This is a genomic window from Pseudomonas sp. 2995-3 (genome assembly GCF_002742565.1).
GTDB lineage: Bacteria > Pseudomonadota > Gammaproteobacteria > Pseudomonadales > Pseudomonadaceae > Aquipseudomonas > Aquipseudomonas edaphica.
In genome coordinates this window covers 1-57,671 of the sequence record NZ_LJSB01000230.1, presented here as the reverse complement: position 1 = coordinate 57,671, position 57,671 = coordinate 1, and the positions used below count along the sequence as shown (strand labels likewise).

Sequence of the window (57,671 nt, the reverse complement as noted above, 5' to 3'; positions counted from 1 at the left end):
CCAGACGCGAACCCTGGTTGATGGCGCGCTTGGCATCCAGTTCGGCCGCCACATCGGCGCCGCCGATCAGGTGCACATTCTGGCCGGCCGCGACCAGCCCATCCTGCAGTTCGCGCAGTGGGTCTTGCCCGGCGCAGATGACGATATTGTCCACCGCCAGTACCTGCGGCTCGCCCTCGGCGCCGATGCGGATATGCAGGCCATCGTCATCAATCTTCAGGTACTCAACGCTGTTGAGCATCTGCACCTGCTTGTTCTTCAAGCCTGTGCGATGGATCCAGCCGGTGGTTTTGCCCAGGCCGTCGCCGACCTTGGAGGTCTTGCGTTGCAGCAGGAACACTTCACGTGCCGGTGCGTGGGGTTGCGGCTTGATGCCGGCCACACCGCCACGGGCTTGCAGTTGGGTGTCGATGCCCCACTCTTTCCAGAACGCCTCGCGGTCCAGGCTGGTGGACACGCCCTCGTGCACGAGGAACTCGCAGACGTCGAAGCCGATGCCGCCGGCGCCGATCACCGCCACGCGCTTGCCCACCGGCTTGCGCTCCAGAATCACATCCAGGTAGCTCAGCACCTTGGCGTTGTCGACGCCCGGAATCGCCGGCGTGCGCGGCGCAATGCCGGTGGCCAGGATGATCTCGTCGTAATCGCCCGCCGCCAGTTGCGCCACATCCACGCGGGTGTTGAGGCACAGCTCGACGTGGGTGGTCTGCAATTTGCGCTTGAAGTAGCGCAGGGTTTCGAAGAACTCTTCTTTGCCCGGCACGCGCTTGGCGATATTGAACTGGCCGCCGATCTCGCTGGCCGAATCGAACAGGGTCACCTGGTGGCCGCGCTCAGCCGCCACGGTGGCCGCCGCCAGCCCCGCAGGCCCGGCACCGACCACCGCAATTTTCTTGATCTGCTTGACCGGCAGGTAGTTCAGCTCGGTCTCGTAGCAGGCACGCGGGTTGACCAGGCAGGTGGTCAGCTTGCCGCCAAAGGTGTGATCCAGGCAGGCCTGGTTGCAGCCGATGCAGGTGTTGATTTCATCCGCGCGGCCGGCAGCGGCCTTGTTGACGAACTCCGGGTCGGCCAGGAACGGGCGCGCCATCGAGACCATGTCCGCATCGCCTTCAGCCAGAATCTGCTCGGCTATTTCCGGGGTGTTGATGCGGTTGGTGGTGATCAACGGAATCTGCACCGCGCCACGCAGCTTGGCGGTGACCTTGCTGAACGCACCACGCGGCACCTTGGTGGCGATGGTGGGGATACGCGCTTCGTGCCAGCCGATACCGGTGTTGATAATGCTCGCACCGGCGCCTTCGATGGCCTTGGCCAGTTGCACGATCTCTTCCCAGGTGCTGCCGCCTTCCACCAGGTCGAGCATCGACAGGCGGAAGATAATGATGAAGTTCGGACCTACTGCTTCGCGTACCCGGCGCACGATGTCCACGGCCAGGCGCATGCGGTTTTCGTAGCTGCCACCCCAACGGTCGGTGCGATGGTTGGTGTGGGCGGCGAGGAACTGGTTAATGAAGTAGCCTTCGGACCCCATGATTTCCACGCCGTCGTACTCGGCCACCTGGGCCAGCAGCGAGCAGGTGACGAAATCCTGGATCTGCTTCTCGATGCCCTCCTCGTCCAGCTCCTTGGGCTTGAACGGGTTGATCGGCGCCTGGATCGCGCTCGGCGCCACCTGCTTGGGGCTGTAGGCATAACGACCGGCGTGGAGGATCTGCATGCAGATCTTGCCGCCCGCTGCGTGCACGGCCTGGGTCACAATCTTGTGCTTTTGCGCTTCTTCGTCGGTGGTCAGTTTGGCGGCACCGGCATATACGCCGCCTTCATCGTTCGGGCCGATGCCGCCGGTGACCATCAGGCCAACGCCGCCACGGGCGCGCTCGGCAAAATAGGCGGCCATACGTTCGAAGCCGCCGGGCTTTTCTTCCAGGCCGGTGTGCATCGAGCCCATCAGGGTGCGGTTGCGCAAGGTGGTAAAACCCAGGTCCAACGGGGCCAGCAGGTGCGGGTAGGCAGCAGCGGTCATGGTACAGCTCCACAACGGATCATCACGGGACGTGGCAGGCTCGAACGGCTTGCCATCGGTTTATGTCCCACAGACTAAGAGGCGATGGACGACCGCTCAATGACCGTAACTGACAAGTTATTGATCCAAATGCACAGTGCCCCTTGGCAAGCCGGTGCATCAGCCCTACCCTAGTCGGCGAACCCTGCACACGGTCTGTTGTCTGTTGCCCCATGCGTAAACTTCTAGCGTTAACCGTCTCCATGGCCCTGGTTGCCGCCATCGCCGCGTATCTGGTCTGGACCCAGGAGCGCCCCGTGGCGCATTACCTGTCGGACCTGCGTATCACCCTGGCCGTCAATGAAGGCGAGCCCGCCGACCGTGGCAACCTGCTGGGCATCCAACCCGAGCTGTTCCCTGCTGATTACCAGAGCCTGGAACGCTTGCACCTGAAACTCTCGGCCTACCTGCAAAAGGCCCGCGACCAAGGTTTGATCAACGCCAAGACCGTCGTCGTGCTGCCGGAACATATCGGCACCTGGCTGATGCTCAGCGGCGAAAAGAATGAGCTGTACCAGGCCACTCACCTCAAGGACGCCATGAATTGGCTGTCCGCCAGCAACCCGTTGCAGTTTGCCCGCGCCTGGATCAGCGCCAAAGGCGATAACCGCATGGACGACGCCTACCTGCGTATGAAGGCACCGGCCATGGCACGCGACTATCAAGTGCTGTTCGGCGGCCTGGCCAAAGAATTCGGCGTGACCCTGGTGGCCGGCTCCATCGCGCTGCCCAACCCCAGTGTCAGCCAGGGCCAACTGCACATTGGCCATGGCGCGCTGTACAACGCCAGCGTGGTGTTTGCGGCCGATGGCCTGCCCATCGGCGAGCCACAGCGCCAGCTTTACCCGATTTACGATGAGCGCGGGTTTATCGCCCCGGGTGACGAAAATATCGTCAGCGTGGTCGACACCCCGGCCGGGCGCCTGGGCATCCTGATCGGCAGCGACAGCTGGTACCCGGACAATTACCGCAAGCTCAACGAGCAAGGTGCGCAACTGGTGGCCGTGCCGGCCTTCGTCACCGGCCGCGACACCTGGGACCGCCCATGGCGCGGCTTTAAAAGCGTGTCCACGCCGCCGGAAATCAGCCTCAAGCCCGAAGAACTCAGCGAAGGCGAAGCCTGGCGCCGCCTCACCCTGATCAGCCAGCAGCCCATCAGCCAGGCCAGCGCCGGCATGAGTGTGTTCCTGCGTGGGCAGTTCTGGGACTTGGGCACCGCCGGGCACAGCTTCCTCAGCAACGACGGGCACGTCACGGCGGGCAACGACGCCCGTGGCGCGCGCCTGCTGAATATCTGGCTGTAACGCCGTGAAGCCGGTGCGCCTTGGGGACTTGTCGGTGGGCTTTGTTCAGTCCTTGGCCGACGCCGTCCACAGCCACGGCCTGGACCCTCAGCCGCTGCTGCTGCAATACGGCCTGGACCCGGCGCGCCTTGCCGAAGCCGGGGCGCGCCTGTCGATCCCGCGCTATATGCGCCTGGGCCACGCCGCCATCCAACTGACCGGCGACCCCGGCCTGGGCTTGCGCATGGGTCAATTGAGCCGTCTGAGCCAGGCGGGATTGGCCGGCGTCACCGCCGCACAGGCGCCGAACGTACGCGAAGCGGCGCGCGCACTGACGCGGTTTGAAGCGCTGTACGGCTCCAACTATCGTGGCCAGTCGAGCTTTCATGAGGACGCCGAAGGCGCTTGGCTGCGCTTCTATTCCATCAGCCCATACAACGCCTACAACCGCTTTGTGGTGGACTCGATCATCGCCGGCTGGCTGCAGCAATTGTCGAGCCTGGCCCAACAACCGGTGCAGGCCCAGCGCATCGACATCGAGTTTGAAGCCCCTGAGTACAGCGACCAGTACCGCGTGCTGGGTGACAGCCCCGTGCATTTCGGTGCCGAGGCCAACCAACTGCGCCTCAACCAGCCAACCCTGAGTCTGCGTAACCCGCAGCATTGCCCCAGCACCTGGCAGCTGTTGTTGAAGTTATGTGAACAGGAGTTGGAGCAACTCACCCGCACCCGCAGCCTGCGCGAGCGCATTACAAGGTTGCTCGGGCCGATGCTCAATGGCGGCCGGGAACCCGACCTGGAAGAAGTGGCGGCACGCCTGAAGCTGCCAACCTGGACACTGCGGCGCAAACTGGCCGACGAAGGCACGCAGTTTCGCGCAATTCTCAACGATACCCGCCGCGATCTGGCCATGACCTACATTCGCGACACGGAACTGGCGTTCGGCGAGATCGCCTACTTGCTCGGTTTTGCCTCAGCCCAAGCCTTTCAGCGGGCCTTCAGGCGGTGGAACAACCAGACCCCAGGGGAATTTCGCCGCAGTCAGCGGCATTCCGCCTGAAGTCGGTGTTACAGCTCGGTGGCGTCATCGGCCGGATCCAGCGGATCCAGTTCAAACGCGTGGTACTCCAGCAGTTCTTCCTGGTATTCGTCCATGGCGGACTCCTTCTTGGTTAAAAGCGCTTGCAGATAAATGACCTGCAAGCCCAGCCTAAAGTGCCGTGATGACGAAAAAATGTCGGCGCCATGACGTTCCTGCACTTCAAGATAAAACGTAGCAGGGTTGGATCGATTTAGCGTCGGAATCTTGAGGTGCTATTGCAATCATTGCATTTGCAATCAATAACAGATTTCCATTAGGGTACGAGACTTCGTAGCAAGGAGCCTCGACCATGCCTGTCTCTACCGCCCAAGCCGCGCAGCGCTGTATCGATGCGCTGAGCAGTGCCGCCCCGCCGCCCGGCTCGCCGCTGTACACGGTCATGAACATGGCCAATACCCTGGAATTCAGCCGACAGGCCTGGGTGATTCGTGGCCAGTCACGCAGCCGCCGTGTGGGCAACTGGCCCAGTTGGTTTGCGCGCAATACCGGCGGAAAACCCATGCTGTACCTGCACCGTGCAGCATCGTCGGCGCAGTTATGTGGGCTGTCGCAGGCCGCCACGCAGCGCGGCATCCTCTGCAACGACGTCGAGAACCAGCCCTCTGCCTGGCCCAGGGGCGCGCAACCGTCGCTGCCGTTGTGGCTGGCGACCAACCCGCACTGCACGCCGTATGACCCGGCGTCCGGCGAAGAAGCCCGGGCGATTGTGCTGGCCGGGATTCGCGCGCTGTATGTCGACGGCAAGCCGGGGTTTTATTACCTCGCGCTGCATGATCAACAGCGCACAGCGAGGCTGGATAAGCAGGATCGTGAAAACGCGCTCAAGGGCATGTACCCGCTCCAGCGTACTCACACTGGGGAGGTGCGCTTGCTGGGTGCGGGCCGAGCGCTCGAGGACGTGACCCACGCGGCGCAATTGCTTGAACAGGATTGGGGCGTGACGGCGCAGGTATGGAGCTGCCCAAGCTACACGCGGCTGGCCCGTGAGGCAGCGGCGGCCGAGCGCTGGAATCGCCTGCACCCGATGGCTGCCCGGCAAAGCTGCCATCTGCATGAGTGCCTGGCCGGGAGCAGCGCGCCGGTGATTGCCGTGACCGGCTATCCGCAGGTGATTGTCGATCAGTTGGCGGCGTATGTGCAGGCGCGGTTTGTCGGGTTGGGTGCGGGGTCGGTGCAGGTTTCTGCGCCCAGTCGGTATTGGATTGTGGTGTGTGCGCTGCGGGCGTTGGCCGATGAAGGCCGTATTGGTGTCGAGCAGGTCGAAACGGCGATGCGTCGGTATCCACTGTGATGCATGGGCACGCGGTCAAACATGTGGGAGCTGGCTTGCCTGCGATGCAGTCACCTCAAGGTGTCAGGTACACCGCGGTGAGGCTATCGCAGCGGTGCGACGATTCGACAAGCCAGCTCCCACACAAGCTCGCATTGCACCTCAGGCCTTGCGTCGACTGCGGGTTTGCACGCCCGCCTCCACCGCCAACCCCGCAGTGCGCTCCAAGGTATCGGCAAACAGCTGGCGCTGCTCAGGCTCGATTTGCGACAGGAACAGCTCATCCACCGTGCTTTCGTAGATTTTCCACATCTTTTTACGCAACACCCAGCCGGCCTCGGTGATCGAGGCAAACGCTGCGCGGCCATCGCCGTCGGAGCGTGAACGCACTACCAGGCCGTCCTTTTCCAGGCGGTCTACCAGGCGTGTGAGGTTGTAGCGCTCAATCGCCAGCACATCGGCCAATTCGTGCATGCGCCGTGTGCCGTCGGGGCCGCTTTCCAGGCCCCATAACGCGTCATACCAGGCATAGGGCGGCAGGTCTGCTGCAGCCAGGCGGCGTTCGATTTCTCGGATGACCGTCCTGTGGGCCCTGACAAAACGGAACCATACATCTGGCTCTTTCGACGACATGCAACACCATCCGGGGAATTTCAAGAAGGTTGCAATAGTAGCTCATCCCGCGCTAGATTCAGTCATGTAGTTGCAATTGCAATTACATTTTCGCAACTCCCACAAGGAGCCCGCTGCTTGAAATCCGCCTACCCTGGAGCCTCACATGACCCCCAATAACGCAGTAAGACTGGACGACGATCCACAGGAAACCCGCGAGTGGCTGGAGTCCATCGAATCGGTGCTGTCCACCGAAGGCCGCCCGCGTGCCCACTACCTGATTGATCAGTTGCTGGATTTCGACGTTGCACGCCATGGTGACTTCTACGGGCGGGTGACCACGCCTTACGTCAACACCATCGCGGTTGACCGCCAATTGCCCTACCCCGGCAACCTGGCCATCGAGCGGCGCACCAATGCGTTTATTCGCTGGAATGCCATGGCGATGGTGCTGCGTGCGGGTAAACACTCGGGTGTTGGTGGGCATATTGCGACCTACGCGTCGGCCGCCGTCCTGTACGACGTAGGCTTTGACCACTTCTTCCGTGGCCGAACCGATACCTTCGACGGCGACCTGGTGTACATCCAGGGCCACTCCTCCCCGGGCATTTACGGCCGCGCCTACCTCGAAGGCCGCATCAGCGAAGCGCAGCTGGACAACTTCCGCCGCGAGGCCGGTGGCGAGGGCTTGTCCTCTTACCCGCACCCACGGCTGATGCCGGACTTCTGGCAGTTCCCGACAGTATCGATGGGCCTGGGCCCGATTACCGCCGCCTACCAGGCGCGCTTTATGCGCTACCTGGAGTTCCGTGACCTCAAGCAACACCAAGGCCGCAAGGTGTGGGCGTTTCTGGGCGACGGCGAAATGGACCAGCCGGAATCCCTGGCGGCCATCTCCCTGGCCGGCCGCGAGAAGCTCGACAACCTGATCTTTGTAGTCAACTGCAACCTGCAGCGCCTGGATGGCCCGGTGCGTGGCAATGCCAAGGTGATCCAGGAGTTCGAAAGCCTGTACCGCGCCGCCGGCTGGAATGTGATCAAGGTGATCTGGGGCGGCGGCTGGGATGCGCTGCTGGAAAAGGACCAGAGCGGCCTGTTGCGACAACGCATGATGGAGTGCGTGGACGGCGACTACCAGAACTACAAATCCCAGAACGGCGCCTATGTGCGTGAACATTTCTTCGGCAAATACCCGCAATTACTGGCGCTGGTTGCCGACATGTCCGACGACGATATCTGGAAACTCTCACGCGGTGGCCACGACCCGGACAAGGTCTACAATGCCTACGCCGCTGCCGTGCGCCACAAGGGCCAACCGACGGTGATCCTGGCCAAAACCGTCAAGGGCTTTGGCATGGGCGAAGCGGGCGAAGGCCAGAACATCAATCACCAGTTGAAGAAGATGGGCGCTGATGCAGTAAAAGCCTTTCGCGACCGCTTCGGCCTGGAAGTGGCCGATGACCAGCTCGACGAAATCCCTTACCTCAAGCCCGCCGCCGACAGCGAAGAAGCCCGCTACTTCGCTGCCCGTCGCCAGGCGTTGGGCGGCTATGTGCCAGCACGACACACTGCAGTCGAGGCCTTGCAGATTCCCGAACTGAGCGCCTTTGCCACCCAACTCAAAGACACCGGCGAGCGTGCCATCTCCACCACCATGGCGTTTGTGCGCATCCTCGGCACGCTGTTGAAAGACCCGCACCTGGGCAAGCTGATCGTACCCATCGTGCCGGACGAGTCGCGTACCTTCGGCATGGAGAGCCTGTTCCGCCAGATCGGCATTCATTCCGCCGTCGGCCAGCTCTACACCCCACAAGACGCCGGGCAATTGAGCTACTACAAAGAGAGCAAAGACGGACAGATCATGCAGGAAGGCCTGAATGAATCCGGGGCTATTTCTTCGTGGATTGCGGCGAGTACGTCCTACAGCAATCACGGCTTGATGACCGTGCCGTTCTACATTTTCTATTCGATGTTCGGTTTCCAGCGCGTCGGCGACCTGGCCTGGGCCGCCGGCGATGCCCGCGCTCGCGGCTTTCTGCTGGGCGCCACGGCCGGCCGCACCACGCTGATGGGCGAAGGCTTGCAGCATGACGACGGCCACAGCCACATCCTGGCGTCGGTGATCCCCTGCTGCGTCGCCTATGACCCGACTTTTGCCTACGAGCTGGCGGTGATCATTCGCGAAGGCATGCGGCGCATGTACGTCGAACAAGAGGACATTTACTACTACATCACCCTGCTCAACGAGAACTACCCGCACCCGGCCATGCCCGAAGGCGTGGAGGACGGGATTCTCAAAGGCTTGTATCCACTGAGCACGTCCCCCCAGGCGCAGGTGCAATTGATGGGCAGCGGCTCGATCCTGCGCGAAGTAATTGGCGCAGCGCAACTGCTCGACAAGGACTTTGGCGTAGCCAGTAATGTCTGGAGCGCCACCAGCCTGACCGAATTGCGCCGCGACGGGCACGCGGTGGAGCGCTGGAACCTGTTGCATCCGCAGGACGAACCGCGTGCGAGCTACGTGGAAACCAGCCTGGCCGGACACAGCGGGCCGGTGGTGGTGGCGACGGACTATATGAAGTTATTCGCCGACCAGATCCGCCCGTTTGTACACGGCCGCCGTTTTGTGGCGCTGGGCACCGATGGCTTTGGGCAATCGGACACCCGCGAAACCCTGCGCGAGTTCTTTGAGGTGGACCGCCACTTCATCGTGCTGGCGGCGCTGAAGGCGCTGGCCGATGACGGCGTGATCGGGCGTGACAAGGTGAGCGAGGCCATCAGCCGCTACGGGATAAACATCGACAAGACGAACCCCGTAGCCGTCTGAGTTACCGCCCAGGCGTTGGCAGCGGTGGAATCGCCTCTGTCGGCGCCGGCAGGTTCGGGTTGGTCGGCGATGGGGCTGGTTCCGCAGCCGGTGCAGGTGTTGGCGCAGTGGTCGGCGCCGGCTCGGCCTGTGGCGCAATCGGTGCCGCCTCTGGCGGCGGTGCCAGCGGTTCCGACACGGCGGGCGCTACCGGAGCGTCCTTGGGCGCGTCTATCTTATCGGCAGGCGCTACCTTATCGGCAGGCGCAGGCTTATCGGCATGCGCAGCCGCTTTCGGCTCCGGCATGCCCAGCTCAGCCTTGGGCTTCTCTGGAATATGCTCGGCCGCCTTCACGTCCTGGGGCAGGAACACATCCACCAGCGAGAAGTAGCGATCGTAAAACTTCGGTGCCGTCACTGTCTCGCTGGCCACCTTGACCATCGAATCATCGGTTGAGCCGATCGGCATCGACACCGACCCCAACACACCCACGCCGAGACTGGCGGAGTTGTTGACCTTCTTCAGCGCGTAGCGGTCCTGCAAGGCGTTGGCGAACATGGTTGAGTGCTTGGCGCCTTTGCCATCATCGGCACATACCACGTTGAAGCTGATTTGCAGATGGGTTTCGCCGGTTTGCTGGAAACTCTTGTTACCCACCACCAGCTTGGGGTCGCTGCTGGTGATGATGTAACCCTGGCTCAACAGCGCACGTCGCGCCGCTTCACAGGCCGCCACATCGCTGACCGGGTAATCACGGGAGAACGTACCGGAGTCGTCGAAATTCTCATGTTCATAAATAGCGGTCTTGGGTGACGAGCAGCCCGCAGCGCCCGCCAGCACCAGCGCCAACCCGAGGCTACGCAAGTGAAATGATGTCGACATCGAAAATCCTGAGGAAAACAGTCAGGGCGCTATTGTGCAACAGAACGCAGGGTTGGCGCGCACATTCCTGTCGGTAAAACGTCACAGCGTTATTACACCGCCTGCGCAGGGAAAAGCCCGGCAGACATATGGTCGATAAACACCCGCAGCTTGGCCGAGGCAAAGCGACTCGAGGGCCACAGCATCCAGAAACTGCCACGGTGGACCAGGTGCTCATCCAGCACCCGTTGCAGACGCCCCTGGCGCACCGCCTCCTTGACCATGAAGTCCGGCAGGCAGGCGATGCCCAAACCTTCGTGCACCACATAGTTGAGGGACTCGATGGTGGTGCTGATCAGCGGCGCACGTAACACCGGCTCCGCCACGCCGGGCACATGGCGCAGTGGCCAGGGTTCCAGCTTGCCGGTGGCGCAGAATTTGTGGCGCAGGCAGGCATGGTCGCTCAAGTCCTGCGGGTGTTGCGGGGTGCCGTATTGCGCCAGGTAGCCTGGCGAGGCCACCAACACCAGTTGGTAATGCCCCAGATGACGTGCCATCAGCCGCGAATCTTCCGGCTTGCCGGTACGAATCACCGCATCAAAACCTTCCTCGATCACGTCCACCATGCGGTCAGAAAAATCCACATCCAGCTCGATGTCCGGGTAGGCGCGCATAAAGTCGCTGAGCACCGGCATCAACAGGCCACGCACCTGCGGCAAGCTGATGCGCAGCGTGCCTCGGGGCGTGGCGCCGGCCTCAGTCAGCTCCTGCTCGGCCGCCTCCACCTCGGCCAGAATCCGCCGCGAGCGCTCGAGGAACAACGCGCCTTCGCCGGTCAGGGTGACGCTGCGTGTGCTGCGATGAAACAGCCGCACGCCCAGGCGTTCTTCCATGCGCGCGATGCTTTTGCCCACCGCCGAAGATGACACCCCCAAAACGCGGCCAGCTGCGGTGAAGCTGCGGGTTTCCGCAACCTGCACGAATACCGAAAGGCCGCTCAGACTGTCCATTGCCCTACCCTTTTTGATTGCGGACGTTGACGTCCGATAAGTTCGGAACCTTAGCCTGTTTTTCCGCAACCCGCAGCCCCCTACTCTGCCTCCTGACCTTTTGCATGGAGACGCAACATGAGCGACTGCCCTTCGATTACCGGCCCGGCCGCCACGGCCGTAAAGGACGCACTGCCTCTCGCCGGCTTACTGGCGTTGGCGTGCGCAGGGTTTATCACGATTCTCACCGAGGCCATGCCGGCCGGGCTGCTGCCTCAGATGGGCGAAGGGCTGCAGGTTTCACAGGCGTTAGTCGGCCAACTGGTGACCCTGTATGCCCTTGGCTCGTTACTCGCGGCCATCCCCCTCACCCTACTGACCCGAGGCTGGCGGCGGCGCCCCTTGCTGCTGATTGCCATCGGCGGCTTTGCCTTGGTCAACAGCGTGACGGCACTGTCCACCCATTACGGGCTGACCCTGGCCGCGCGCTTTTTTGCCGGGGTGTTCGCCGGGTTGCTTTGGGCACTGCTGGCCGGGTACGCCAGCCGAATGGTGGCCCCGCACCTGCAAGGCCGGGCGATTGCGGTCGCCATGCTCGGCGCACCGCTGGCCTTGTCACTGGGTGTACCTGCCGGCACGTTCCTCGGCGCTGCGGTGGGCTGGCGCCTGAGCTTTGCAATCATGACCGGGCTGACGCTGTTGCTGTTGGTGTGGGCGCGCTGGCAACTGCCGGACTTCGCCGGCCAGCCGGAACAAAAGCGCCTGGGCTTGCGCCAGGTGCTGAGCCTGCAAGGCATTCGTCCAGTGTTGTGGGTGACCTTTACCTACGTGCTGGCGCACAACATTCTCTACACCTACATCGCGCCGTTACTGGTGCCTGCCGGAATAGTCGCCGACATCGACCGGATACTGCTGGTATTCGGCTTGGCGGCCCTGTTGAGTATCTGGCTGACGGGCATGCTGATTGATCAACACTTGCGTCGCCTGCTGATCATCAGTTGCGTGATGTTCGCTGTATCGGCCCTGGCACTGGGCGTGTGGATGACTTCCACCCGTGCGGTGTATGCCAGCGTGGCGCTGTGGGGCCTGGCCTTTGGTGGCCTGCCGGCGCTGTTGCAAACGGCACTGGCCAAGTCTGCCGGCGACTCGGCTGACGCAGCGCAGTCAATGCTGGTGACGGTGTGGAACCTGGGAATTGCCGGCGGCGGGCTAGCAGGCGGTATGTTGCTACAAACATCGGGGGTGGCGTTGTTCCCGTGGGCGGTTGCCGGGTTGGTGCTTTTGGCATTGGCCGCGACACGGCGCATCGCGAGGACAAGCGCTTGATATACGGTTAATCTTGAAACACCCTGAAACTTATTCGGAATTCACCTGGGTGATCAAACCGTTCATTTCACTGCGCCGCCGCTTTACCTCGCTGCGTTGGCGCACCCGGATCACCCTGTGGGCCGGCGCCACCATCGCCGGGCTGATGGTGGTGATGTTTGCGCGCCTGGCTGACGTGGCGCTCACTCAGTTCGCCGAGCAATCCAGCGCCCATCCGTGGCTGCCCTTCCTCTACACACCGCTGGTGGGCATGCTGGTGGTGTGGCTGACCACACGTTTTTTTGCCGGAGCCCAAGGCAGTGGCATTCCCCAGGTCATCGCCGCTACTCGCCTGGCCAACAAAGGACAGGACGTCAGCAAGCTGGTGTCATTGCGCATCGCATTGGCCAAGATAGGCCTCGGAACACTGGCGTTGACCGGCGGTTTCTCTGCCGGGCGCGAAGGGCCGTCCGTGCAAGTGGCGGCATCGATCATGCATTTCTTTCATCGCTACCTGCCCAATGCACGCATCATCCGCAGCGAAGACTTGATCCTGGCCGGCGGCGCCGCCGGTATCGCCGCCGCGTTCAATACGCCGCTGGCCGGCGTCGCCTTCGCAGTAGAAGAATTGGGGCGCAAGCTAGAAACCCGCACCAGCGGGGTATTGCTCAGCACCATTATTTTGTCGGGGATGGTCGCCATCGCCCTGCAGGGCAATTACAACTATTTTGGCCACCTGGACGTTGAAGGGATCAAGCTCGACATCATTGTTCCGGTATTGGCGGCAGGCATCGGCTGTGGCGTGCTCGGCGGGCTGTTCAGTCGCATGCTGCTGTGGCCCCAGCGCTACCACAGGTTTGTGGTCTGGGAATGGCGGCGCGCCCACCCGGTTTGGTTCGCCGGGGCGTGTGGGCTGGTGGTCGCAATCCTGGGCTGGCTCAGCGGCGGGATGTCCTTCGGCAGCGGCTACGGGATTACTTCGCAGATCATTGCCGCCGATGTCGGCCTGCCGTGGCATGCGCCTGTCACGCGTTTTCTGGCGACGGTCGTGACGTATTTTTCCGGAATTCCGGGCGGCATTTTTGCCCCGTCGCTGGCCGTCGGCGCGGCCGTGGGCGCCAACGCAGCCGAGTTTTTCGCGCTGGCAGCGCAACCGATCATTGCGCTGTGCATGGTGGGCTTCCTGGCTGCCGTGACGCAATCGCCGATCACCTCGGCGATCATCGTAATGGAGATGATCGACAGCCACGGGATGGTGATCAGCCTGATGGCGGTGGCGCTGATTGCCAAAGCCGTCAGTTCGCGGATGGGGCCGGAGTTGTACCAGCAATTGGCGCGCGGGTTTCTGCACCCACCGACAAAAAGCCCTTAACCCTGACAACATTGTTTACAACTTATTCATCAACTTCCTATCATCACCCTGGGTGCGTGACTGCATAGGGCACAACGCAGGTTAAAGCAAAGCATTGGTCGGGCCGCCAATGGAGACTTGTCGTGCCCAAAAAACACCCTGCCATCCCTCGCCCCCAGGCATTGACCGAGGGCGCACTGTCGGCCCTTGAGCGGTTTTCACGCATCGAAGCCGTCAGCGGCATCGTCCTGTTGCTGGCGGCCATTGCAGCGTTGATCTGGGCCAACAGCCCGGCCGCCGCGTCCTACGAACACTTCTGGAACACCCCGATTACCCTCGGGCTGGGCGATTTCAGTGTGTCGCGCTCCCTGCACTTTCTGGTCAATGACGGCCTGATGACCATTTTCTTCCTGGTGGTAGGTGCGGAGATACGTCAGGAAATAAAGGACGGCGCACTCGCCAACCTGAAACTCGCGACCCTGCCGCTGGGCGCCGCACTGGGTGGCGTAGTGATGCCGGCCATTATCTACACCGCGCTCAACCATGGCACCGCCGCCGCGAGTGGCTGGGCCGTGCCCACCGCCACCGACATTGCCTTTGCCGTCGGCGTGCTGGCGCTGTTGGGCAAATCCATCCCCAGCGGTGTACGCGTCCTGCTGCTGGCACTGGCCATCATCGACGACATCGTGGCGATCCTGATCATTGCGGTGTTTTTCACTGCAAGCCTGGACTACATGGGCCTGGTGGTTGCCGCAGGTGGGTTGGCCTTGGTGTTGGTGTTCCAACGAATGGGCATCAGCAAGGCGGCGATCTATCTGCTGCCGGGGGCGATTGTCTGGTTCGGCCTGCTCAAGACCGGCGTGCACCCGACCCTCGCCGGGGTGATCCTGGGCCTGATGACGCCGGTCAGTTCCAAACCAACCACCGAACGCCCACTGGACACCATCGGCCGCACCTTCAACGAGCTGATGGATCGCCTCTCGCGACCGGCCGAAGACTCGCACCAGGTCGCCAAGCCGCTCAAGCAACTGCGCGAAGCCCAGCGCGAACTGATGCCGCCGGTGCAGCGCGTGCAGTCGGCGTTGCATCCGTGGGTCGCATTCGGTGTGATGCCGTTGTTCGCCCTGGCCAATGCCGGTGTCAGTTTGCAAGGCTTGAACCTTGAGCATCCGCTGCCCCATGGCGTGTTCATGGGCGTGATCTTCGCCCTGGTGATCGGCAAACCGTTGGGCGTGATGCTGGCGAGCATCACGCTGGTCAAACTCAATATCTGCAAGCTGCCCGACGGAGTCACCTGGAGCGGTGTCGGCCTGGTCGGCCTGCTGGCGGGGATTGGTTTTACCATGTCGATCTTTATCTCGTCCCTGGCCTTCTCCGACCCGGAACTGTTGGCAGCGGCCAAACTGAGTGTGCTGACGGCCTCGACCGTGGCAGCTGTGATTGGCTTGAGCTGGGGCAAACTGAAGTTCTGAGCCCGTCTGCGCGTCCCGCTTTCTGTACTTGCGTACGGGTGACGCAGAGCGTCACGGGATGCATTACCACGCAGAGTGTGGGAACGATCAGTTCTGAGCCGACAATTGCGCAAAAAAAAAGCCCCCGGTCCTTTCAGACCGGGGGCTTTTCTATTCAAACCAACATCAGAACTTCTTGATGTCAGCCTTGGTTTCCAACTGCTTGCGGTAGGCAGCAAAGTCCTGCTGGCCAATACGCGAGGCGAGGAAGCGGCGGTATTGCGCCTTTTCTTCGTCGGTAGGGGCTGCAGCTTCGTTGACGCCGTTCAAGCGCACGATCACCAGGCTACCGTCAGCCAGGGTCACGGTGGTGAAGGTCGGCTTGTCTTTGGCCGCAGGCTTAGGCATGCGGAACAGGGCTTGCAGCACGGCCGGCTCGATCGCTTCAGCGTTACGGGTCGCCGCTTCAGTCACCTTCCAGGCCTGGCCGTCGATCGGCTGGTTCAACGGGGTCTTGCCGTCACGCAGGCTGGCGATCAACTCGTCGGCATGGGTTTTGGCAGCCGCGATGGCGCGCTCTTTGGTCATCTGGGTGCGGATCGCAGCCGACACGCTTTCCAGCGGCAGTTGCGCAGGCTTCAGATGCTCCTTGGCACGCAGCACGATGATGGTTTCCGGGTCCAGCTCGATAGCGCTGCTGTTGGCACCTTCATCCAGCACTTCCGGGCTGAACGCTGCGGTAACCACGGCACGGTTGGCCGCAACACCTTCGCCACCTTCACGGCCAAACGGCGCGGACGTGTGCACGGTCAGCTTCAGGTCGGACGCCGGCTGAGCCAGGTCGGAGGCTTCGAATGCCGCGTCTTCCAATTGCTTGGTCGCTTCGACATAACGCTGCTCGACCTGCTGGGTCTTGAGCTCGCGGGTCAGCTTGTCTTTCAGGCTGGCAAACGATGGCACTTCAGGTGCTTCAACGCCCAACAGCTTGATCAAGTGCCAACCGAAAGTGGTGCGCACCGGCGCCGACACCTGGTCCTTGTTCAAGGCATACAGGGCGGTTTCGAAGTCCGGGTCGTAGACGCCAGGGCCGGCAAAGCCCAAGTCACCGCCATTGTTGGCCGAACCTGGATCCTGGGAGAACTCCTTGGCCAGGGCGTCGAACTTCTCACCCTTGGCCAGGCGTGCCTGGATGTCTTCGATCTTGGCCTTGGCTTGCGCGTCGGTGGTCTTGTCGTTGACTTCGATCAGAATGTGCGCGGCACGACGCTGTTCAGCGAGGTTGGCGGTTTCTTTCTGATAGGCAGCCTGCAGCTCTTCGTCCTTGACGGTGACCTGGTCGAAGAAGGAAGACTTCTTCAGTTCCAGGTAATCGATGACCACTTGGTCCGGGGTCATGAACTCTTTGGCGTGCTTGTCGTAGTAAGCCTTGACCTCATCGTCGGTGAGCTTCACCGCCGCAGGGTCAGTCTTGATGTTGACGGTGGCAAAATCGCGGGTCTGTTTTTCCAGACGGGCGAAAGCCAGCACTTCGGCGTCGGTGACGAAACCGCTGCCGGCGATGCCTGCGCGAACCTGGCCGATCAGCATTTCCTGGGTCAGCATCTGACGGAATTGCATACGGGTGTAGCCCAGCTGACGGATCACCTGGTCAAAGCGTTCGGCACTGAACTTGCCGTCCACCTGGAATTCCGGCGTCTGCAGGATCACTTGGTCCAGCGCAGCTTCAGAGAAGCCGAACTTGGAATCAGCGGCGCCTTGCAGCAACAGCTTGCGATCGATCAGGCCCTTCAGAGCCGCTTCGCGCAGGAGTTTTTCGTCCAGCAGCGAAGCATCGAAATCCTTGCCCAGCTGTTGCATCAGCTGGCGACGTTGCATGTCAACGGCCTGGCCCAGTTCGGTCTGGGTGATTTCTTCACCGTTGACCTTGGCTACGTCCTGCTTGTTGTTACCCGAAGCCTGGAAAATGGCCTCGATACCGGTGAACGCCATCAATGCGACGATGATCCCGATAATGGTCTTGGCAATCCAGCCTTGTGAATTGTCCCTGATATTTTGCAGCATGCGTCCCCCAGAAACGGTTGATCTTCAAAAATTAGGCAACCGTGGAGCGTGGGTAGAGTCCGGATAGAAGAAAGGCGCATCCGAGGATGCGCCTTCTCGTAACTGGCGGAGCGGACGGGGTTTTGAACCAACACCCCAGGCCCTGGCGACCCGATGGATACGTGGGTCAGCTGCCGCTCCGCTGCCAGGCCAGACCTGCGTCTGACCCGGGTAGGCAAGGCTTGAACGAAGCTTAGTTAACCGCTTCTTTCAGGGCTTTACCGGCTTTGAAACCTGGTTTTTTGGCAGCAGCGATTTGCAGTGCTTTGCCAGTCTGTGGGTTACGGCCAGTGCGAGCTGGGCGGTCAGTCACAGAGAAAGTACCGAAGCCTACCAGTACCACGGAGTCGCCGGCCTTCAGAGCGCCAGTGACGGATTCGATTACTGCGTCCAGCGCACGGCCAGCAGCAGCTTTCGGGATATCAGCGGATGCGGCGATAGCATCAATCAGTTCCGACTTGTTCACTCTAAGTCCCCTTATATATCTATTGAGTATGATTCTAAGTTTTTTGGTGAAAGCAAAAACCAGTGCTGAATGGCCTACAGACACTTAAGAGCCGCTTTATAACAAGGGCTCTAAAAAGCTGTCAAGGAAGCCCCCAGGCTCATTCGCATTAATGCGTGCTAATTCTTTCCTTGGAATCGGACTCGCGTTTTTCGTCCTTCGCGACAATCTCCGGAGCCACATCCGGCAAGGGCTCCGGCGCGTATTGCAACGCAATTTGCAGGACCTCGTCAATCCATTTAACCGGTTTAATCTGAAGATCCTGCTTGATATTGTCAGGAATTTCCTTCAAGTCGCGAACATTCTCTTCCGGAATGATCACGGTCTTGATACCGCCTCGGTGTGCAGCGAGCAATTTCTCTTTCAGACCACCGATGGCCAATACCTGACCCCGCAGGGTAATTTCCCCGGTCATCGCCACATCGGCACGCACAGGAATGCCAGTCAGTGCCGACACCAGTGCCGTGCACATGCCTACACCGGCGCTAGGGCCGTCTTTGGGGGTCGCCCCTTCCGGCATGTGGATGTGGGTGTCGTGCTTCTCGTGGAAGTCCAGGGGGATCCCCAGGCTCTTGGCGCGGCTGCGCACCACGGTCTGCGCGGCGGTGATCGATTCGACCATCACATCACCCAACGAACCGGTCTTGATAAGCTGGCCTTTGCCCGGGATAACCGCCGCTTCGATGGTCAGCAGTTCGCCGCCCACCTGGGTCCACGCCAGGCCCGTCACCTGCCCTACCTGATCCTGCTGCTCAGCCAGGCCGTAACGGAACTTCTTCACGCCCAGGAAGTGCTCCAGGGAATCGGCAACTACCTTCACCGAGAAGCGTTTTTCCAGCGAGTGCTCCTTGACCGCTTTGCGGCAGATCTTCGCAATCTGACGCTCAAGGCCACGCACACCGGCTTCGCGGGTGTAGTAACGCACGATGTCGCGGATCGCTTCGACGTCAAATTCGATCTCGCCTTTTTTCAGGCCATTGGCCGAAATCTGCTTGGGCGCGAGGTATTTGACGGCGATGTTGATCTTCTCGTCTTCGGTGTAACCCGGCAGACGAATCACCTCCATCCGGTCCAGCAGGGCTGGCGGGATGTTCATGGAGTTGGAGGTGCACAGGAACATTACGTCGGACAAGTCGTAGTCGACTTCCAGGTAATGGTCGTTGAAATTGTGGTTCTGCTCGGGGTCGAGCACTTCGAGCAACGCCGAGGCCGGATCGCCACGCATGTCGCTGCCCATTTTGTCGATTTCATCGAGCAGGAACAGCGGGTTGCGCACACCCACCTTCGTCATCTTTTGAATCAATCTTCCTGGCATCGAACCGATGTACGTACGGCGATGGCCACGAATTTCCGCTTCATCACGCACACCGCCAAGGGCCATGCGCACAAATTTACGGTTGGTGGCACTGGCAATCGACTCGGCCAGGGAAGTTTTACCTACACCCGGAGGGCCGACCAGGCACAACACCGGGCCACGAATTTTCTTCACGCGCTTTTGCACGGCGAGGTATTCGAGGATGCGTTCTTTGACTTCTTCGAGGCCGTAGTGGTCGGCGTCAAGGATCTCTTCGGCACGGGCCAGGTCCAGGCGCACTTTGGTCTGAGCTTTCCACGGCACCTGCACCAGCCAGTCGATGTAGGAACGCACCACGGTGGCTTCGGCCGACATTGGCGACATTTGCTTGAGCTTGTTCAGCTCAGCCATGGCCTTGGTCAGGGCTTCTTTAGGCAGGCCGGCGGCGTCGATGCGCTTTTTCAGCTCTTCGACTTCGTTGTGGCCTTCTTCGCTGTCGCCGAGTTCTTTCTGAATGGCCTTCATCTGCTCATTCAGGTAGTACTCGCGCTGGCTGCGCTCCATTTGTTTCTTCACGCGACCACGGATGCGCTTCTCAACCTGCAGCAGGTCGATTTCACCATCCAGCAGCGCCAGCACGTGTTCAACACGGGCCGGCAGGTCGATGATTTCGAGGATGTCCTGCTTCTGCTCGATCTTGAGCGCCATGTGCGCGGCCATGGTGTCGACCAGGCGGCTTGGCTCATCGATGCTGTTGAGGGACGACAGCACTTCAGCCGGGACTTTCTTGCCCAGTTGCACATACTGCTCGAACTGCGAGAGCAGGCTGCGCACAAACACTTCGGATTCGCGCTCAGGGGCTTCGACTTCGTCGATCAGCGCCACTTCGGCGCGCAGGTGACCGTCCACCTCCATGAAGCGCTCGACCGCACCACGCTGCTCGCCTTCGACCAGCACCTTGACGGTGCCATCGGGCAACTTGAGCAATTGCAGAACAGTCGCAACGGTACCGACCCGATACAGGGCATCTTCGCCTGGATCATCATCAGCAGGATTCTTCTGGGCCAACAGCAGGATCTGCTTGTCGCCCGTCATCGCAGCCTCGAGGGCTTCGATAGACTTCTCGCGCCCCACGAACAGCGGGATAACCATGTGCGGATAGACGACGACATCACGCAACGGCAGGAGAGGCAATTCAATGGTTGTCTTCATGATTTCGCCTCTATGACAGTTGAAAAATTAGCTTGAAACCAAGATGGGGGCTGTACGCAAAAAAAACAAGCTCAATGCCAGCAGTTAAACGCATGAATAAACGCGAATTTAACCGCAAAACACAAACCGCCCCGAAAAACCGCCACATAAAAAGAAAGGGCCTCGAAAGGCCCTTGCTTGTACTGCGACGGCTTGACGCTTACGCGTCAGGTGCAGCCTTGGCAGCCGGCTCACTGTTTTCGTAGATATACAGTGGCTTGGATTTGCCTTCGATAACGCTTTCGTCGATCACCACCTTGCTCACCTCGGATTGCGAGGGGATTTCGTACATGGTGTCGAGCAACACGCCTTCGAGGATCGAACGCAGGCCACGTGCACCGGTCTTGCGCTCCAGTGCCCGCTTGGCCACTGATTTGAGCGCGTCGGTACGGAACTCGAGGTCTACACCTTCCATCTCGAACAGCTTGGCGTATTGCTTGGTCAGGGCGTTTTTCGGCTCGGTGAGGATCTGAATCAGAGCAGCCTCATCCAGCTCGTCCAACGTGGCCAGGACCGGCAGACGGCCAACGAATTCCGGGATCAGACCGAACTTGACCAGATCGTCAGGCTCGACTTCACGCAGGGACTCGCCCACCTTCTTGCCTTCTTCCTTGCTGCGCACTTCTGCACCGAAACCAATGCCGCCACGGGTGGAACGTTGCTGAATAACCTTTTCCAGCCCCGAGAAAGCACCGCCACAGATGAACAGGATGTTGCGCGTATCAACCTGAAGGAATTCCTGCTGCGGGTGCTTGCGGCCGCCTTGTGGCGGTACGGAAGCAACCGTGCCTTCGATCAGTTTCAACAGGGCTTGCTGCACGCCTTCACCGGAAACGTCCCGAGTGATCGACGGGTTGTCGGACTTGCGCGAAATCTTGTCGATTTCGTCGATGTAGACAATACCCATCTGGGCCTTCTCTACGTCGTAGTCGCACTTTTGCAGCAGCTTCTGAATGATGTTCTCGACATCTTCACCCACGTAGCCAGCCTCGGTGAGGGTGGTGGCGTCGGCGATGGTGAATGGAACGTTCAGCAGACGAGCGAGGGTTTCTGCAAGCAGGGTTTTACCCGAGCCTGTAGGACCGATCAGCAAGATGTTGCTCTTGCCGAGTTCGACTTCGTCGCCTTTCTTGTCACGCTGGTTCAAGCGCTTGTAGTGGTTGTACACCGCTACCGCCAAAACCTTTTTTGCACGCTCTTGACCAATCACATACTGATCAAGGATGCCGCTGATTTCTTTAGGCGAAGGCAATTTATGCGCGCTGCTCTCGGCCTGGGCTTCCTGCACCTCCTCGCGGATGATGTCATTGCACAGGTCGACGCACTCGTCGCAGATAAACACCGAGGGGCCGGCAATCAATTTGCGTACTTCATGCTGGCTTTTGCCGCAGAAGGAGCAATAGAGCAGCTTGCCGTTGTCCTCGCCGTTGCGGGTGTCAGTCATTCGTTCGATCCAAATCCGATAGGCTTGCAACACAAGATGAAGGCTTATGCGGGCTTTTTCAAGCCCGCCGGTGGTCGGACATGCCGACCAGCCTTATTTTGAGGTGCTTATATTAAGCGGGGCGCTTTTCGATCACTGCGTCGATCAACCCGTATTCACGAGCAGCTTCAGCGCTCATGAAATTGTCGCGGTTGGTATCACGCTCGATTTCTTCCAGGGTGTGCCCGCTGTGTTTGGCCATCAGCGTGTTCAGACGCTCACGAATAAACAGGATTTCCTTGGCGTGGATTTCGATGTCCGATGCCTGGCCCTGGAAACCGCCCAACGGCTGGTGAATCATCACGCGCGAGTTCGGCAGGCAGTAACGCTTGCCCTCGGCACCTGCGGTCAGCAGGAAAGCGCCCATGCTGCAGGCCTGGCCGATGCACGTGGTCGACACGTTTGGCTTGATGAACTGCATGGTGTCGTAGATCGACATGCCTGCAGTAACCGAGCCGCCCGGGGAGTTGATGTAAAGATGGATGTCCTTGTCCGGGTTTTCCGCTTCAAGGAACAGCAGTTGCGCGCAGATCAGGTTGGCCATGTAGTCCTCTACCGGGCCGACCAGAAAAATCACTCGCTCCTTGAGCAGGCGCGAGTAGATGTCATAGGCGCGTTCGCCACGAGCAGATTGCTCGACAACCATCGGGACCAAGCCGCCAGCGGCCTGGATATCAGAGTTCTGCTGAATATAGGAATTACGGAACATGCTCTGCAGTTACTCCCAAATAGTCATGTCTTGAAAACGCATAAGCCAGCGCGAGGCTGGCTTATGGTTATATTTCGAACGAGTTGGACAATCAGTCGGCTTGTGCTGCTTCCGCCGGTTTGACTGCTTCTTCGTAAGAGACCGCTTTGTCGGTCACCTTAGCCTTCTGCAGAACAGTATCCACAACTTGTTCTTCCAGCACAACCGAACGTACTTCGTTCAGTTGCTGGTCGTTCTTGTAGTACCAAGCCACGACCTGCTCAGGCTCCTGGTAGGCCGAAGCCATTTCCTGGATCATTTCGCGAACGCGATCTTCGTCAGGCTTGAGGTCGAATTGCTTGACCACTTCAGCCACGACCAGACCCAGCACAACGCGGCGCTTGGCTTGCTCTTCGAACAGCTCGGCCGGCAGCTGGTCAGGCTTGATGTTGCCACCGAACTGCTGAACCGCTTGAACGCGCAGGCGATCCACTTCGTTGGACAGCAGGGCCTTCGGCACTTCGATCGGGTTGGCGGCCAGCAGACCATCCATCACCTGGTTCTTGACCTTGGACTTGATGGCCTGACGCAGCTCACGCTCCATGTTCTTGCGAACTTCGGTACGGAAGCCGTCGATGCCGGTTTCCTTGATACCGAACTGGGCGAAGAATTCTTCGTTCAGCTCAGGCAGCTTAGGCTCGGAAACACTGTTGACGGTCACGGTGAACTCGGCGGCTTTGCCGGCCAGGTCCAGGTTCTGGTAGTCAGCAGGGAAAGTCAGGTTCAGAACGCGCTCTTCACCGGCCTTGGCGCCAACCAGGCCGTCTTCGAAGCCCGGGATCATGCGGTTGGAACCCAGCACCAGCTGGGTACCCTTGGCGGAGCCGCCAGCGAATGCTTCGCCGTCAACCTTGCCAACGAAATCGATGTTCAGCTGGTCTTCGTTCTGGGCGGCACGGTCGGCCACTTCAAAACGGGTGTTCTGCTTGCGCAGGATTTCCAGCATGTTGTCCAGGTCGGCATCTGCCACGTCAGCGCTCAGGCGCTCAACGGCGATGTCTTCGAAACCGGCAACGGTGAATTCCGGGAACACTTCGAATACGGCAACGTATTCCAGGTCTTTACCGGCTTCCAGGGACTTAGGCTCGATCGAAGGCGAACCCGCTGGGTTCAGTTTGTGCTCGACAACGGCTTCGTAGAAGGAAGCCTGGATCACGTCACCAACAGCTTCCTGACGCGCATCGGCACCAAAACGACGCTTGATTTCGCTCATTGGCACTTTGCCTGGACGGAAACCAGCGATCTTGGCCTTTTGGGCAGTCTGCTGCAGACGCTTGTTGACCGCAGTCTCAATACGCTCTGCCGGCACGGTGATGCTCAGGCGGCGCTCGATGGCAGTAGTATTTTCAACAGAAACTTGCATGGATATTCCTCGTTGCACAGACGTTAGCCGGCCGTTTCCGACCCCAGAATCAAGGGCATGCATTCTAGTGGGTCAAACTCAAGAAGTCACCCTACTGAAAACGGGTGGAAAAACAGCAGGCCATTTATAGGTTCAAGTGCACGCATGCACCTCATCCCGTTAGCAAATACAGCGCATCTCGCCAGGGCTCTAGCGCCAGCCCTTCTATATATAGAAGAGGCTGGATGCACACCCCGGCGAGCGACCCTGCAAGCAAGGTCGAAGGGTGTGGCAGCAGCATCGAGAAACACAAATACGATGAAACGCCCTACCCTGGAAACTCAAAACACTCAAACAAAAACGGCACAGCCCTTTTTCAGGTACTGCGCCGTTATTCGCTATTAAATAGCTGTACCGACCCTTATATAGCCGCGGATCAGTTCTACACGCTCAAAACCGGCAACGATTCTAACGCCAAGGCATTGAGAATGCTTGTTTTTTCTTGACGTCAATCAACGCCACAGGCCTGATGCCGGTCGATGGCGGCAAAAACCCGACTGCGCGCCCGGTGCAGCAGCACCCGCGCATTGCACAGACTGACGCCCAGCAACTCGGCAATCTCCTCAAGCTCAAGCCCTACCCGCTCACGCAGCACAAGCGCAGCGCTCTGAAGCGTCGACAGTTCCTGCAACGCGCGCTCGATACAGGCGCGCAGTTCGTCTTCACTGACCAGCGCCTCGGGCGTATCTTCATGCCAGCCCGCCGGTGCCGACAGCCACTGGCCACTGGCGGCGCAAAAGCGCTCCTGACCCTGCGAGTCATCGAAAAACACTTCGCGCCGACTCCGACCATAGCGGCCCTTGGCTTTATTGGCCGTAATCGTCAGCACCCAGGTCTTGAGGCTGGAGCGCCCCTGAAAACCACTCAGCCCGCGCACAATCGCCAACCAGGCATCCTGCACCACATCATCGACATGCCGATGCCCGGCGATCGCCGAAGCCACCGCACGCATGGCGCCCTGATGGGTTTTAACCAGGTCGCAATAGGCCGATTGCTCTCCCAACAGCAGGCGCCCGAGCAAATGCGCCTCACCAACCGCCATTCCCTGACTTTGATCCTGCTGTTGTGCCAACATTTTTCAGACCCTCCACGTAGCAGCGGATGAGGATCCAGGCCCATCCACGGCCATCCTCGTCAGTACATACGCGGCAGGGCATTTTTTGGATGCAAAAAAAAGCGCCAGATCATTGATCTGGCGCTTTTTAAAATATGGGGTGGACGAAGGGGATCGAACCCTCGACAACGGGAGTCACAATCCCGTGCTCTACCAACTGAGCTACGCCCACCATATTGCTTCAACAAGGAACTCGAACACCTTCCTTGTCTGGCCTCACCCTGCCTGATGGCTGGGTGACGCTTAATTGGTGCGGATGAAGAGACTCGAACTCTTACGCCTCGCGGCGCTGGAACCTAAATCCAGTGTGTCTACCAATTCCACCACATCCGCGCTTGAAACTCTTAAAGCAAAGGCGCCAGATGATTAATCTGGCGCCTTTCTAAATATGGGGTGGACGAAGGGGATCGAACCCTCGACAACGGGAGTCACAATCCCGTGCTCTACCAACTGAGCTACGCCCACCATATAGCGCTACTTGTGCCAAAGCTGCCTAATGGCGCACCCGGCAGGACTCGAACCTGCGACCATCCGCTTAGAAGGCGGATGCTCTATCCAGCTGAGCTACGGGCGCCTTATTAATCTGTACTCGTTGAAGATTACAAACTAAGTGCTTCCAGCCTTGCAGAACAGCTCTATCTGCTCGACCTTCTTAACCAGTGCTAGGCTGTGCCCGACAAGTGCGACGAATAGTATAGACGGCCTTGATACCCGTCAAATCTTTTTTGAAAAAAACTGATTTTATTTAAGGGGTTAGGGCAATTTGCAGACCAAGCGCCTTTGCCCTCACGTCATGGCGTGCGAGAATGCGCGCACTTTTCTTCCCCCTCTCGATGGTTAATCACGCGTAATGACTGCACAACTTATCGACGGCAAATCAATCGCCGCCAGCCTGCGCCAGCAGATCGCCAAACGAGTCACCGAGCGCCGCCTGCAAGGTCTGCGCACGCCTGGCCTCGCGGTGATCCTGGTCGGCAGCGATCCTGCCTCTCAGGTTTATGTCTCGCACAAGCGTAAAGACTGTGAAGAGGTCGGCTTTATTTCCAAGGCCTACGACTTGCCTTCCGAGACCACCCAGCAGGCGCTTACCGACCTGATCGACGGCCTCAACGACGACCCGGCCATTGACGGTATCCTGCTGCAACTGCCGCTGCCCGAGCACCTGGACGCCTCCAAACTGTTGGAGCGCATCCGCCCGGACAAAGACGTCGACGGCTTCCACCCCTATAACGTCGGCCGCCTGGCCCAACGCATCCCGCTGCTGCGCCCCTGCACCCCGAAGGGCATCATGACCCTGCTGGAGAGCACCGGCGTCGATCTGTACGGTCTGGATGCCGTAGTCGTTGGTGCCTCCAACATTGTTGGCCGCCCGATGGCCATGGAGCTGCTGCTGGCCGGCTGCACCGTGACTGTCACCCACCGTTTCACCAAAGACCTCGCCGGCCACGTTGGCCGTGCCGACCTGGTGGTGGTTGCCGCGGGCAAACCGGGCCTGGTCAAGGGCGAGTGGATCAAGGAAGGCGCGATCGTGATCGATGTGGGCATCAACCGTCAGGACGACGGCAAGCTGGTCGGCGACGTGGTGTACGAAACCGCCCTGCCCCGTGCCGGCTGGATCACCCCGGTACCCGGCGGTGTCGGCCCGATGACCCGTGCGTGCCTGCTGGAAAACACCCTGTATGCCGCAGAAAGCCTGCACGGCTAATAACCTGCCGTACTGAAAAAGCCCTGCCTTATCGCAGGGCTTTTTATTGAATGGCTAAAAACCCTTTTTTCTTAGTTTTTAAGCACTTTCGTCTGGATCTAGAAGAACATTCGACAGTTCTTCGTCCATACTCCTAAAATGTAACGGCATTTATCAAAAAACCGTTCTCTAACGGCATTTTCCTTACTTTTTTAGCGAGTTCACCCGCGTGAAAATTCGTCTCTCTCTTGTCAGCCTATTTTTTGCATTTACAGGCACCTTCGCGCACGCCAGCGAAACCACCCTCGCCCCGCGTGATACTTCAAAACTGCAGATTGCTTCCGGCAGCGCCATCCTGGTCGACCTGCAGACCAACAAAGTCATCTATTCCAGCAACCCCGACGTGGTGGTGCCAATTGCCTCCGTCAGCAAGCTGATGACCGGCCTGATCGTGCTCGAAGCCAAACAGAACATGGATGAGTACATCGACATCAACATCAAGGACACGCCAGAAATGAAAGGCGTGTTCTCCCGGGTGAAAATCGGCAGCGAAATGCCGCGCAAGGAAATGCTGCTGATCGCCCTGATGTCCTCGGAAAACCGCGCCGCCGCCAGCCTGGCCCACCACTACCCGGGCGGCTACCCGGCGTTTATTGCAGCGATGAACGCCAAGGCCAAGGCACTGGGCATGACCAGCACGCACTACGTGGAGCCCACCGGCCTGTCGATTCACAACGTGTCCACCGCCCGCGACCTGAGCAAGCTGCTGGCCGCCGCGCGTAAATACCCGATGCTGAGCCAACTGAGCACCACCAAGGAAAAGACCGTGGCGTTCCGCAAGCCCAACTACACCTTGGGTTTCTCCAACACCGATCACCTGATCAACCGCGCCAACTGGGATATCAAGCTGACCAAGACCGGCTTCACCAACCAGGCCGGCCACTGCCTGGTGCTGGTGACCAGCATGGGCAACCGCCCGGTATCGCTGGTGATCCTTGATGCGTTCGGCAAGTTCACCCACTTTGCCGATGCCACGCGTATCCGCAACTGGGTCGAAACCGGGCGCGGCGGTTCGGTGCCGGACGTGGCCTTGCGCTACAAGGCCGACAAGAACCTGAAGAATCGCCCGAACGCGGCTGAAGTACGCCGCTGAATAATGTGGGAGCTGGCTTGCCTGCGATAGCATCAACGCGGTGCAACAGATAAACCGAGTTGCCTGCATCGCAGGCAAGCCAGCTCCCACAGGCTATAGCCTTCAGCGTTTTTACTTTCTTTCCGCCAGCACCTTGAGCGCCTGCGCCGCCGCCTGCTCCTGCCCGGCCTGCGCCGTGGCATTGGCAGAATCACGCCAGCGCTGCACATCCACATTCGCCGGCAACTGGCTCGGGCGCTGGGTCAAAATCGCCCAGTGCCCCGCGCTCTTCCACGCCGACTCAAAATTACTGAAGCTCATCAACAGCCGTCGGTCCATGCCCGAGCGCAGCAGCACGGTGCTTTTCTGCTGATTGAACCCCACCACCACAACATAACGCGTGCCCGACCACATGCTCGGGTTGATCCGCGCCATCACCGGGTAACCCGCCGCCACTTGCGCCAGCACGGCCGTCAGCTGGCTGTCCAGCGGGTACACCATCAGCCCGTATTCACGCGCCAGCACCTGCATATTGCGCTCAAGGTTCGCCTCGCCACCCGGTAAGTGCAGCGGTTTGTCCAGCAAGCCGGGTGTCATGACAATGCCTTGTTGCGACAGCATGCTGGCTAAAGCTGAAGGACCGCTCTGATAGGCCTCGCTGCGATAAGCCGGCACTCCCGTGAGTTCAACGCGCTCCGGCAACCCCGCCAGTTTCGACGGGTGCCCGGAACACGCCGCCAGCCCGAGGGCGCACGCCAGCAGCAAGGAGGTTTTAACGTTCGAGCGTAAGCGCAATTTTTTACTCTCTTGATCAACGGCCGGTAAGGGCCCAGATCATAGCCCAATCGCGTTTAGGGAGTAGCGACAGGCTGCTGATATAGCCAACAAGTTGGACCGATTCGACCATTGGTCAATAGCACGCAACCGTCAGCTGGCTAGACTGTCCATTGAGAAGACTGTGTGTGCCCCCAGCGGGGCGAAAGGAGGCCAGAATGAGCCTTGCAACAACGATTTTCCTGTTGGTCTGCGGTTGGCTGTCAGTAGCCGCCGCCATGCTGTGGGGCGTGATGCGCGTAACGCGTCGGCATCACCACCCCCATGTCACACCGGCTGCACCCGCCAAGCCGCACAAGGCCGCGGTGCATCACGCCTAGCCAGGCATGCAATTAAAGTCCTGAGTCGCTGCAACCTCCTTGCCGCGACCGTCTTTGAGCACGGCACGCACGGTAGTGCCCAGGCTGGATTCCACCAGCGTGTAGTGCTCACCCGCCTTGAAGTTCTTGTACTCGACCCGGCCCTGGCAGTCTTGCTGGTTGTCGTCGCCCGGCTCTTCTTCAAACAGTGTCACATCCAAACGATGGTCCCCCGGCGTCACTTCAAAATAGCGACCGTCATCCACGCGGTGGCCGTCGACGCGCTCGGCCATCAGGTCATTTGGCGCTTCTTCCTTCAGACCAATCCATGCCTCGCTCGGGTCAGCTTTAGGGATGGGGCCGGCGCAGGCTGACAACAACAAAACAACACCAAGCGCGGGGATCAACAATAGAGGTTTGAATGACATGGCAGGGCTCCAAAGGGCATCAGTAAAAACGTTGAAGGCGATTCAAATGTATCGCCGCCGATGGGTTACAAGCTTGGAGAGCTGCCCTATGTAGAACAAATGAATACATATGAAACGATCTTCAGCCGTTAACTAAATGTTCCTTCACCTGGCTGAAAGGTGCGTGTTAGGTGGGTCGGGCAAGACTGCCGGGGTTTGCAATCCTGCTCCCTCGGAGGTTCACGCATGCTCGGGCTGGTAAAGACCGCACTGCAAAAGCCCTACACGTTTATCGTGTTGGCCATATTCATCTGCATCATCGGGCCGATGGCGGCCCTGCGAACCCCCACGGATGTTTTTCCCGATATCGGCATCCCCGTCGTCGCTGTGGTTTGGCAGTACAACGGCCTGTCGCCGGACGCCATGGCCGGTCGGGTGATCTACACCTACGAACGCTCCTTGAGCACCACTGTCAACGACATCGAACACATCGAATCGCAATCGCTGCCCGGCATGGGCATCGTCAAAATCTTCTTCCAACCGGGTGTGGATATCCGCACCGCCAACGCCCAAGTCACGGCCGTGTCACAGACCGTGCTCAAGCAGATGCCACCGGGCATCACGCCGCCGCTGATCCTCAACTACAGCGCCTCCACGGTGCCGATCCTGCAACTGGCGTTTTCCAGCCCCAGCCTCTCGGAAGCCAAGATCCGCGACCTGGTACAGAACAATATCCGCCTGCCCTTGAGCGCCCTGCCCGGCCTGGCCATGCCCACGCCAATGGGTGGCAAGCAACGCCAGATCACCCTCGACCTCGACCCGCAGGCGCTGGCCGCCAAAGGCTTGTCGGCACAGGACGTGGGCAACGCCCTGGCGCTGCAAAACCAGATCATTCCAGTGGGTACCGCCAAACTCGGCCCCAACGAATACACGATCCTGCTCAACAACAGCCCCAAGGCGATTGATGAGCTCAACGACCTGCCGATCAAGACGGTCGACGGCGCAATCATCACCATCGGCCAAGTGGCCCACGTGCGTGACGGCTCGCCGCCGCAGACCAACATCGTGCGCGTCGACGGCCACCGCGCGGTGCTGATGCCAGCGTTGAAAAACGGCAGTATCTCTACTCTGTCGATCATCGACGGCATCCGCCAGATGCTGCCGCGCATCAATGAAACCCTACCACCGTCGCTGAAGACCTCACTGCTGGGCGACGCCTCGGTGTTCGTCAAACAATCGGTGGGTAGCGTGGCCCAGGAAGGCATCATCGCGGCGCTGCTGACCAGTGCGATGATCCTGCTGTTCCTCGGCAGCTGGCGCTCCACCTTGATCATCGCCGCCTCGATTCCGTTGGCGGTGTTGTCGGCCATTGCATTGCTGGCGGCCACCGGGCAAACCCTCAACGTGATGACGCTCGGCGGGCTCGCATTGGCGGTGGGGATTCTGGTGGACGATGCCACGGTGACCATCGAAAACATCAACTGGCACCTGGAACAAGGCAAGGCGGTGAAGACCGCGATCCTCGACGGCGCCGCGCAGATCGTCGGCCCGGCGTTTGTGTCGCTGCTGTGTATCTGCATCGTGTTTGTGCCGATGTTCCTGCTGCAAGGCATCGCCGGTTACCTGTTCCGGCCGATGGCGCTGGCGGTGATTTTCGCCATGGCCAGCTCGTTCATTCTTTCGCGGACCCTGGTGCCGACCCTGGCGATGTTTCTGCTCAAGCCGCACGCGCCGGAGCAAGGGCCTGGGCATCACCCAGAAGATGAGTTCATCAACCATCACGAAGGTGAACAGCACAAGAAACCGCGCAACCGTGTGCTGCAATCGGTGCTGAACTTCCAGCAGGGTTTCGAACGCCATTTCTCGAATATCCGTGACACCTACCACGGCCTGCTGACCCTGGCGCTGGGCGCACGCAAGCGCTTTATCGTCGGTTTCCTGGCCTGCGTGCTGGCCTCGTTCCTGCTGTTGCCGAGCCTGGGCCAGGACTTCTTCCCGGCCACCGACGCCGGAGCGCTTGCCCTGCATGTGCGCCTGCCATTGGGCACGCGTATTGAAGAAAGCGCGGCGGCGTTCGACCGCATTGAAGCGCGGATTCGCGAAGTGATCCCGGCCGAGCAACTCGACACCATCGTCGACAACATCGGCATCCCGCTCAGCGGCATCGACATGGCCTACAGCAGCAGCGGCACCATCGGCCCGCAGGACGGCGACATCCAGGTCAGCTTGAAAAAGGACCACGCGCCGACCGCCGACTACGTGAAAAAACTGCGTGAAGCCTTGCCGCAAAGCTTCCCCGGCAGCCACTTTGCGTTCCTGCCTGCCGACATCAGCAGCCAGATTCTCAACTTCGGTGCCCCGGCGCCGCTGGACGTGAAAATCTCCGGGCGCAGCGATGCGCAAAACCGCGCCTACGCCATCGAACTGGAGCGCCGCCTGCAACATATTCCGGGCATTGCCGACCTGCGCATCCAGCAGTCCACCGGCTACCCGTCGTTGCAAGTGAACGTCGACCGTATGCGTGCCAATGGCCTGGGCATCACCGAGCGTGACGTGACCAACAGCATGGTTGCCTCGCTGGCGGGCAGCTCACAGGTGGCGCCGACGTTCTGGCTTAACCCGGCCAACGGCGTGTCGTACTCCATCGTCGCCGCCACCCCGCAATACCGCCTCGACAGCCTGCCGTCACTGGAAGCCTTGCCGGTGACCGGTGCCGATGGGCAATCGCAAATCCTCGGCGGCGTGGCGAGCATCTCTCGCGTGCAAAGCCCGGCGGTGGTGACCCACTACAACATCGAGCCGACCCTGGACCTGTACGCCAACGTGCAAGGCCGCGACCTCGGCGGCGTGGCCCGTGACGTGCAAAAAGTGCTGGATGACACCGCCTCCATGCGCCCCAAAGGCGCGGTGATCAGCCTGCACGGGCAGATCGATGCGCTGCATGAAGCGTTCAGCGGGTTGAGCTTCGGCTTGCTCGGCGCCGTGGTGCTGATCTACCTGCTGATCGTGGTCAACTTCCAGTCGTGGGCTGACCCGTTTGTGATCATCACTGCACTGCCGGCCGCACTGGCGGGGATTGTGTGGATGCTGTTCCTCAGCGGCACCTCGCTGTCGGTGCCGGCACTCACCGGCGCCATCCTCTGTATGGGCGTGGCTACCGCCAACTCGATCCTGGTGGTGAGCTTCTGCCGTGAACGCCTGGCCGAACATGGCGACGCGCTGAAGGCGGCCATGGAAGCCGGTTACACGCGCTTCCGCCCGGTGTGCATGACCGCCCTGGCGATGATCATCGGCATGTTGCCGCTGGCGATTTCCGAGGAGCAGAACGCCCCACTCGGCCGCGCCGTTATCGGTGGCTTGATCTTCGCCACCATCGCCACATTGTTGTTTGTACCCGTGGTCTTCAGCCTGGTCCACGGTCGTCACCCTACTCGCGCAGCTGCTGGAGAAACTTCACATGTCGTCTGATCACAAACCCTCGCGCAAGCGTCTGATGCTCCTGGGTGTCGGCGGCCTCACCTTGGCCGCCCTGTTGGTCGCCAACGGCCTGCACGCCCGCACCACCCACGAAGAGGCGGTTACGGCCTGGACCGAAACCGCCGCCATCCCTCAGGTGATGGTGTTCCAGCCCAAGCAGAACGCGGCCGGCGATACCCTGCGCCTGCCCGCGCACCTCGACGCCTGGAGCAAGGCGCCGATCCATGCGCGGGTGAGCGGTTACTTGAAGGACTGGAAAGTCGACATCGGCAGCCAGGTGAAAGCCGGGCAAATCCTCGCTGAAATCGACAGCCCGGACCTCGACCAGCAACTGGCGCAAACCCACGCGCGCCTGCTCCAGGAACAGGCCAACGCACGCCTGGCCGCAACCACCGCCACACGCTGGCAGAACCTGCTCGCCAGCCATTCGGTGTCGCGTCAGGAGGCGGATGAAAAAACCTCCAACGCCGCTGCCGCCAAAGCCAACGCCGAGGCCGCCGCTGCCGACTATGCGCGGCTGTCGGCGCTGGAAAGCTACAAGACCATCCGCGCTCCGTTCGCCGGCACCATCACCGCGCGCAACACCGATATCGGCCAGTTGATCAAGGCCGACACCGACAGCGACCCGGAACTGTTCAACATCGCCGACACTCACCAACTGCGTCTGTATGTGCCGGTGCCGCAGAACTACGCGTCGGTGATCCACCCTGGGCTTGAGGCCGAGCTGACCGTACCCGAGCACCCTGGCGAGCACTTCAAGGCGCGCCTGATCGGCGACTCCACCGCCATCGACCGCCGTTCCGGCACCCTGCTTGCGCAGTTCGTCGCCGACAACCCCAACGGCGAGTTGCTGCCCGGTGACTACGCCGAAGCCACGCTGCCGATTCCGGCCGACACCCACGGCGTGAGCATCCCGGCCAGCGCCTTGATCTTCCGCGCCCAAGGCACCCAAGTGGCGGTGCTGGACGCGCAGAACCATGTGCACCTGCAAGACATCCACATCGGCCTGGACCTGGGCGAACGCCTGGTGATCGACCAAGGCCTCAAACCCGCCGACCGCGTGGTCGACAACCCTCCCGACGCCCTGCGCGAAGGCGACCCGGTAGAGCTTGCCCAAGCCGGAGGTGCGCATGCGCGCAAGGTTTAACCCCCTAGCGGTGTTGGTACTATTGGCCTTGCAGGGTTGCTCGATGGCGCCCACCTACAAGGTGCCCGCCGTTGACCTGCCGGCCGGCTACCGCGAACAGACCAGCGATGGCCCGTGGCACAGCGCACAACCGTCCGACCAACTGGCACCCGAATGGTGGAAGCTCTACAACGACCCGCACCTCAATGACCTGCAACAGCAACTGCTCAACGCCAACCCGGACCTGGCGGCGGCGCTGGCTCACTTTGATGCGTCCCAGGCGTATGCCAGCCAATTGCATGCCGGGCTGTTCCCGCAAATCACCGCCAGCGCGCAGCCATTGCGCCAGCGGCAATCGGATTCGCGGCCGCTGCGTGGCGATACGCAGCCATCGGTGTACAACAGCAATACCGCAGCGTTTTCGCTGAGCTACGACCTGGACCTGTGGGGCAAGATCCGCAACCAGGTCGCAGCGGGCGACGCCCAGGCACAAGCCTCCGGGGATGACCTGGCAGTGGCGCGCCTGAGCCTGCAGCATCAATTGGCGACCCTGTATGTGCAGCTCAATGGGCTGGATGCACAGAGTCGGATCCTCAATAGCTCGCTGGAGGATTTCAGCCAGGCGCTGCAACTGACCCGCAGCCGATACGAAGGCCAGATTGCTTCCGAACTCGACCTGACCCGTGCGCAAAACCAACTGGCCGAAGCCAAAGCCCAGCTGGATGAAGTGCGCGGGCAACGCAACCTCACCGAGCACGCCATTGGTGAATTGGTGGGGGTGGCAGCCAGCAACTTCACGTTGCCGCCAAGCCGGCAATTGATTGCCCTGCCGGGCATCCCATCGCAACTGCCGAGCCACCTGCTGCAACGTCGTCCGGACATTGCGGCGGCGGAACGGCGGGTGTTCGCGGCCAATGCCAATATTGGCGTGGCCAAGGCTGCGTGGTATCCGGATTTCAGTCTCACCGGGTTAATCGGTGGGCAGACCCAAGGGGTTGGCAACCTGCTGTCTGCCGGCAACCGCTACTGGGCGCTGGGGCCGTTGGTGAATCTGCCGATCTTTGATGGTGGGCGGCTGAGCGCCAATGAACGGCAGGCCAAGGCCGAGTTTGAAGAGGCGTCGGCGCAGTACCGTAGCCATGTGCTCAAAGCGGTGCGTGAGGTGGAAGATAACCTGGCGCAATTGCGGGACCTGCAGCAGGAAGCCCAGGATGAGCAAGCGGCAGCGGATGCGGCGCAGCATACGCAGGCATTGGCGATGAACAGCTATCAGGCCGGGGCCGTGAGCTATCTGGATGTGGTGACCGCGCAAACGGCAGCGTTGCAGGCGCAGCGGACCTTGCAGGCGGTGCAAACGCGGCAATTGCAGGCGAGTGTAGGGTTAGTCACGGCCCTCGGCGGTGGCTGGCAACCCGGCGCCTGACACTCCCCTGTAGATCGTCCCCACGCTCCGCGTGGGCATGCAGCCGGTGACGCTCCGCGTCACGACTTTAAGGGCGGACGCAGAGCGTCCAGAGCGGCATTCCCACGCAGAGCGTGGGAACGATCTGCAACTCTGCGTCTGTTTTTTGGGGCTGCTGCGCAGCCCAACGCAGGGCAAGCCTGCTCGCCACAACAGCCCGCTTGCCACAGACTTTGTATTCAACAGAAGTTGCTTAGAGACTCCCTGTAGATCGTCCCCACGCTCCGCGTGGGTATGCAGCCGGTGACGCTCCGCGTCACAACTTTAAGGGCGGACGCAGAGCGTCCAGAGCGGCATTCCCACGCAGAGCGTGGGAACGATCTGCAAAGCACAGCTGGGACTAAAGGTGGGAGCTGGCTTGCCTGCGATGAGCATAGGTATCTACCCACCTTTTTAAAGCTGCCACAACAGCCCGCTTGCCACAGACTTTGTATTCAACAGAAGTTGCTTAGATACCTGTACTGCGATAGCCCCCTATCAGGCAGCAAGCTTCCCACTGGCAATCGCCGCCGACGCCGCCACCATCGCCCGCAGCAACACCGCACACCCTGCCGCCAAATCATCCGGCGCGGCATTCTCGATTTCGTTATGGCTGATGCCTCCTTCACATGGCACGAAGATCATCCCCGCCGGGCCCAGTTCAGCGACAAAGATCGCGTCGTGCCCTGCCCCGCTGACGATATCCATGTTCGACAAACCCAACCCGTTCGCCGCATCGCGCACCGCGTCCACGCAGCCTTTGTCGAAGTACAACGGCGGGAAGTCAGCAGTGGGTTCCAGCTCGAACGTCAGCCCATGCTTGGCACAGGTCTCATCGATCACCTTGCGCACCTGCGCAATCATCGAATCCAGCCGCGCCGGTTCCAGGTGACGGAAGTCCAACGTCATGCGCACTTCACCGGGGATCACATTGCGTGAACCTGGATAGGCTTGCAGGCAACCGACAGTGCCGCACGCATGCGGTTGATACCCCAACGCCGCGGCATTCACCGCCGCCACCACGGCGGCCGCACCCACCAAAGCATCCTTGCGCAGGTGCATCGGCGTCGGCCCCGCATGCGCCTCAACACCGCGCAGTTTCAGGTCGAACCACTTCTGCCCCAATGCCCCCAGCACCACGCCGATGGTTTTCTTCTCGTCCTCCAGAATCGGGCCTTGCTCGATATGCGCTTCGAAATACGCGCCCACCTTGTGTCCACTGACAGCACGCGTGCCCGCATAGCCAATCGCATTCAACGCATCGCCCACGCTGACGCCATCCACATCAACCTTGGCCAAGGTATCGGCCAAAGTGAATTTCTCGGCAAACACGCCCGAGCCCATCATGCACGGCGGGAAGCGTGAGCCTTCTTCGTTGGTCCACACCACCACTTCCAGCGGCGCTTCGGTTTCGATCTTGAGGTCATTGAGGGTGCGCAGCACTTCCACGCCCGCCAGCACGCCGAAGCAGCCGTCGAACTTGCCGCCCGTAGGCTGGGTGTCGATATGGCTGCCGGTCATCACCGGTGGAAGGTTGGGATTGCGGCCAGGGCGCCGGGCGAAAATATTGCCGATGCCATCGATGGTCACGGTGCAACCCGCGTCTTCACACCACTGCACAAACAGGTCGCGGGCCTTGCGGTCGAGATCGGTAAGGGCCAGGCGACAAACACCGCCCTTGGGCGTGGCGCCAAGTTTGGCCAGGTCCATCAGCGACTGCCACAGGCGGTCGCGGTTGATGTGCTGATGGGTCGATTGCAGAACGTCCAGGGCAGCGTTCATGGGGATCTCCTCAGGCTGTGTTTCTTATGATTTAACTCGATCCAATGTGAACCGAGCTTGTGTGGGAGCTGGCTTGTGTGGGAGCTGGCTTGTGTGGGAGCTGGCTTGTGTGGGAGCTGGCTTGCCTGCGATACAGGCGACTCGGTATTCCCGCCGAACCGTGGTGATGCAATCGCAGCGGTGCGACGACTCGACAAGCCAGCTCCCACAGTGACCGCATTTACACAGGTGATTTGGCGGCGACCGGTCTGATGCCACGCTTGGCATTCAGGCCGTAATACAGCACCCCACCCAACGCCGAGCCGGTGAACCAGCCGTAGCTGTAAAACCAGCTGAACGCATCACTGCTCAGCGACAGCAAGGTCAGCACCACCGGCACGCCGAAGGCAACAAAGCCGCTCCAGTTCCACGCCGGGTACACGTCATCGCGGTACAAACCGGCCAGGTCCAACTGCTGTTTGCGCGTGATGAAATAGTCCACCACCATGATCCCGGCGATCGGGCCGAGCAGGCTGGAGTAGCCCAGCAACCAGTTGGAATACACGGTTTCCAGGCTCACATTCGAGACGATCAGCCCGAGTTTTTTCAGCAGTTCGTGGGCCATCAACGCGAGCCCGACCAGGCCGGTAAGAATCACCGCCGTGGTGCGGTTGATCAGCTTGGGCGCGATGTTCTGGAAGTCGTTGGTGGGCGAGACGATGTTCGCGGCTGTGTTGGTGGACAAGGTGGCGATGATGATCAGCGCCATGGCGATGGCCACCCACACCGGACTCTGAATGTGCCCGATCAGGGTGACGGGATCGGAGACGCTGACACCCACCAGCTTCACCGACGCCGCGGTCATGATCACGCCGAGGGCGGCGAACAGGAACATGGTCAGCGGCAGGCCGAAAATCTGCCCGAGAATCTGGTCCTTCTGGCTTTTGGCGTAGCGGCTGAAGTCGGGAATGTTCAGCGACAAGGTGGCCCAGAACCCGACCATGGCTGTCAGCCCGGCCATGAAGTAACCGGTGAGGCTTGCGCCTTCGGGGCGCTTGGGTGGAATCGCCATCAGTTCACTCAGCGACACATTCGGCATCGCCCACACCAGCAAGCCTATTCCCACCGCCACCAGTAGCGGCGCCGACAAGGTTTCCAGGCGCTTGATCGACTCGGCGCCGCGCAGCACCACCCACAGGTTCAGGGTCCAGAAAATCATGAAGCCGATCACTTCACCGGTGCCACCAAGGGACTTCCAGCCTTCGAAAATCGAGCCCAGGAACAGGTGAATCGCCAGCCCGCCGAACATCGTCTGGATGCCAAACCAGCCACAGGCCACCAGCGCGCGAATCAGGCACGGCACGTTGGAGCCGAGGATGCCGAAGGACGAACGCAACAGCACCGGAAACGGAATGCCGTACTTGGTACCCGGGAAAGCGTTAAGGGTCAGCGGGATCAGCACCACGATGTTGGCGAGCAAAATCGCGATCAGCGCCTCGCCCACCGACAGCCCGAAATAGGCGGTGAGCACCCCGCCCAGGGTGTAGGTCGGCACGCAGATCGACATACCGACCCACAGCGCAGTGATGTGCCACTTGTTCCAGGTGCGTTCATGCACCTTGGTCGGTGCCATGTCGTGGTTGTAGCGTGGGCTGTCGAGGACGTCGGGGCCGGCGTCGAGTTCATACAGGCCGTTGCGTTCAATGACTTGCGATCTGTTCTGTTGCATGGCCGCTCCACGGTTTTTTTTAAAATTATTGTTGCTCATCCAGCGCGTGGCGCCGGATGGCCGGAGTACCTCGTAAACAACATGACATCACGGGCTCGGCCAGCCGCCACTGCACTCAAAATCCGTGCCGACAACCGCATCTGAACCCGCACCGCTTATATAACTCGCTGATGTTTATCAGCTTTCCGATTGTGCCCTGGGTACTTGTCGCCTTACTCAGGCTAAATAACGCGAAAGTTGCCCGAACTGTCAGGACTCAATCTGGTGCAACACAATTATTTTTATTTACCCACGCCGTCAAGCGGCATGTCTCAAGCGCCTGATTTGCAATAAGAAATGTTGCTCAATTCAAGAACCTGTCAAGTGCGTCAAAATGGTGAAGGGGCGCTACATTTTGGTGACTTTTAGTTTTTATCCTTACAAATCAATAAATTAATAACGATATATGCTTATAAAAAATCTTCTTGCCCATTCGAAAAACTCGGGCTAGTTTCTATTCCTGTCACCGATGACAGGATTAAACCCTGCATCGGCAAGCAGCATTACAACACTTAGAACTGGCACAAGCCGGTCAAGCCTGTGAGGAACTCGACATGTCGCTGTTGATCCGTGGCGCCACCGTTATTACCCATGATGAAAGTTACCGCGCCGATGTGTTATGCGCAGACGGTCTAATTCGCGCTATTGGCACGAATCTGGACGTTCCCGCCGGCACTGAAACACTCGATGGTAGTGGCCAATACTTGATGCCCGGCGGCATCGACCCGCATACGCACATGCAACTGCCCTTCATGGGCACTGTGGCCAGTGAAGACTTTTTCAGTGGCACGGCGGCGGGTCTGGCAGGTGGCACCACCTCGATCATCGACTTTGTGATTCCCAACCCGCAGCAATCACTGATGGAGGCCTTTCACCAGTGGCGCGGCTGGGCGGAAAAATCCGCCTCCGACTACGGTTTTCACGTGGCGATCACCTGGTGGAGCGAGCAGGTGCGCGAGGAGATGGCCGAGTTGGTCAGCCACCATGGCATCAACAGCTTCAAGCACTTCATGGCCTACAAGAACGCAATCATGGCGGCGGATGACACCTTGGTCGCCAGCTTCGAACGCTGCCTGGAACTGGGCGCGGTGCCGACGGTGCACGCAGAGAACGGTGAACTGGTGTATCACCTGCAACGCAAGTTGGTGGCCCAGGGCATTACCGGGCCGGAAGCGCATCCACTGTCGCGTCCGTCCCAGGTGGAAGGTGAGGCCGCCAGCCGCGCCATTCGCATCGCCGAGACCATCGGCACGCCGTTGTACCTGGTGCATGTGTCGACCCAGGAGGCACTGGATGAAATCACCTACGCCCGTGGCAAAGGCCAGCCGGTCTACGGCGAAGTGCTCGCCGGGCACTTGCTGCTGGATGACAGCGTGTACCAGCACCCCGACTGGCAAACCGCCGCAGGCTATGTGATGAGCCCGCCGTTCCGCCCGCGAGGGCATCAGGAAGCACTCTGGCACGGCTTGCAGTCCGGCAACCTGCACACCACCGCCACCGACCACTGCTGCTTCTGCGCCGAGCAAAAAGCTGCCGGCCGTGATGACTTCAGCAAGATCCCCAACGGCACCGCCGGTATCGAAGACCGCATGGCACTGCTGTGGCACGAGGGCGTGAACACCGGGCGGTTGTCGATGCAGGAGTTCGTCGCGCTGACATCGACCAACACCGCGAAGATCTTCAATATCTACCCGCGCAAAGGCGCGATCCGCGTGGGTGCCGATGCAGACCTGGTGCTGTGGGACCCCGAGGGCACGCGCACGATTTCGGCCAAGACCCACCATCAGAAAGTCGACTTCAACATCTTCGAAGGCAAGACCGTGCGCGGCGTGCCGAGCCACACCATCAGCCAGGGCAAGCTGGTATGGGCCGATGGTGATTTGCGCGCCGAGCGCGGTGCCGGGCGGTATGTGGAACGGCCGGCGTACCCGGCAGTGTTTGAGCAGTTGAGCAAGCGGGCTGAGCATTCCAGGCCCACTGCTGTAAAGCGCTGAGACCGCTATCGCAGGCAAGCCAGCTCCCACATGTTGATGTGCGAACACATTCAAATGTGGGAGCTGGCTTGCCTGCGATGAGGCCGGTACAGGCAACAAAAATGCCCGCCAGAGGCAATCCCAAAAAAACCGTGAGGCCAAAACCGTGATCCAGACCCTGACCCACCTCCCCCATCCCCATGAAGATGGGCCGACACTCGCCAGCCACTTCACCGACCTGGCGCCGCCCCTCAACGCCCGCCAGGCGCAACTGGAAGCCTCGCGATGCCTGTATTGCTACGACGCGCCTTGCGTGAATGCGTGCCCCAGCGAAATCGACATCCCGTCGTTCATCCGCAATATCCACACCGAGAACGTGCAGGGCGCCGCGCAGAAAATCCTCTCAGCCAACATCCTCGGCGGCAGCTGCGCCCGCGTGTGCCCCACCGAGATTCTGTGCCAGCAAGCCTGCGTGCGTAATAACGCCGAAGAATGCGCGCCGGTGCTGATCGGCCTGTTGCAACGCTACGCCATCGACAACGCGCACTTTCGCGAACACCCGTTCCAGCGCGCTGCACCGACCGGCAAACGCATCGCCGTGGTCGGCGCCGGGCCTGCGGGCCTGGCTTGCGCACACCGCGCGGCCCTGCATGGCCATGACGTGGTGATTTTCGAAGCACGGGAAAAAGCTGGCGGCCTGAACGAATACGGGATCGCCAAATACAAGCTGGTGGATGACTTCGCCCAGAAGGAGCTGGATTTCCTCCTGCAGATCGGCGGCATCGAGATCCGTCACGGCCAGCGCCTGGGTAGCAACCTGACGTTGAGTGAACTGCACCAGCAATTCGATTCGGTATTTTTGGGCCTGGGCCTCGCCGCCAGCAAACAGCTGGGCTTGCCCCATGAAGACGCGCCCGGCCTGCTCGCCGCCACCGACTATATCCGCGAACTGCGCCAGGCCGATGACCTCAGTCAACTGCCCTTGGCCGACCGCTGCATCGTGCTCGGCGCCGGCAATACCGCCATCGACATGGCCGTGCAAATGGCCCGCCTGGGCGCCCGCGATGTCAACCTGGTGTACCGCCGTGGCTTGGCCGACATGGGCGCCACTCACCATGAACAAGAGATTGCCAAGGCCAATCAGGTACGGCTGCTGACCTGGGCTCAACCGGATGAAGTGTTGCTGGATGATCAAGGCCGTGTGCGCGGCATGCGTTTTTTGCGCACGCACATGGAGAACGGTCGCCTGCTCCCCACTGGCGAGACCTTTGAACTGGCCTGCGACGCGATCTTCAAAGCCATCGGCCAGGGTTTTGACAACGAGGCGCTGCACGACCCGTTGGCTCAGCAACTGCACCGCGTGGGCGAACGCATCTTCGTCGACGAACAGCTGCAAACCAGCATTCCAGGCGTCTATGCCGGTGGCGATTGCGTCAGCCTCGGCCAGGACCTCACCGTGCAGGCGGTGCAACACGGCAAGCTGGCCGCCGAAGCCATGCACGCCCAACTCATGCTGAACGTGGAGGCTGCGTAATGGCCGATCTCTCGATTGTATTTGCCGGTATCAAAGCCCCCAACCCGTTCTGGCTGGCCTCCGCGCCGCCCACCGACAAGGCCTACAACGTGGTCCGCGCCTTCGAAGCCGGCTGGGGCGGCGTGGTGTGGAAAACCCTCGGTGAAGACCCGGCGGCGGTCAACGTATCTTCCCGTTACTCGGCGCACTATGGCGCCAACCGCGAGGTACTGGGCATCAACAATATCGAGTTGATCACCGACCGCTCCCTGGAGATCAATCTCAAGGAAATCACCCAGGTGAAAAAGGATTGGCCCGACCGCGCCCTGATCGTGTCGCTGATGGTGCCGTGTGTTGAAGAATCCTGGAAAAACATCCTGCCGTTGGTGGAGGCCACCGGCTGCGATGGTATCGAGCTGAACTTCGGCTGCCCCCACGGCATGCCCGAGCGCGGCATGGGCGCAGCGGTTGGCCAGGTGCCGGAGTATGTAGAACAGGTGACGCGCTGGTGCAAGACCTACTGCTCGCTGCCGGTGATCGTCAAGCTCACGCCGAACATCACCGACATCCGCGTGGCGGCACGCGCGGCGTATCGCGGCGGCGCGGATGCGGTGTCGCTGATCAACACCATCAACTCCATCACCAGTGTGGACCTGGAGCGCATGGTCGCCCTGCCGGTGGTCGGCACGCAAAGTACCCATGGCGGTTATTGCGGCTCGGCGGTCAAGCCGATTGCGTTGAACATGGTCGCCGAAATCGCCCGCGACCCGCAGACCCAAGGGCTGCCGATCTGCGGCATCGGCGGCATTGGCAACTGGCGCGACGCGGCGGAATTTGTCGCCCTGGGCTGCGGCGCGGTGCAGGTGTGCACGGCGGCGATGCTGCATGGGTTTCGGATTGTGGAAGAGATGAAGGACGGGCTGTCGCGGTGGATGGACAGCCAGGGTTACGCCAGCCTGCAGGCGTTTTCCGGGCGGGCGGTGGGCAATACCACGGATTGGAAGTACCTGGACATCAACTATCAGGTAATTGCCAAGATCGATCAGCAGGCGTGTATCGGCTGCGGGCGTTGCCATATTGCCTGCGAGGACACGTCACACCAGGCGATTGCCAGCTTGAAGCAGGCGGACGGCACGCACAAATACGAGGTGATTGATGATGAGTGTGTTGGCTGCAATTTGTGCCAGATCACTTGCCCGGTGGCCGATTGCATCGAGATGGTGCCGATAGAAACGGGCAAGCCGTTTTTGAACTGGACGCAGGATCCGCGTAACCCTTACCGCGAGGCTGTGTAAGTTACCTTTTGAAATGATCGTTCCCACGCTCCGCGTGGGAATGCAGCCAGGGACGCTCCGCGTCCCAAGAGCGGACGCAGAGCGTCCAGTGAGGCATTCCCACGCAGAGCGTGGGAACGATCATCAAGGCTCCAAGCCAATCCCACGCAAAATCACACTGGTCACCGTCTGGATTGCCTTCTCGAACTGCCTGTCCGACAACGGCTGGTGATCATTCAAGATCTTCACCTGGTGATCAAAGTCCGCATAGTGCTGGGTCGACGCCCAAATCATATACAGCAGGCTCGACGGCTCCACCGGCAGGATGCGTTTGTCTTCCACCCACTGACGAATTTTCGCCTCTTTCATCTTGGCCCAGTCGTACAGGCTTTCGTCCAGCGCCTCACCGAGGGTCGGCGCGCCGTGGATGATTTCATTCGCCCAGACTTTCGAACCATGCGGCCGCGTGCGTGAGCGCTGCATCTTGGCGCGGATGTAACTGCTGAGCACCACGCGCGGGTCATCGAAGGTTTCAAAGCTCAGGGCGTCCTGCTTCCACAGGTCCAGCAGGTCGAACAGCACGGCGCTGTACAGCTCGCTTTTGGTGCTGAAGTAGTAATGCAGGTTGGAGCGCGGCAGTTGCACTTCTTCGGCAATATCGGCCATGGCGGTGCTGCCATAGCCCTTCTCGGCAAAGACTTTCTCTGCCGCCAGCAGGATTTTCTCGACGTTGCTGCGCCGGATACCGATCTTGTGATTGCCCATGGATGATGGAGCCCCAGTCACTTTTAAATACAATTCATTTTCAACCATCACATCATGAACCGCCTCATTAGGCTACACGCCATTGATCGCCAGATCGGCGCCAGCGCTTCAAAGCCCGCAGTATTCCAAGGCGTCAGCCTGCGTGATCGAGCTATGATCGGCGCATCTGAACCGGACACCCCTGACCTATGGCCGTTGACCTGCACGCCCTCTACCCGAAATTGATCCACTTGATGCTGGACACGGTCTTCGTGGTCGACAGTGACAACCTGATCGTGTTTGTCAGCGATGCCTGCGAAGCCCTGCTCGGTTACCGCGCCGACGAACTGACCGGCACCCCCATTACCGACTACATGCACCCCGAAGACCTGGCACGCACGCGGGCTTCGATTGTGCGGGTCATGAATGGCCGGCCCCATGTGGATTTTCGCAACCGTTATCTGCGCAAGGATGGCAGCGTGGTGCACATCCTGTGGGCAGCGTTCTGGTCCGAAGAAGTCGGCGCGCGCATCGGCGTGGCGCGCGACGTGACGGCGCTCACCCAGGCCGAGGAGGAACTGCGCTTCCTCGCCCACCATGACCCGCTGACGGCGCTCACCAACCGCTCGTTGTTCAACGATGGCCTGGCGTCGGCCCTGCACACCGCACAGCGTCATAACACCCGGCTGGCGTTGCTGTTTCTGGACGTCAATGACTTCAAGGGCATCAACGATGTGCATGGCCACGCGGTGGGCGATCGCGTGCTCTGCGTGATTGCACGGCGGCTGGAACGTTGCGTGCGTGACAGCGACCTGGTGGCGCGCATGGGCGGCGACGAATTCACGGTGTTGCTGACCGATGTGCAGTCACACGAAACGGTTAGCGCCAAAGTCGCGCAAATTCTCGCGGCCATGGCCGAGCCGCTGGGCGCTGAGTTTGGCCCGGTCAAGATGCCGTCGTGCAGTGTGGGCGTGGCGTTTTATCCGGCCGACGGTGCAGACGCCGATACCCTGCTCAGCCACGCAGACAGCGATATGTACAGGATAAAAAGGCTGCGGTTGGCCGCCGAGTGATGAAACTTCCTACCCGAACCTTTCCCGCCAAAAACGGATTGGTTAGGATCGCGGTCCACTTGAAGGATCATTGCAATGACTATTCGACCTCGCGTGGCCGCCGACGACCCGGTGCTGGGCGCACTGTGGGAGCGCTCGGTGCGAGCCACCCATGACTTCCTCCCCGAGGACGACATCCAGCGTTTGCTGCCGCTGGTGCGCGACGCCTACCTGCCAATGCCGGCCCTCGACGTGTGGGTGTATGAAGACCACCACGGTATCGCCGGTTTTATCGGCACTGGCGGGCATAACGTCGAAATGCTGTTTATCGACCCCGAGCGCCGCGGCCAGGGCGTCGGCCGCCAATTGCTCGACCACGCCCGCGCCCGTCATGACACGCTGACCGTGGACGTCAACGAACAAAACCCGCAGGCCGTGGGTTTCTATCTGCATTATGGTTTTATCCAGGTCGCGCGCTCGCCGCTGGATGGCGAAGGCAAACCCTTTCCCTTGTTGCACATGGCATTACCGACTCACTCACTTGAAGGTACTGAACAATGCTGATCAAGAAAGCCCTCACCACTGTCACCCTGCTCGCTTCCCTGCTGGGCGCCTCTGCGGCATTTGCCCACGCCCATCTCAAAAGTTCGACACCGGCGGCAGACAGCACGGTTGCTGCGCCCGCCGACCTGCGCCTGACCTTCAGCGAAGGCGTCGAGGCCACCTTCACCAAAGTGTCCCTGAGCAAAGACGGCACCGAACTCGCCATCAAAGGCCTGGAAACCCCGGACGCCGACAAGAAAACCCTGGTGGTCACACCCGCCGCGCCGCTGGCCGCCGGCAACTACAAAGTGGTGTGGAACGCCGTCTCGGTCGACACCCACAAGAGCAACGGTGAATACAGCTTCAAGGTCGGCCAATAACCCATGGCAACCCTGCTGGTGCTGTGCCGCTTCGTGCATTTCATCGTCGTGCTGTTGATGTTCGGGGCCTGTGCCTTCAGGCCCTGGCTGCTGGGCAACGAAGTGCAACCGGTACTCGACCGACAACTGCTGCGCATCACCCGCGCCCTGGCCTGGCTAGGGTTGTTCTCCGGCGTGGCCTGGCTGCTGTTGATCACCGCCAGCATGGCGGGCAGCTGGGACGCGGCGCTGCAACCGGCCACCGTACAGTTGGTGCTGGGCAAAACCTTTTTCGGCCAGGTGTGGGTCTGGCATCTGTTGCTGAACCTGCTGCTGGTAGTGGTGTTGCTCAAACCCTGGCCGGCCTTGCGCCTGCCGTTGACCGCACTGCTGCTGGCGACGCTGGCACCGGTCGGCCATGGCGCCATGCTCAATGGGCTGAGCGGCCAATTGCTGATCCTCAATCAAGTGGTGCACCTGGTGTGCGTCGGCGCCTGGCTGGGCGGGTTGTTGCTGCTGGTGCTGATTCTGCGGCTGTCGCCAAAGCCTGCGCTGGAGCCGATCCTCAAGCGCTTCAGCGGCTTAGGTTATGGCCTGGTTGCCGGTTTGCTGGTTACGGGTTTGATCAATGTTCGCGTGCTGACCGGGCAGCTGTGGCCCACGCCGCTGTTTAACGGGTTTGCGCTGATTCTGTTGATCAAGGTGCTGCTGGTGCTGGGTATGTTGGCGCTGGCGCTCTTGAACCGGTTGCGTATCGAGCGCTGTGAGGAGCGAGTGGGCAGTTTGAAAGCCAGTGTGATGCTCGAATGGTTGCTGGGTATTGCAGCAGTAGCCGCGGTGTCCCTGCTGGGCACCTTGCCGCCGATGGTGATGGTCGGCTGAAGATCTCTGTGGGAGCTGGCTTGCCTGCGATGCAGACACCGCGGCCCCACAGTTACACCGCGTCGATGCCATCGCAGGCAAGCCAGCTCCCACATGGACCGTGCCCGCTTTTCATCGATGCGCACTTGGTCATCGTATAACTTCTGCTTGACAGCCCCCGAAAACCCCGCAAATATCCCTCGCAATGTTGTACGACAACGTATAACAAATAATAAAAACAACAAAATGGAAGGGAGCTTCACTGTGCCTCAATTCGCCCGCAATTCCTCCTCGCGTCTCGGTCTTATCAGCCTCAGCAGCCTGGCACTAGCCCTGCCCCTCAGCGCCCAGGCAGAAGGCTTTATCGACGATGCCAAAGCCACGCTCAACCTGCGCAATGCCTACTTCAATCGCAATTTCACCAACCCCACGTACCCACAGGCCAAGGCCGAAGAATGGACGCAGAACTTCATTCTCGACGCCAAATCCGGCTTTACCCAAGGCACCGTGGGCTTCGGGATTGACGTACTCGGCCTGTATTCTCAGAAGCTCGATGGCGGTAAAGGCACCGGCGGCACCCAACTGTTGCCGCTCGACAGAGATGGCCGCCCTGCCGACAATTTCGGACGCCTGGGCGTGGCACTGAAAACCCGGCTGTCCAAAACCGAACTGAAAGTTGGCGAATGGATGCCGGTACTGCCGATCCTGCGCTCGGACGACGGCCGCTCCTTGCCGCAGACCTTTCGTGGCGGCCAGGTAACCTCCAATGAAATCGCCGGGCTGACGCTCTACGGCGGGCAATTTCGCGGCAATAGCCCACGCAACGATGGGAGCATGGAAGACATGTTCATGAACGGCAAAGCCGCGTTCACCTCGGACCGTTTCAACTTCGGCGGCGGCGAATACACCTTCAACGACAAACGCACCCAGGTCGGCGTGTGGTACGCCGAACTCACCGACATCTACCAGCAGCAATACCTGAACCTGACCCACAGCCAGCCGGTCGGCGACTGGACGTTTGGCGCCAACCTGGGGTTCTTCAATGGCAAGGAGGACGGCAGCGCCCTGGCCGGCAACCTCGATAACAAAACCTATTCCGCCCTGCTCTCGGCCAAATACAAAGGCAACACCTTCTATGTCGGCCTGCAAAAACTCACCGGCGACAGCGTGTGGATGAGGGTCAACGGCACCAGCGGCGGCACCCTGGCCAACGATAGCTACAACGCCAGCTACGACAATGCCAAGGAAAAATCCTGGCAGATACGCCATGACTTCAACTTCGTGGTACTCGGCATTCCGGGGCTGACCATGATGAACCGGTATATCAGCGGCAATAACGTACACACTGGCGCCATCACCGACGGCAAGGAATGGGGCCGCGAGTCGGAGCTGGCCTACACGGTGCAGAGCGGCACACTGAAGGATTTGAATGTGCGCTGGCGCAACTCGACCATGCGTCGGGATTTCAGCAACAACGAGTTTGATGAGAATCGGATCTTTGTCAGCTACCCGATCTCGTTGCTGTAACGCGCTCCCTGCAGGCACTGACATGTGTAGCAGCCCGCTTGTGTGGGAGCTGGCTTGCCTGCGATAGCGCAGGATCAGCAAAAGAAATGTCAGTTAGCCGACCGCAATCGCAGGCAAGCCAGCTCCCACCTTTTGAGCATCACTTGCCTGCAAGGGCGTTGACAACCCAGGGAGTCCAAAACGATACTTCCATCAAGTCATACGACAACCTACAACAACAATGGAATTCCCATGACCACCACCACGCCTGTCCCCTTCAACCGCCTGCTGCTCACCGGCGCCGCCGGCGGCCTGGGCAAAGTCTTGCGCGAACGCATGCGCCCTTATGCCCAGGTATTGCGCCTGTCGGACATCGCCAACATGGCCCCGGCGGCCGGTGAGTTCGAAGAAGTGCAACCCTGTGACCTGGCCGACAAACAGGCTGTGCACCAACTGGTGGAAGGCGTCGATGCCATCCTGCACTTCGGCGGTGTGTCGGTGGAGCGCTCTTTCGAAGAAGTGCTGGGCGCAAACATCAGCGGTGTTTTCCATATCTACGAAGCCGCCCGCCGCCATGGCGTGAAACGAGTGATCTTCGCCAGCTCCAACCATGTGATCGGCTTTTACAAGCAAGACGAACAGATCGACGCCCACTCCCCACGTCGCCCGGACAGCTACTACGGCTTATCCAAATCCTACGGCGAAGACATGGCCAGCTTCTACTTCGACCGCTACGGCATCGAGACCGTGAGCATCCGCATCGGCTCCTCGTTCCCGGAACCCCAGAACCGCAGGATGATGCACACCTGGTTGAGTTTCGATGACCTGACCCAACTGCTCGAGCGCGCGCTGTACACGCCCAATGTCGGCCACACCGTGGTCTACGGCATGTCGGATAACCTCGACACCTGGTGGGACAACCGCTACGCCGCGCACCTGGGTTTTGTGCCCAAGGACAGCTCCGAGGTGTTCCGCACCAAGGTCGAAACCCAGCCGCCAGTGGCCGCCGATGACCCGGCCGCGGTCTACCAGGGCGGCGCGTTCTGCGCGGCGGGGCCGTTTGGTGACTGAACGTACATCAACCCAAGGGAATGAGTTGCCATGACCGCTGAACTGATCGTCGACGCCCGCAATGCCGTGGGTGAATGCCCGGTGTGGGTGCCGCAGGAAAACGCGCTGTACTGGGTGGACATCCCCAACGGTGGCCTGCAACGCTGGGACGCCGCCACCGGCCACGTCGCCGCCTGGAAAGCCCCGCAGATGCTCGCCTGTATTGCCCGCACCGACGCGGGCAATTGGCTCGCGGGCATGGAAAGCGGGTTTTTCCAACTCACCCCGCATAACGACGGCAGCCTCGACACCACGCCTCTGGCGAGCATCGAGCACCCACGCCCGGACATGCGCCTCAACGATGGCCGCTGCGATCGCCAGGGCCGTTTCTGGGCTGGCAGCATGGTGCTGAACATGGGCCTGAATGCGGCCGAAGGCACCCTGTACCGCTATGCGTCAGGCGCCGCGCCGCATGCGCAACTGAACGGGTTCATCACCCTCAATGGCCTGGCGTTCAGCCCGGACGGCCGCACGATGTACGCCTCGGATTCACACCCGCTGGTGCAGCAGGTCTGGGCGTTCGATTACGACATCGACACCGGCACGCCATCCAACCGCCGCGTATTTATCGACATGCATCAATTCCTCGGGCGCCCCGATGGCGCGGCAGTCGACGCCGAGGGTTGCTACTGGATCTGCGCCAACGACGCGGGGCTGGTTCACCGCTTCACCCCGGATGGCCGTCTGGACCGCTCCCTCAGCGTGCCGGTAAAAAAACCCACCATGTGCGCCTTCGGCGGCAGCCGGCTGGACACCTTGTTCGTCACCTCGATTCGTGATGACCACAGTGAGCAGTCGGTCGCCGGCGGCGTGTTTGCCCTCAACCCCGGCGTCAGCGGATTGCCGGAGCCCACGTTCACCCTCTAGCTGCATCGCTGTGCCTTGAATACAACAACAATAAGACAGGAGTGACACCCCATGGACTTCAAACGCACTTTGCTCGCCGCTGCATTCTTTACCCTCAGTACCGCCGCCCACGCGCTGGAAATCAAATTCGCCGACATCCATCCCGCCGGCTATCCCACCGTCGTCGCTGAACAGAACATGGGCAAGGCCCTGACTCAGGCAAGTAACGGCGAACTGACCTTCAAATACTTCCCGGGCGGTGTCCTGGGTTCCGAAAAAGAAGTGGTCGAACAGGCCCAGGTCGGTGCGGTGCAGATGACCCGCGTCAGCCTCGGCATCGTCGGGCCGGTGGTGCCGGACGTGAACGTGTTCAACTTGCCGTTCGTGTTCCGCGACCAGGCGCATATGCGCAAAATCATCGACGGCGAGATCGGCGATGAAATCCTCGCCAAGATCACCGACTCCGAGTTCGGCCTGGTGGCCCTGGCCTGGATGGACGGTGGCACGCGCAACCTCTACACCAAGAAGCCGGTGCGCAAGATCGAAGACCTCAAGGGCATGAAAATTCGTGTACAGGGCAACCCGATCTTCATCGAAGCCTTCAACGCGATGGGCGCCAACGGTATTGCCATGGACACCGGCGAAATCTTCAGTGCCTTGCAGACCGGCGTGATCGACGGCGCGGAAAACAACCCGCCGACCATGCTGGAGCACAACCACTTCCAGAACGCCAAGTTCTACACCCTCACCGAGCACCTGATCCTGCCCGAACCCATCGTGATGTCGAAGATCACCTGGAACAAACTCACGCCCGACCAGCAAGACCTGGTGAAAAAAGCCGCCAAGGCCGCCCAGGCCGATGAGCGCGCGCTGTGGGACGCCAAGTCCGCCAGCAGCGAGGAAAAGCTCAAGAAGGCCGGCGTCGAGTTCATCACCGTCGACAAAAAACCCTTCTATGACGCCACCGCAGCGGTTCGCGCCAAGTACGGTGCGGCTTACGCCGACATCATCAAGCGCATCGACGCGGTCGAGTAATCACCCTTTCCTTTAGTCAGGCCCGGCGCGGTCGGCATCGACGCGCCCGGTTACGGTGAACGCCATGAAGAATTTAGTGCTGCGCATCAACGACCGCATTTACATGACCTGCATCTGGGTCGCCGGCCTCTCGGTCCTCGGGGTCGCGCTGATCATTCCTTGGGGCATCTTCGCCCGCTACATCCTCGGCACCGGCGCAAGCTGGCCGGAGCCCACCGCCATCCTGCTGATGCTGGTGTTCACCTTTATCGGCGCCGCCGCCAGTTACCGTGCCGGCGCGCATATGTCGGTGGCCGTGGTCACCGACCGCCTGCCAGCGCGCCAACGGCAAATCGTCGGCGTTATCACGCAACTGCTGATGGCCACCATCTGCCTGTTCATGACCGTCTGGGGCAGCAAGCTGTGCCTGTCCACCTGGAACCAGTTCATGAGTGCGATCCCCACCCTGCGCGTGGGCATCACCTATATGCCAATCCCGATCGGCGGGCTGCTGACGCTGGTGTTCGTGCTGGAAAAACTCTTGCTCGGTGACCAGAGCCAGCGCCGCGTGGTGCGCTTTGATCTGGTTGAAGAAAACGAAGGGGCTGCCTGATGGACGCATTGATGCTGCTGGGCAGTTTTATCGCCTTGATCCTGATCGGCATGCCGGTGGCCTACGCCCTCGGGCTGTCGGCGCTGATCGGCGCGTGGTGGATCGACATCCCGTTCCAGGCCTTGATGATTCAGGTTGCGGGCGGGGTGAACAAGTTTTCGCTGATGGCGATTCCGTTCTTTGTGCTGGCCGGAGCGATCATGGCCGAGGGCGGCATGTCACGCCGCCTGGTCGCGTTTGCCGGGGTGCTGGTGGGGTTTGTGCGCGGCGGCCTGTCGTTGGTGAACATCGTGGCGTCGACGTTTTTTGGCGCGATTTCCGGCTCGTCGGTGGCCGATACCGCCTCGGTCGGTTCGGTGTTGATCCCGGAAATGGAGCGCCGTGGCTACCCGCGTGAGTTCTCTACCGCCGTCACTGTCAGCGGCTCGGTGCAAGCCTTGCTGACGCCGCCCAGCCATAACTCGGTGCTCTACTCCCTGGCGGCCGGCGGCACGGTCTCGATTGCCTCATTGTTCATGGCCGGCGTGGTGCCTGGGCTGCTGATGAGTGCATGCCTGATGGTGCTGTGCCTGATCTTCGCGAAAAAGCGCAACTACCCCAAGGGCGAGGTCATCCCGCTTAAACAAGCGCTGAAGATCTGCGCCGACGCGCTCTGGGGCTTGATGGCCATGGTGATCATCCTGGGTGGCATCCTCTCGGGCATTTTCACTGCCACCGAGTCGGCCGCGATTGCCGTGCTGTGGGCATTTTTCGTGACCATGTTCATCTATCGCGACTACAAATGGCGTGAGCTGCCCAAGCTGATGCACCGCACGGTGCGCACCATTTCCATTGTGATGATCCTGATCGCCTTCGCCGCCAGCTTCGGCTACATCATGACCCTGATGCAGATCCCGGCAAAAATCACCACGCTGTTCCTGACCCTGTCGGACAACCGCTACGTGATCCTGATGTGCATCAACGTGATGCTGCTGTTGCTCGGCACGGTGATGGACATGGCGCCGCTGATCTTGATCCTCACCCCGATTCTGCTGCCGGTGATCCTCGGTATTGGCGTGGACCCGGTGCACTTCGGCATGATCATGCTGGTGAACCTCGGGATCGGCCTGATCACTCCACCCGTGGGTGCGGTGCTGTTTGTGGGTGCGGCGGTGGGCAAGGTCAGTATCGAGAAAACCGTGACGGCGCTGCTGCCGTTTTATGCGGTACTGTTCCTGATATTGATGGCAGTGACTTACATTCCCGCGTTGTCCCTGTGGCTTCCCGGGCTGGTGCTCTGATGATTGAACTGGAAGACAGCCTGACCCATCTCACCCTCGCCCCGGCCGTAGGTGGCAGCCTCGTCAACTGGACGGTGCGCGCGACCGGGCAGCCGCTGTTGCGCCATAGCGACGAAGCTGCGCTGAACACCGGGCTGCCGGGCAAGCTGGCGTGTTACCCGCTGGCGCCGTGGTCCAATCGAGTTGCCCACGGCGGTTTCGACAACCCCGGCGGCTGGCTGGCACTCACGCCCAACAGCCCGCTCGACCCGCTGCCGATTCACGGTTCGGCCTGGCAACAGGCGTGGCAGGTGGTCAGCCAGACGGCGGATGAAGTGGTGCTGGAGGTGGTGTGCGACACGCCGTTTGCCTATCGCGCCGAGCAGCGGTTTCGCTTACGTGGCGGCGAACTGAGTATCGAGTTGCGCGTAACGCATCTGGCCGAAAAAGCCGCGTGGCATGGCTTGGGATTGCATCCGTATTTGCCACGAAGGCCCGGCACGCGGTTGCAGGCCAAGGCTTCGCAGGTGTGGATGAGTGATGCGTCCAAGCTGCCAACCGGGCTGGCGCCGGTGCCTGCCGAATGGGATTTCACTCAGCTCAAAGGGCTGCCGCAAGGCCTGGTGGACAATGGGTTTTGCCAGTGGGACGGGCGTTGCCGCATCGAACAGCCGGAGCTGGGCTATGCATTGGAGTGCCAGGCGAGCGGCGCCGATTACTTCCTGCTGTTCTGCCCGCCGGGGTTGGGGTTCTTTTGCATCGAGCCGGTGAGTCATCCGGTGAATGCGCATCACCTGCCGGGCAGGCCCGGCCTGAAGCTGCTGGAAAAAGGCCAGTCAACTCACCTCAATTTCACCCTGAAATACCAACCTTTATAACCAAAAAAAAACCTGTGGGAGCCGGGCTCGCCCGCGATGGCGGTGTGTCAGCCTGCACACCTGGACCTGACAAACCGCTATCGCAGGCAAGCCAGCTCCCACATTTTTGATCCGCATGGTGTCAAGGCGGGCTGTTTTTCAGGCGGCCCGCCGTGTCGATACTCACCACCACCGACAACCCCGGCCGCAGGCGCTCGCTCTCGGCCTGATCCGGGTCCACCGTAATCCGCACCGGCACCCGCTGCGCGATCTTCACAAAGTTGCCGGTGGCGTTATCCGCCTGCAACAGGCTGAACTCCGAGCCGGTCGCCGGGGAAATATGCTGCACCGTGCCGTGAAACTTGCGGTGGTTGAGCGCGTCCACGGTGAACGTCACCGGCTGGCCGACCTGCACATTGTCCATCTGGGTTTCTTTCATGTTGGCGATCACCCACAACTGCGGCGGCACCAGCGCCATCAACTGCGCGCCGGAGTTGACGTAGGCGCCCAGGCGCACACCGATCTGCCCCAACTGGCCGTCACGCGGCGCAATGATGCGGGTGTTGGACAGGTCGATACGCGCCAGCTCCACGGCCGCATCGGCACTGGCCACCGCCGCTTCGAGGGAACCACGATTGACGATCACGGTTTGCAGGTCCTGACGGGCGATTTCCAGGTTGGCCTGGGCCTGAGCCACCGCTGCGACGGTCTGCGCATTCGCGGCGCGGGTCACGTCCAGCTCGCGCTTGGACACTGAACCATCGCTGATCAACTCTTCATTGCGGCGCAAGTCGGCGGTGCTTTTGCGCGCCTGGGCCTGGCTGTCCACCAGCGCGGCCTGGCGCAGTTTGATGGTGGCTTCGGCGCTGTTGCGCTGCTGCACCACATTGGCCAAGGAGGCTTTCTGCACCGCCAACTGTGCCAGCGCCTGGTCAAGACGCTGCTTGTAGATGCGGTCATCCAGGCGCACCAGCAGGTCGCCGGCCTTGACGTACTGGAAGTCCTGCACCGGCACTTCATACACGTAGCCACTCAATTGCGGGCCGATAATCGTCACCTGGCCGCGCACCAGGGCGTTCTCGGTGGTTTCCACCGCACTGCTGAAGGGTGGCAATTGCCAGGCATACAGCACGATCAACACACCGACGATGGCAATCGCGGCAAAACCCAGCGATGAGATGATGCGCACTCGCAGCGAGCGCGGCTCCGTGACGGTCGAGCCCGGTGGTGGCGTGCCTTCCGGAGTGGAGGCGATGGCGTTGGTCGTGGTCGTGGTGGTGGTTTCGGTCATGAAGTAACGCCGCTGGGTTGAACGGGAGGGGCTGCTGCTTTGGTGGTACTCATCAGCCACAGGCTGCGGGTGAAGATCCAGAGCATGGTGAGGATCGCGATGATCGCGATCAGCATGAATACGTCGTTGTAGGCCATCACATTCGCCTCACGCGTGGCCGCCGTGGCCAGGCTGCGAATGCCCATGAGGTTGCGCAGTTCCGGGTCGGCAATCACACCGCCGTAGGCCGAGCCGCCGCTCTGCACCCGCGCCGCCACGCGTGGGTCGAGCAAGGTCAGGTGTTCGACGATCATGCTGGAGTGGTATTTCTCGCGCACGATCTGAAACGTGCCCAGCAACGCCGCGCCAATCAGGCCGCCGAGGTTCTGGCAGATGCCGAACATCACCGAGAAGCTCACCAGGTTGCGCGGGTTGGTCAATACGTTTTTTGTGCCCAGCACCATGGTTGGCCCCAGGAAGAAGGTGCCGCCAAAGCCTAGCAGGAACTGGCTGATATACAGGTTTTGCGGGCGGGTCAGGTTGCTGGAGAAACTGTCCATCACGGAGCCGGTGGCCATCAGCGCCAGGGAGATGATCAACGGCATCAGCAGGTGCGCCGGGTTGATCGTCAGCGCGCTGACCACCAGCCCGGCAATCGCCCCGGCCAGCATCACCACGTAGAGGGTGTGCATCTGCTGGTAGCTCATGTTCAACATCTGCATAAAGCCCACCGCGCCGGTGGACTGCTCGGACAGCACCATGCGAATCAGCACCACCGCCAGCGCCAGGCGAATCATCGCCCCGCTGCCGAGCCAACGCGTCATCAACATCGGGTTGGCGCGGTTATGCTCAATGGCCAGGCCGGCCATGATCAGCACCAGCGAACAGGCCGAGGCCACGCCGATCCAGGGCGCTTCCAGCCACCAGTCGATACGCCCCAACGACAGCACCGCGCAGAGCAACGCCACGCCGCTGGCAAGGATGGCAAAGGTGAGAAAGTCGAGTTTTTCAAAGGTTTTAAAACGGTCGCCGGGCGGCAGTTTGAGCATGAACACACAGCCCAGGCAGATCAGCGCCATGCCCAGCTCGAACAGGTACAGCCCGCGCCATTCGGCAATTTGCAGCAAGTCTTCGGAGAACAAGCGCGCCAGTGGCAGCGCCAACTGCGCAGTGCCCAAGCCCAGCACCAGAGCTTTGAGCCGCCACTTGGCGGGGAACGCCTGGATCATGTAGTACAAGCCCAACGAACTCAGCGCCGCACCGACCATGCCGTGAGCTGCCCGTACTGCAATCGCCGAACTCAAGTCGTTGACGAACAAATGGCCGAAGGTCACCAGCGCATACAGCACCAGAAACACCTCGGTAAACGCGCGCAGGCCGAACTGCTGACGAAACTTCACCAGCAGCAGGTTCATGCACACGTTGGTCATCACATAGGCGGCCGGCAGCCAGGCCATTTCTGCGGTGGTGGCACCCAGTGCGCCTTGCAGATATTGCAGGTTGGCGATCACCAGGGCATTGCCGAGCCCGCCGGTAATTGCCACCAGGATCCCGACCAACGCAAACAGCCAACGCTTGTGCGTAGGGTGCAGCGGCGTCGACGGCGAGCCGGGCAAGCTCGGCCGCTCGTGGGGTTGCCAAGTGTGGGGGGTGTATTTATCCATCGCATGACCTTGATGAGCCGACGTGCAAGGTCGGTAAATCCGTTACTCAGGGACCAGTAAACCTGAGAGGCGTTCATCTTGCCATGTCTCGTGCGGGCACGGTCAAAACTGTGGGAGCTGGCTTGCCTGCGATACAGACACCTCGGTGTGTCAGGTACACCGAGTTGATGCCATCGCAGGCAAGCCAGCTCCCACATTAGACCGAGTATGGCTCTGCTGTTGCTGTTGCTGTTGCTGTTGCTGTTGCTGTTGCTGTTGCTGTTGCTCCGGCCCTTACATCCTTTTCGATGA

At 60.6% G+C, this 57,671-nt stretch carries 47 protein-coding genes and 4 tRNA genes (1 of these 51 running past the window's edge); 28 read left to right on the top strand and 23 right to left on the bottom strand.

What is annotated here, in order from left to right; genetic code table 11:
• Positions 1–2,026, bottom strand: the 5' portion of a protein-coding gene (locus tag AOA62_RS24400; RefSeq protein ID WP_099550029.1) for an NADPH-dependent 2,4-dienoyl-CoA reductase. The gene continues 14 nt to the left of window position 1, outside the view; only the first 2,026 of its 2,040 coding nucleotides appear in the window; its start codon is at positions 2,024–2,026; the stop codon falls past the left edge of the window.
• Positions 2,027–2,238: 212 nt separating this feature from the next.
• Here AOA62_RS24400 and AOA62_RS24395 point away from each other — a divergent pair, with 212 nt between their 5' ends.
• Together AOA62_RS24395 and AOA62_RS24390 are read left to right on the top strand one after the other, a co-directional pair.
• On the top strand, positions 2,239–3,369 hold the full coding sequence (locus AOA62_RS24395; RefSeq protein ID WP_099550028.1) for a carbon-nitrogen hydrolase family protein: 1,131 nt from the start codon (positions 2,239–2,241) through the stop codon (positions 3,367–3,369).
• A gap of 4 nt (positions 3,370–3,373) precedes the next feature.
• A complete protein-coding gene (locus tag AOA62_RS24390; protein ID WP_099550027.1) occupies positions 3,374–4,408 on the top strand; it encodes an AraC family transcriptional regulator in 1,035 nt (344 codons plus the stop codon).
• A gap of 8 nt (positions 4,409–4,416) precedes the next feature.
• Here the strand turns inward: AOA62_RS24390 and AOA62_RS32545 are convergent, their stop codons facing one another.
• Complete coding sequence (locus AOA62_RS32545; protein WP_017136475.1) at positions 4,417–4,551, bottom strand: hypothetical protein; 135 nt, start codon at positions 4,549–4,551, stop codon at positions 4,417–4,419.
• A 188-nt stretch (positions 4,552–4,739) separates the two neighbouring features.
• Between AOA62_RS32545 and AOA62_RS24385 the strand changes: the two genes are divergently transcribed.
• Entirely contained in the window at positions 4,740–5,741 is a 1,002-nt protein-coding gene (locus tag AOA62_RS24385) for a pyruvate dehydrogenase (protein WP_099550026.1), read from the top strand.
• Positions 5,742–5,882: 141 nt separating this feature from the next.
• Here AOA62_RS24385 and AOA62_RS24380 read toward each other — a convergent pair whose 3' ends face one another.
• Complete coding sequence (locus AOA62_RS24380; RefSeq protein ID WP_099550025.1) at positions 5,883–6,353, bottom strand: MarR family winged helix-turn-helix transcriptional regulator; 471 nt, start codon at positions 6,351–6,353, stop codon at positions 5,883–5,885.
• 145 nt (positions 6,354–6,498) lie between these two features.
• Between AOA62_RS24380 and aceE the strand changes: the two genes are divergently transcribed.
• Entirely contained in the window at positions 6,499–9,159 is a 2,661-nt protein-coding gene (gene aceE, locus AOA62_RS24375; protein ID WP_099550024.1) for a pyruvate dehydrogenase (acetyl-transferring), homodimeric type, read from the top strand.
• 1 nt (position 9,160) lies between these two features.
• Here aceE and AOA62_RS24370 read toward each other — a convergent pair whose 3' ends face one another.
• Together AOA62_RS24370 and AOA62_RS24365 are read right to left on the bottom strand one after the other, a co-directional pair.
• A complete protein-coding gene (locus tag AOA62_RS24370; protein WP_099550023.1) occupies positions 9,161–10,021 on the bottom strand; it encodes a DUF2242 domain-containing protein in 861 nt (286 codons plus the stop codon).
• Positions 10,022–10,113: 92 nt separating this feature from the next.
• Entirely contained in the window at positions 10,114–11,010 is an 897-nt protein-coding gene (locus tag AOA62_RS24365; protein WP_099550022.1) for a LysR family transcriptional regulator, read from the bottom strand.
• Positions 11,011–11,127: 117 nt separating this feature from the next.
• On the opposite strand from AOA62_RS24365, the gene AOA62_RS24360 reads away from it, so the two are divergent.
• The 3 genes from AOA62_RS24360 to nhaA all read left to right on the top strand — a co-directional run bounded on the left by AOA62_RS24360 (position 11,128) and on the right by nhaA (position 15,117).
• Positions 11,128–12,315 carry an MFS transporter gene (locus AOA62_RS24360; RefSeq protein WP_099550021.1) on the top strand — a complete coding sequence of 396 codons (1,188 nt, stop codon included), beginning with the start codon at positions 11,128–11,130 and terminating at the stop codon, positions 12,313–12,315.
• Positions 12,316–12,364: 49 nt separating this feature from the next.
• Entirely contained in the window at positions 12,365–13,666 is a 1,302-nt protein-coding gene (locus tag AOA62_RS24355; protein WP_026013645.1) for a chloride channel protein, read from the top strand.
• Positions 13,667–13,788: 122 nt separating this feature from the next.
• Positions 13,789–15,117, top strand: coding sequence for a Na+/H+ antiporter NhaA (nhaA, locus tag AOA62_RS24350; protein ID WP_099550020.1), 1,329 nt, complete (start codon positions 13,789–13,791; stop codon positions 15,115–15,117).
• 165 nt (positions 15,118–15,282) lie between these two features.
• Here nhaA and AOA62_RS24345 read toward each other — a convergent pair whose 3' ends face one another.
• From AOA62_RS24345 to tig, 6 genes are all read right to left on the bottom strand, one after another.
• Positions 15,283–17,157 (bottom strand): SurA N-terminal domain-containing protein, encoded by a 1,875-nt coding sequence (locus tag AOA62_RS24345; protein ID WP_017136466.1) that lies wholly within the window; start codon positions 17,155–17,157, stop codon positions 15,283–15,285.
• Between the two features lie 232 nt (positions 17,158–17,389).
• Entirely contained in the window at positions 17,390–17,662 is a 273-nt protein-coding gene (locus AOA62_RS24340) for an HU family DNA-binding protein (protein ID WP_003174819.1), read from the bottom strand.
• A 148-nt stretch (positions 17,663–17,810) separates the two neighbouring features.
• Positions 17,811–20,207 (bottom strand): endopeptidase La, encoded by a 2,397-nt coding sequence (lon, locus tag AOA62_RS24335; protein ID WP_099550019.1) that lies wholly within the window; start codon positions 20,205–20,207, stop codon positions 17,811–17,813.
• Between the two features lie 199 nt (positions 20,208–20,406).
• Entirely contained in the window at positions 20,407–21,690 is a 1,284-nt protein-coding gene (gene clpX, locus AOA62_RS24330; protein ID WP_017136464.1) for an ATP-dependent Clp protease ATP-binding subunit ClpX, read from the bottom strand.
• Between the two features lie 112 nt (positions 21,691–21,802).
• Positions 21,803–22,438 (bottom strand): ATP-dependent Clp endopeptidase proteolytic subunit ClpP, encoded by a 636-nt coding sequence (clpP, locus tag AOA62_RS24325; protein WP_003174822.1) that lies wholly within the window; start codon positions 22,436–22,438, stop codon positions 21,803–21,805.
• Positions 22,439–22,529: 91 nt separating this feature from the next.
• Positions 22,530–23,840, bottom strand: a complete 1,311-nt coding sequence (gene tig / locus AOA62_RS24320; protein ID WP_017136463.1) for a trigger factor — start codon at positions 23,838–23,840, stop codon at positions 22,530–22,532.
• A gap of 224 nt (positions 23,841–24,064) precedes the next feature.
• On the opposite strand from tig, the gene AOA62_RS24315 reads away from it, so the two are divergent.
• A complete protein-coding gene (locus AOA62_RS24315) occupies positions 24,065–24,325 on the top strand; it encodes a hypothetical protein (protein ID WP_032865532.1) in 261 nt (86 codons plus the stop codon).
• Between the two features lie 2 nt (positions 24,326–24,327).
• On the opposite strand, the gene AOA62_RS24310 is transcribed toward AOA62_RS24315, so the two are convergent.
• The 5 genes from AOA62_RS24310 to AOA62_RS24290 all read right to left on the bottom strand — a co-directional run bounded on the left by AOA62_RS24310 (position 24,328) and on the right by AOA62_RS24290 (position 25,567).
• Complete coding sequence (locus AOA62_RS24310) at positions 24,328–24,921, bottom strand: RNA polymerase sigma factor (RefSeq protein WP_099550018.1); 594 nt, start codon at positions 24,919–24,921, stop codon at positions 24,328–24,330.
• 168 nt (positions 24,922–25,089) lie between these two features.
• A tRNA-His gene (locus tag AOA62_RS24305) sits at positions 25,090–25,165 on the bottom strand.
• 76 nt (positions 25,166–25,241) lie between these two features.
• Positions 25,242–25,326, bottom strand: a tRNA-Leu gene (locus AOA62_RS24300).
• Positions 25,327–25,382: 56 nt separating this feature from the next.
• Positions 25,383–25,458 (bottom strand) — tRNA-His (locus AOA62_RS24295).
• A gap of 32 nt (positions 25,459–25,490) precedes the next feature.
• A tRNA-Arg gene (locus AOA62_RS24290) sits at positions 25,491–25,567 on the bottom strand.
• A 276-nt stretch (positions 25,568–25,843) separates the two neighbouring features.
• Here AOA62_RS24290 and folD point away from each other — a divergent pair.
• Positions 25,844–26,698, top strand: coding sequence for a bifunctional methylenetetrahydrofolate dehydrogenase/methenyltetrahydrofolate cyclohydrolase FolD (gene folD, locus AOA62_RS24285; protein ID WP_017136461.1), 855 nt, complete (start codon positions 25,844–25,846; stop codon positions 26,696–26,698).
• 208 nt (positions 26,699–26,906) lie between these two features.
• Positions 26,907–27,830: a D-alanyl-D-alanine endopeptidase gene (gene pbpG, locus AOA62_RS24280; protein ID WP_017136460.1), complete on the top strand. Its 924-nt coding sequence runs from the start codon at positions 26,907–26,909 to the stop codon at positions 27,828–27,830.
• A 111-nt stretch (positions 27,831–27,941) separates the two neighbouring features.
• Here pbpG and AOA62_RS24275 read toward each other — a convergent pair whose 3' ends face one another.
• Complete coding sequence (locus AOA62_RS24275) at positions 27,942–28,604, bottom strand: peptidase C39 family protein (protein WP_017136459.1); 663 nt, start codon at positions 28,602–28,604, stop codon at positions 27,942–27,944.
• A gap of 197 nt (positions 28,605–28,801) precedes the next feature.
• Here AOA62_RS24275 and AOA62_RS32090 point away from each other — a divergent pair, with 197 nt between their 5' ends.
• The gene (locus AOA62_RS32090; RefSeq protein ID WP_017136458.1) at positions 28,802–28,963 is read left to right on the top strand and encodes a hypothetical protein; all 162 of its coding nucleotides are present in this window, start codon (positions 28,802–28,804) and stop codon (positions 28,961–28,963) included.
• Here AOA62_RS32090 and AOA62_RS24270 read toward each other — a convergent pair.
• On the bottom strand, positions 28,960–29,370 hold the full coding sequence (locus tag AOA62_RS24270) for a hypothetical protein (RefSeq protein ID WP_099550017.1): 411 nt from the start codon (positions 29,368–29,370) through the stop codon (positions 28,960–28,962). The two genes, AOA62_RS32090 and AOA62_RS24270, sit on opposite strands and share 4 nt — an antisense overlap.
• 225 nt (positions 29,371–29,595) lie before the next feature.
• On the opposite strand from AOA62_RS24270, the gene AOA62_RS24265 reads away from it, so the two are divergent.
• Genes AOA62_RS24265 through AOA62_RS24255 form a run of 3 tightly spaced genes read left to right on the top strand, consistent with a single transcriptional unit; the run spans position 29,596 to position 35,375 of the window.
• Positions 29,596–32,817 carry an efflux RND transporter permease subunit gene (locus tag AOA62_RS24265; RefSeq protein WP_099550016.1) on the top strand — a complete coding sequence of 1,074 codons (3,222 nt, stop codon included), beginning with the start codon at positions 29,596–29,598 and terminating at the stop codon, positions 32,815–32,817.
• A complete protein-coding gene (locus tag AOA62_RS24260; protein WP_099550015.1) occupies positions 32,807–33,973 on the top strand; it encodes an efflux RND transporter periplasmic adaptor subunit in 1,167 nt (388 codons plus the stop codon). The genes AOA62_RS24265 and AOA62_RS24260 overlap by 11 nt, the downstream gene beginning before the upstream one ends.
• Positions 33,957–35,375, top strand: a complete 1,419-nt coding sequence (locus AOA62_RS24255) for an efflux transporter outer membrane subunit (protein WP_099550014.1) — start codon at positions 33,957–33,959, stop codon at positions 35,373–35,375. The genes AOA62_RS24260 and AOA62_RS24255 overlap by 17 nt, the downstream gene beginning before the upstream one ends.
• Before the next feature lie 516 nt (positions 35,376–35,891).
• On the opposite strand, the gene AOA62_RS24245 is transcribed toward AOA62_RS24255, so the two are convergent.
• Both AOA62_RS24245 and AOA62_RS24240 read right to left on the bottom strand, forming a co-directional pair.
• Entirely contained in the window at positions 35,892–37,175 is a 1,284-nt protein-coding gene (locus AOA62_RS24245) for a Zn-dependent hydrolase (RefSeq protein WP_099550012.1), read from the bottom strand.
• Positions 37,176–37,395: 220 nt separating this feature from the next.
• Positions 37,396–38,883, bottom strand: a complete 1,488-nt coding sequence (locus tag AOA62_RS24240) for an NCS1 family nucleobase:cation symporter-1 (protein WP_099550011.1) — start codon at positions 38,881–38,883, stop codon at positions 37,396–37,398.
• A gap of 593 nt (positions 38,884–39,476) precedes the next feature.
• Between AOA62_RS24240 and hydA the strand changes: the two genes are divergently transcribed.
• The 3 genes from hydA (at position 39,477) to preA (ending at position 43,703) form a co-directional block, all read left to right on the top strand.
• Positions 39,477–40,916, top strand: coding sequence for a dihydropyrimidinase (hydA, locus tag AOA62_RS24235; RefSeq protein ID WP_099550010.1), 1,440 nt, complete (start codon positions 39,477–39,479; stop codon positions 40,914–40,916).
• 145 nt (positions 40,917–41,061) lie between these two features.
• The gene (locus AOA62_RS24230) at positions 41,062–42,429 is read left to right on the top strand and encodes an NAD(P)-dependent oxidoreductase (RefSeq protein WP_099550009.1); all 1,368 of its coding nucleotides are present in this window, start codon (positions 41,062–41,064) and stop codon (positions 42,427–42,429) included.
• Entirely contained in the window at positions 42,429–43,703 is a 1,275-nt protein-coding gene (gene preA, locus AOA62_RS24225; RefSeq protein ID WP_099550008.1) for an NAD-dependent dihydropyrimidine dehydrogenase subunit PreA, read from the top strand. Before AOA62_RS24230 ends, preA begins: the two co-directional genes overlap by 1 nt.
• Positions 43,704–43,826: 123 nt before the next feature.
• Here the strand turns inward: preA and AOA62_RS24220 are convergent, their stop codons facing one another.
• Entirely contained in the window at positions 43,827–44,447 is a 621-nt protein-coding gene (locus AOA62_RS24220) for a TetR/AcrR family transcriptional regulator (protein WP_017136448.1), read from the bottom strand.
• Between the two features lie 188 nt (positions 44,448–44,635).
• On the opposite strand from AOA62_RS24220, the gene AOA62_RS32610 reads away from it, so the two are divergent.
• From AOA62_RS32610 to AOA62_RS24165, 11 genes are all read left to right on the top strand, one after another.
• Positions 44,636–45,499: a GGDEF domain-containing protein gene (locus tag AOA62_RS32610; RefSeq protein WP_017136447.1), complete on the top strand. Its 864-nt coding sequence runs from the start codon at positions 44,636–44,638 to the stop codon at positions 45,497–45,499.
• A 75-nt stretch (positions 45,500–45,574) separates the two neighbouring features.
• Positions 45,575–46,042, top strand: a complete 468-nt coding sequence (locus tag AOA62_RS24210) for a GNAT family N-acetyltransferase (RefSeq protein ID WP_017136446.1) — start codon at positions 45,575–45,577, stop codon at positions 46,040–46,042.
• Positions 46,036–46,401: a copper homeostasis periplasmic binding protein CopC gene (gene copC, locus AOA62_RS24205; protein ID WP_099550007.1), complete on the top strand. Its 366-nt coding sequence runs from the start codon at positions 46,036–46,038 to the stop codon at positions 46,399–46,401. The genes AOA62_RS24210 and copC overlap by 7 nt, the downstream gene beginning before the upstream one ends.
• Positions 46,402–46,404: 3 nt before the next feature.
• Positions 46,405–47,262 (top strand): copper homeostasis membrane protein CopD, encoded by an 858-nt coding sequence (gene copD / locus AOA62_RS24200; protein WP_099550006.1) that lies wholly within the window; start codon positions 46,405–46,407, stop codon positions 47,260–47,262.
• Between the two features lie 243 nt (positions 47,263–47,505).
• Positions 47,506–48,768, top strand: coding sequence for an OprD family porin (locus AOA62_RS24195; protein ID WP_099550050.1), 1,263 nt, complete (start codon positions 47,506–47,508; stop codon positions 48,766–48,768).
• Positions 48,769–48,999: 231 nt separating this feature from the next.
• Positions 49,000–49,818 carry an NAD(P)-dependent oxidoreductase gene (locus tag AOA62_RS24190; RefSeq protein WP_099550005.1) on the top strand — a complete coding sequence of 273 codons (819 nt, stop codon included), beginning with the start codon at positions 49,000–49,002 and terminating at the stop codon, positions 49,816–49,818.
• A gap of 30 nt (positions 49,819–49,848) precedes the next feature.
• The gene (locus tag AOA62_RS24185) at positions 49,849–50,724 is read left to right on the top strand and encodes an SMP-30/gluconolactonase/LRE family protein (RefSeq protein ID WP_099550004.1); all 876 of its coding nucleotides are present in this window, start codon (positions 49,849–49,851) and stop codon (positions 50,722–50,724) included.
• Between the two features lie 51 nt (positions 50,725–50,775).
• Positions 50,776–51,738 (top strand): TRAP transporter substrate-binding protein, encoded by a 963-nt coding sequence (locus AOA62_RS24180; RefSeq protein WP_099550003.1) that lies wholly within the window; start codon positions 50,776–50,778, stop codon positions 51,736–51,738.
• A gap of 64 nt (positions 51,739–51,802) precedes the next feature.
• Positions 51,803–52,330, top strand: coding sequence for a TRAP transporter small permease (locus AOA62_RS24175; protein ID WP_017136439.1), 528 nt, complete (start codon positions 51,803–51,805; stop codon positions 52,328–52,330).
• Positions 52,330–53,610 carry a TRAP transporter large permease gene (locus tag AOA62_RS24170; RefSeq protein ID WP_017136438.1) on the top strand — a complete coding sequence of 427 codons (1,281 nt, stop codon included), beginning with the start codon at positions 52,330–52,332 and terminating at the stop codon, positions 53,608–53,610. Before AOA62_RS24175 ends, AOA62_RS24170 begins: the two co-directional genes overlap by 1 nt.
• Positions 53,610–54,467 (top strand): aldose 1-epimerase, encoded by an 858-nt coding sequence (locus tag AOA62_RS24165; RefSeq protein WP_099550002.1) that lies wholly within the window; start codon positions 53,610–53,612, stop codon positions 54,465–54,467. The genes AOA62_RS24170 and AOA62_RS24165 overlap by 1 nt, the downstream gene beginning before the upstream one ends.
• A 121-nt stretch (positions 54,468–54,588) precedes the next feature.
• On the opposite strand, the gene AOA62_RS24160 is transcribed toward AOA62_RS24165, so the two are convergent.
• Entirely contained in the window at positions 54,589–55,737 is a 1,149-nt protein-coding gene (locus tag AOA62_RS24160) for an HlyD family secretion protein (protein ID WP_017136436.1), read from the bottom strand.
• Positions 55,734–57,380 carry an MFS transporter gene (locus AOA62_RS24155; protein WP_017136435.1) on the bottom strand — a complete coding sequence of 549 codons (1,647 nt, stop codon included), beginning with the start codon at positions 57,378–57,380 and terminating at the stop codon, positions 55,734–55,736. The genes AOA62_RS24160 and AOA62_RS24155 overlap by 4 nt, the downstream gene beginning before the upstream one ends.
• Positions 57,381–57,671: the final 291 nt, after the last annotated feature.

Coding starts and splice junctions, on each gene's coding strand:
- AOA62_RS24395 (WP_099550028.1), top strand. CDS start 2,239: ATGCGTAAACTTCTAGCGTTAACCGTCTCCATGGCCCTGGTTGCCGCC.
- AOA62_RS24385 (WP_099550026.1), top strand. CDS start 4,740: ATGCCTGTCTCTACCGCCCAAGCCGCGCAGCGCTGTATCGATGCGCTG.
- AOA62_RS24380 (WP_099550025.1), bottom strand. CDS start 6,353: ATGTCGTCGAAAGAGCCAGATGTATGGTTCCGTTTTGTCAGGGCCCAC.
- aceE (WP_099550024.1), top strand. CDS start 6,499: ATGACCCCCAATAACGCAGTAAGACTGGACGACGATCCACAGGAAACC.
- AOA62_RS24370 (WP_099550023.1), bottom strand. CDS start 10,021: ATGTCGACATCATTTCACTTGCGTAGCCTCGGGTTGGCGCTGGTGCTG.
- AOA62_RS24365 (WP_099550022.1), bottom strand. CDS start 11,010: ATGGACAGTCTGAGCGGCCTTTCGGTATTCGTGCAGGTTGCGGAAACC.
- AOA62_RS24360 (WP_099550021.1), top strand. CDS start 11,128: ATGAGCGACTGCCCTTCGATTACCGGCCCGGCCGCCACGGCCGTAAAG.
- AOA62_RS24345 (WP_017136466.1), bottom strand. CDS start 17,157: ATGCTGCAAAATATCAGGGACAATTCACAAGGCTGGATTGCCAAGACC.
- lon (WP_099550019.1), bottom strand. CDS start 20,207: ATGAAGACAACCATTGAATTGCCTCTCCTGCCGTTGCGTGATGTCGTC.
- clpX (WP_017136464.1), bottom strand. CDS start 21,690: ATGACTGACACCCGCAACGGCGAGGACAACGGCAAGCTGCTCTATTGC.
- clpP (WP_003174822.1), bottom strand. CDS start 22,438: ATGTTCCGTAATTCCTATATTCAGCAGAACTCTGATATCCAGGCCGCT.
- tig (WP_017136463.1), bottom strand. CDS start 23,840: ATGCAAGTTTCTGTTGAAAATACTACTGCCATCGAGCGCCGCCTGAGC.
- AOA62_RS24315 (WP_032865532.1), top strand. CDS start 24,065: ATGCACACCCCGGCGAGCGACCCTGCAAGCAAGGTCGAAGGGTGTGGC.
- AOA62_RS24310 (WP_099550018.1), bottom strand. CDS start 24,921: ATGGCGGTTGGTGAGGCGCATTTGCTCGGGCGCCTGCTGTTGGGAGAG.
- folD (WP_017136461.1), top strand. CDS start 25,844: ATGACTGCACAACTTATCGACGGCAAATCAATCGCCGCCAGCCTGCGC.
- AOA62_RS32090 (WP_017136458.1), top strand. CDS start 28,802: ATGAGCCTTGCAACAACGATTTTCCTGTTGGTCTGCGGTTGGCTGTCA.
- AOA62_RS24270 (WP_099550017.1), bottom strand. CDS start 29,370: ATGTCATTCAAACCTCTATTGTTGATCCCCGCGCTTGGTGTTGTTTTG.
- AOA62_RS24265 (WP_099550016.1), top strand. CDS start 29,596: ATGCTCGGGCTGGTAAAGACCGCACTGCAAAAGCCCTACACGTTTATC.
- AOA62_RS24260 (WP_099550015.1), top strand. CDS start 32,807: ATGTCGTCTGATCACAAACCCTCGCGCAAGCGTCTGATGCTCCTGGGT.
- AOA62_RS24255 (WP_099550014.1), top strand. CDS start 33,957: ATGCGCGCAAGGTTTAACCCCCTAGCGGTGTTGGTACTATTGGCCTTG.
- AOA62_RS24245 (WP_099550012.1), bottom strand. CDS start 37,175: ATGAACGCTGCCCTGGACGTTCTGCAATCGACCCATCAGCACATCAAC.
- AOA62_RS24240 (WP_099550011.1), bottom strand. CDS start 38,883: ATGCAACAGAACAGATCGCAAGTCATTGAACGCAACGGCCTGTATGAA.
- hydA (WP_099550010.1), top strand. CDS start 39,477: ATGTCGCTGTTGATCCGTGGCGCCACCGTTATTACCCATGATGAAAGT.
- preA (WP_099550008.1), top strand. CDS start 42,429: ATGGCCGATCTCTCGATTGTATTTGCCGGTATCAAAGCCCCCAACCCG.
- AOA62_RS24220 (WP_017136448.1), bottom strand. CDS start 44,447: ATGGGCAATCACAAGATCGGTATCCGGCGCAGCAACGTCGAGAAAATC.
- AOA62_RS32610 (WP_017136447.1), top strand. CDS start 44,636: ATGGCCGTTGACCTGCACGCCCTCTACCCGAAATTGATCCACTTGATG.
- AOA62_RS24210 (WP_017136446.1), top strand. CDS start 45,575: ATGACTATTCGACCTCGCGTGGCCGCCGACGACCCGGTGCTGGGCGCA.
- copC (WP_099550007.1), top strand. CDS start 46,036: ATGCTGATCAAGAAAGCCCTCACCACTGTCACCCTGCTCGCTTCCCTG.
- copD (WP_099550006.1), top strand. CDS start 46,405: ATGGCAACCCTGCTGGTGCTGTGCCGCTTCGTGCATTTCATCGTCGTG.
- AOA62_RS24190 (WP_099550005.1), top strand. CDS start 49,000: ATGACCACCACCACGCCTGTCCCCTTCAACCGCCTGCTGCTCACCGGC.
- AOA62_RS24185 (WP_099550004.1), top strand. CDS start 49,849: ATGACCGCTGAACTGATCGTCGACGCCCGCAATGCCGTGGGTGAATGC.
- AOA62_RS24180 (WP_099550003.1), top strand. CDS start 50,776: ATGGACTTCAAACGCACTTTGCTCGCCGCTGCATTCTTTACCCTCAGT.
- AOA62_RS24175 (WP_017136439.1), top strand. CDS start 51,803: ATGAAGAATTTAGTGCTGCGCATCAACGACCGCATTTACATGACCTGC.
- AOA62_RS24170 (WP_017136438.1), top strand. CDS start 52,330: ATGGACGCATTGATGCTGCTGGGCAGTTTTATCGCCTTGATCCTGATC.
- AOA62_RS24165 (WP_099550002.1), top strand. CDS start 53,610: ATGATTGAACTGGAAGACAGCCTGACCCATCTCACCCTCGCCCCGGCC.
- AOA62_RS24160 (WP_017136436.1), bottom strand. CDS start 55,737: ATGACCGAAACCACCACCACGACCACGACCAACGCCATCGCCTCCACT.
- AOA62_RS24155 (WP_017136435.1), bottom strand. CDS start 57,380: ATGGATAAATACACCCCCCACACTTGGCAACCCCACGAGCGGCCGAGC.